This window comes from Clostridium sp. MCC344 (assembly GCF_018785365.1).
Classification (GTDB): domain Bacteria; phylum Bacillota; class Clostridia; order Lachnospirales; family Lachnospiraceae; genus Pilosibacter.
Genome location: NZ_WQPQ01000024.1, coordinates 57,672 through 115,342 on the forward strand (window position 1 = coordinate 57,672; position 57,671 = coordinate 115,342).

Here is a 57,671-nt window from a genome sequence, read left to right on the forward strand (position 1 = left end):
TGCGCTTTATGCGGGAGACCGTGATACGATCATCAATACGAAGATCGGAGAGCACACCTTTGTGTTTGATAAGGTCTGGACTGACGCCGGAACGTCACAGAGACCGGAACAGATCATGGTCAGATTGTGCCGGAAGACGGCAGAAACGTCACAGGAAACGGTTGACGGAGTGGCGCCGGTGATTGTCAAGAACGGTGATCTCTGGACATATACCTACGAGGATCTTCCATCCTATGATGCGGATGGACGGGCATATACCTACTGGGTAACCGAGGATCCGGTAAATGGATATGACACTGTTTACTCTTCCGATGATCGTTCCGAAAACGGCGGCAGGATCACCAATGTGGCCCGCGGCGGTCTTGCCGTGAAAAAAACGGTATCCGGAAACCGCGGAGAGCGGAACAGGAAATTCCTGTTCACGATCACACTGTCAGGTGTATCACAGACGGGAATCGATGCTGCAACATTCACGGATGGGAATTTCGAGAACGGAGTTTCAGAGATTTCCTTAAAGGACGGGGAAGAGTACCGGTTTGAGGAGATCCCGGCAGGATTTTCCTACACAGTGACCGAGGCAGATGACGCTTTGCGGGACGGATATACGGTTACAGCGACCGGAACATCCGGAACGATCCCGGCGGGAGATACGGCGGAAGCTGCGTTTGAGAACCGGAAAAATGAAGATCCGACGGTTCCGACACAGCCGACGACACCGACAGATCCGTCCGGTCCGACAACACCTGTCACTCCGACGAGACCGTGGCATCATGATTCCGATGACCCGGAGGAGACGGATCCGACGAAACGTCCTCCGAAGATGCCGACCGGGCAGTCAACAGAGATTGTGACAGAGACAGATCCGGCAGGTACGACCTCACCGGATGAGACTGCGGAAAGCCGGACGGAAACAACCTCTTCGGAGACCGAAACCAATATCGAAGAAACTACCACGGCGGAAACCGTGACAGAATCCGGCACAGAGCCGGATCATGATGACAGGGATAACCCGAAAACCGGGGATTCCACCCATACCTGGATATGGGCGGTTCTCATGATCCTCTCCGCATTCGGTGCGATCATGCTGCACAGGGTGAAGAAAGATGACGAGAACGAAGAACATATGAAGTAGCAGAAAATGAAAAAGCTCCTTCGGACTGCAGAGAGATTCTGGCGGTCCGGGGGAGCTTTTTTGTAGGAAGTTCCTTTGGAATGTGTCGAGGCATATTCTTTTTATTTGGAATATTTTCGCTCGTATGGTATACTGGACACAGCAGTCTGCACTCTTACTGGGAGTGAGAGAAAGGGATGAATCGACATATGGAATTGACACGGAAACGTACGACGTGATCAAAGGCTGGCGAGCGAATGCGTCCTACTTTTACATCGCGAAAGAGTTTGTGCGTGACAATATCGATGTTGATATTCTGGAAGAACTGTTATCCCTCGGCGGTCTCGGAATCCAGTACTGTATCAAGACAGAGCGGGCATATGCCGGACTGCATGAATTAAAAGATGAGCTGGAAACCGTCGAGTACACAGAATTCAATGACCGATATAACGCAAGAGATATTATGGCACGAAAAAAGATGCGGGATCTGGTAAATTCGGATGCAAATACGGTAACAAACGTATTTAGTACGCTGCTTGAGAGGTGATGGATATGAGGGCATATTCCGATGCATATCTGGAAGATGTAGTGGAAAATCAAGGAAAACTGTTTGATCTTGTTGCACAGTCGTTTCCAGACAAAGATACAGGAGATTTTATTAAGGCGTATATGTCCAGTAAAACACGAAAGAGTATCGACGAGGCGAAGGCATATGTCAATACCATGGATGCCAGAGAACTCTGGGATTATTTTACGGAGACAGAACAGTACCGGATGAAGCCGGGAAAGTCGATCGGTGGATTTATGCCGGACTGGATCGGTGAATTTTATGCGTATTATCAGTGGTATTACAATATTCCGAGTGCGGAGTTAGTGAAGAAGATCCCTCTGGATTTTCTTGAAAAAGCATACTATGGACTGCACGATCTGGAACTGGAGCTTGCAGTCCGGAAAGTGGGGCGGGTCTGATGCGTGTGATAGGCTTTCACAATCCGGATGAGGAGTATGGAGCTTTCAGCAACTGGTATCCATCAAAATTTGTTGTGGACGGAATCTGCTTCACATCGATGGAGCAGTTTATGATGTACCGAAAAGCCGTGTGGTTTCAGGATCATGAGATTGCGGAGAAGATCCTTGCAACGGAGGACGCTGCGAGGATCAAGGAACTCGGGCGGATGGTAGCCGGATATGAGGATTTGATCTGGAGTGGAATCCGGCAGATGGTGGTATATGAAGGATTGATCAAAAAATTTTCACAAAATTCGGAACTTTGTGAACAATTATTGAATACCGGGGATGCGATTCTAGCAGAATGTGCTGTCAAAGACCGGATCTGGGGGATCGGGCTTGCGATGGATGATCCAAAACGGCTCGATCCGGCCCAGTGGCGTGGTCAAAATCTGCTTGGATACGCCTTAATGATGGCGCGGGATCAGATCAGGCATCATTCCGGGCAGTAAAAGACAGGAAAATGGACGAAAAAGACGGATGCTTGGGAACAGCGTAAGTTGGGGGAACTTGGAAGTGTTCAAACCTGTAAACGTATTTTTAAAGAACAAATATCTGAACAAGGAGACATTCCTTTTTATAAAAATGGAACTATTGGATTAGAACCTGACTCGTATATTTCAAGAGAAGTTTACGAAGAATTTCGCAGGTTATATCCTTATCCAGAGGTGGGAGATACTTTAATTTCGGTAGTTGGTAGTATTGGAAGAACAGCAGAATATACAGGAAAAGATGAGTATTTTCAAGATTCAAATGTTGTATGGCTCAAGACAGATGGGAGCATTAACAAAAAGTTTCTTAAGGTATCTTATCAAGTAATAAAGTGGTTGATTGAAGGCTCTACCGTGAAGCATTTATACAATGACAATATATTGAAAAGTGAGATTGTTATGCCGCCTTCTCAACTGGAACAGGAAAAAATTGCAACATATTTGGAGCACCTCGACCACCTTATCACCCTTCATCAGCGTAAGTCCCACTCCCCATCCCCCAAATCCCTGTTTTCCCGACCAAACACACGCAAAAAGGAGGCAAAAAACGATGATGTTTCAACGAGAATCAGATTTTGAGAATGCCCTGATCCAGATTCTGACTACAAAGGGATGGGAGGATCAGATCTTAAAGTATCCGACCGAGGATGATCTGTTAAAAAACTGGGCAAAAATCCTTTTTGACAATAACCGTGGGATTGACCGGCTGGGAGACTGTCCATTGACAGATGGGGAAATGCAGCAGATCATCGAGCAGATCACGGAACTGCGGACACCATTAAAGCTGAACGGATTTATCAACGGGAAAACAGTATCCATAAAACGTGACAATCCGGAGGATAAAGTACATTTTGGTAAAGAGATCAGCCTGAAAATTTATGACCGTCTGGAGATCGCAGCGGGACAGAGCCGGTATCAGATCGTAGAACAGCCGGTATTCCGTGGAAAATCCAGACTGTTGAATGACAGACGGGGAGATCTGCTTCTTCTGATCAACGGGATGCCTGTGATCCATATCGAATTAAAACGCAGCGGTGTTCCGGTGAGCCAGGCATGCAATCAGATTGAAAAATACGCACATGAGGGTGTATTCACGGGATTGTTTTCCCTTGTGCAGGTATTTGTCGCGATGAATCCGGATGAGAGCTTATATTTCGCAAATCCGGGACCGGATGGAAGATTCAATCCGGATTATTATTTTCATTGGGCTGATTTCAACAATGAACCGATCAACGACTGGAAGCTGATCGCATCGTCATTGCTCTCGATCCCGATGGCTCATCAGCTGATTGGTTTTTATACGGTTGCAGATGATGCGGATGGGATTTTGAAGGTCATGCGGAGCTATCAGTACTATGCGGCGAATGCGATTTCCGATGTTGTCTCAAAGACAAAATGGGACAGCGGAAAGCAGCGCGGAGGATATATCTGGCACACCACGGGATCCGGAAAGACGATGACATCCTTTAAGTCTGCACAGCTGATCGCAAATTCGGGTGATGCAGATAAAGTCGTATTTCTGACGGACCGGATCGAACTTGGCACGCAGTCCTTAAAAGAATATCGTGCATTTGCCGATGCGAATGAGTCGGTACAGGCGACGGAGAATACCTATGTGCTGTTATCAAAATTAAAGAGCGACGAGGTAAAAGATACCCTGATCGTCACTTCCATCCAGAAAATGAGCAATATCCGCGATGAAGAAGGCGGACGGAATGCTCACGATATGGAGATCATCGGTCGGAAGCGAATTGTCTTTATCGTCGATGAGGCGCACAGATCCACGTTTGGTGAGATGCTGGCAGTGATCAAGGAGACATTTCCGCGTGCGATTTTCTTTGGTTTTACAGGAACACCTGTCTTTGAGGAAAATGCAAAGAAACGGAATGCACAGACCGATGTCTTTGGAAATGAGCTGCACCGGTACAGCATTGCCGACGGGATCCGGGATAAAAATGTACTGGGGTTTGATCCGTATAAAGTTCTGACATTCCGCGACCGCGATGTCCGCAAAGTGGTTGCCCTGGATCAGGTAAAGGCTGACACAGAGGCAGAGGCTGTTTCGGATCCGGAAAAAGCAAAAATTTTTTATGATTATCTGGATCCCTCAAAAATCCGGATGGCAGGGTATGAAGGAGAAGACGGAAAATGGATCCGCGGGATCGAAGATTACCTTCCAAACAGCCAGTATCGATCAGAGGAACATCAGAACCAGGTAGTAAAGGACATGAAAGAAAACTGGATCACGTTGAGTCATAATGGAAAATTTCATACAATTTTTGCGACGAGCAGCATTCCGGAATCCATCCGGTATTATCGTCTGATCAAAAAGGAGATGCCGGATTTAAAGACTACCTGTCTGTTTGATGCCAGTATTGACAATGATGGGAGCAGTGCACTTGAGAAGGAAGATGGACTGATCGAGATCTTAAAGGATTATAATGCGAGATACGGTCAGGAGTTTGGTATCGCTTCCCACGCGGCCTTTAAAAAAGATCTTTCCTCCCGCCTTGCACATAAGGAACAGTATAAATACATAGAGAAAACGCCGGAAAAACAGTTGGATCTTCTGATCGTTGTCGACCAGATGCTGACGGGATTTGACTCAAAATGGGTGAATACACTTTATCTGGATAAGGTGCTGGAATATGAGAATATTATCCAGGCATTCTCACGCACAAACCGTCTGTTCGGACCGGACAAGCCGTTTGGGATCATCCGCTATTACCGGAAACCACATACGATGGAGCAGAATGTCCTTCGTGCAGTAAAATTGTATTCCGGGGATAAACCGATCGGTTTGTTTGCAGAAAAACTGCCCCATAATCTGAAAAAGCTGAATGACGTGTACGGAGAAATTTCAGAATTATTTACGAATGCGGGAGCTGCGGATTTTGCAAAACTTCCGGATGAGAAACCGGTGAGAGCGAAATTTGCGCTTTTGTTCCGGGATTTTAACAGTTATCTGGAAGCGGCAAAAGTTCAGGGCTTCCAATGGACAAAGAAAGAGTATGAATTTTGTGATGAAGCGGGCAGAAAGACAGGAGATCATGTGATCATGTCATTCGATGAGAACGACTTTCTGACTCTTGCGCAGCGCTATAAAGAGCTGGCCTCTTCTGCATCAGATGAACCGGGCGGTCATGAGGACATGATGTATGATCTGTCCGGATATCTGGTTGAAATTGACACCGGAGTGATCGATGCAGACTATATGAACAGCCGTTTTGTTAAGTATTTAAAGATGATCCGGCAGCAGGGGACACCAGGAGAACTGATCGAGCAGGCAAAGGCGGAGCTGCATAAGACATTTGCGACCCTGACGCAGGAAGAACAAAAGTATGCCAACATTTTTCTGCATGATACTGAACGCGGGGATGTGATCCCGGAACCGGGAAAGACTCTGCGGGATTATATCACGGAATATCAGTATCGCGCAAAGAATGACCAGATTCACCGGTGTGCGGAAATCTTTGGACTGGACGAAGAAAAACTGCGAAATCTGATGAAGCTGGGACTGAATGAAAAAAACATCCGGGAGTTCGGTCGGTTTGATGAGCTGAAAAAGACGGTGGATAAGTCGAAAGCAAAGGCATTTTTTGAGAAAAAAGAAAAATGCAGGCTGATTCCTCCGAAAGTAAATATGAAAACAGATCAGTTTTTACGCTCCTTTATTATCAAAGGCGGCTTCGATCTGGAAAATTTATAGTTGTATCGACGTTCTTTGCCAACGCGCGCCGCTCTGGAAAAAGTGGAGGAACGCGAGCAATGTTAAGTGAAATGAAAGAAGACTTGGCCATTCAAGTATGACAACAACGCAGAAGACATACCTGCATATTATTCAGGAACTGGAAAATAAGGATATTGACCTTGTCATGAGATCTTTGTCCAGTCTGAACTAAAACGAAAAAGAAACAGATCCCGGCTGCGCTGGCAGGGAGCGAACCATTTGCAAACAGTGCGGATCTATAGTAAAATGAAAACAGGCATGAAAACGACCCGGCGCAAGAATCCCGCCGGTTCAGATAGGAGCAGCAGGAAATGGATTTATACAGAATTATCCTTGTGGATGACGAGGAAGAAGTGCGAAAGAGCATTATCCGAAAGATCGACTGGCAGTCGGTAGGCTTTACCGTGGTCGGTGATGCGGAGAACGGGGAGGACGCTTTGGAGAAGATCGAGAATCTGGAGCCGGACGTTGTCCTCACGGATATCCGGATGCCATATATGGATGGTCTTACGCTTGCGGAGAAGATCCGCCAGAAATATCCGTCGATGAAGATTGTGATCTTTTCCGGATATGACGATTTCGAGTACGCGAAGCGGGCGATCAAGTTAAATGTGACGGAATATATCTTAAAGCCGGTGAATGTGGAGGAGCTGACGGCGATCTTAAAGAAGATCCAGGCGAGTCTCGACGAGGAGATTGAGCAGAAGCGGGACGTGAGTCTTCTGCGGGAAAATTACAAGCGCAGTCTGCCGATCCTCAGGGAGCAGTTTTTAAAGGATCTTGTGAGCCGACAGATGGATGAGATGACGGTGGCGGAGCGCCTGGAACAGTATGATATCCCGCTGGCAGGTGCGAAAAAATGGATCTCGATCGCAGTCAAGGCGGAGCTTTCGGCTGTCTCCGGCGAGGTGATCCTGCCGCTTCATGAAGAGCGGGACCTGATCCCGATCTCCGTGATGCAGATCCTGGAGGAAAATCTGAAAAATTACTGCCGCTTTTCCCTGTTTTCATTCTCGGGGGCGGCGGATGCGGAGATCGCAGGGATCGTCGCGGTGGATGAGACAAACTCCCAGACCGGACTGATCGATATCCTGAGCGACATCTGCAAGGAGATCCGGAAGATCTTAATGATTCCGGTCACGATCGGGATCGGTCACAGCCGGACGGAGCTTGGACTGATCTGTGAATCTTTCCAGTCAGCACTCGACGCGCTTGGATATCGCGCGATCGTCGGTGTCGGCAGTACGATCTATATCAACGACGTGGAGCCGATGAACACCGGAAAACTTCAGTTCACTTCGGAAGATGAGTCAGCACTGATCCAGGCAGTCAAATTCGGGCCGGAGGAAAAGATCCGGGAAGTGACCGCGCGGATCATCGGACGGATGTCGGACGCGAAGGTTCACGCGAGACAATACCAGACTTACATCCTGAGCGTCGCAAACTGCCTGGTCCAGCTGATCCAGCAGTATGATCTGGAGATGGACGAGCTTTTTGCTGACTCAAAGGTGGGGGCGGATCCGTTTACGATCATCCACCAGGTCATGAACCGGGAGACGTTCTCAAAATGGCTCCTCGGGGCAGCGTTAAAGATCAACGGCGCGATGAATAAGGAGCGCGACAACACGACGAGACAGAGCATGGAACGCGCCAAGCAGTATATTATGGAAAATTATCAGGATCCGGATCTCTCGGTCGAACAGATCTGCCGGATCCTTCATATGAGCCCGGCGTATTTTTCAACGATGTTCAAGAAGGCAACCGGGCAGACGTACATCGGATATCTGACGGACGTCCGCCTCAATAAGGCGGTGGAGCTTCTGAACATGACGGATGACAAGACATATGTGATCGCCGCGAAGGTCGGATATCAGGAGCAGAATTACTTCAGTTACGTTTTTAAAAAGAAATTCGGCGTCTCACCGACAAAATTCAGGGGAAGCAGACCCGGAAATTAAAGGGCGGTGAATAAAAACAGGGGAGAGCAGTATGAAACCAGAAAACGAGAACGGATTTCTGAAACGGACCAGCATCCGCTATATGATCTTCGTGTACTTTACGGTGACGGCACTTGCGGCCAGCATCTTTATCGGACTGTCATTGTACAGCCGGATGTCAAAACAGATGTCCGACACGATGCAGGAGGAAAATCAGATCCTGATCGACCAGGTGAACCGCTCGGTGGATGTGTGGCTCCGCGGCATCATGAAGCTTTCCGATTCCCTGTATTACGACGTGATCAAAAATGCGGATCTGGAGAACGAGCGCGTCAACCGGGAGATGATGCTGCTCTACGACAATAACCAGGACAATGTGGAGAATATCGCCCTGTTTTCCAGAAGCGGGGAGCTTCTGGAGGCAGTTCCCGCTTCCCGCCTGAAGACCGGTGTGGATCCGACGGAGGAATCGTGGTTCCGGGCGGCACTGAGTAAGACGGAGAACCTTCATTTTTCGGTTCCCCACGTCCAGCGGGTCTTTGATGTGAGCGAAAACCAGTACCGCTGGGTGATCTCGGCGGCCCGCGTGGTCGAGATCACGGAGGGTTCCTCCACGGAACAGGGCGTACTTTTGATCGATATCCGCTATGACAGTCTGGAACAGCTGTTTGATGAGATCACGCTCGGGAACGGCGGCTATGTCTATCTCATGGGAACGGACGGAGAGCTGATCTACCATCCGGAAGCCCAGCTTTTGTATTCCGGGCTGGAAGAGGAAAACTTCAAGGCGGCGGCCGGCTACCGCGACGGGATCCACGAGGAGATGTTCCAGGGGAAAAAGCGGGCGGTGACTGTCAAGACGGTCGGATACACCGGATGGAAGATCATCGGGGCGGCGCCGATGGGCGGAGTCACCCTGAATGCGTTGAAGACGCGTCTTCTGATCACGTTTATCGTGGTATTTGTTGCCTTCCTTCTCGCAGTGATCAACGCCTATATCTCCACGAGAATCACGACCCCAATCGAAGCGCTGGAGAAGTCCGTGAACGAGATCGAGGCGGGAAACCTGAATGCGGATGTCTATGTGGGCGGCTCCTATGAGATCCGCCATCTCGGCACATCCATTCAGAACATGGCGACCCAGATCCGGCGGCTGATGGATGACATCGTCGCGGAGCATGAATCAAAGCGAAAGAATGAGTTCGACGTCCTACAGTCCCAGATCAACCCGCACTTCCTTTACAATACGCTGGACATCATCGTCTGGATGATCGAGAATGAAAAACAGGCGGACGCTGTGAAGGTCGTGACGGCGCTGGCGAGATTCTTCCGGATCAGCCTGAGCCGTGGAAAGAGCATCATCACCGTCCGGGATGAGATCGAACATGTGAGAAATTATCTGACGATCCAGCATATGCGCTTTAAAAATCGCTTTACCTACGGGATCGAGGCGGATGAGTCGGTTATGGAACTTGCGAGTGTAAAGCTGATCCTTCAGCCGCTTGTGGAAAATGCGATCTATCACGGCATGGAGTTCATGGACGGGGATGGGGAGATCCGGATCCATGTATACCGGGATGGCGATGACCTTTATATGAAGGTCTCTGACAACGGACTCGGAATGACGAAGGAGCAGATCGAAAACATGTTCTCCGACAAAAAACATGTGGCCTCAAAGAGCGGCTCCGGGATCGGCGTCCGGAATGTCAATGAAAGGATCCGCCTGTATTTTGGATCGGATTACGGTCTCTCGATCGAGTCGGAGCTTGACGAGGGGACGACCGTGACGATCCACATGAAGGCGATCCCTTACTCGGAGACGGCAGAGGGGGAAAAGATCAATGTCAAATAAAGAAAGGATCGGCTGGTGTGCCGGAGTGATTCTGCTGGTGATCCTGTATCTGCTGTCCTCGACGGATCTGATCATCAAGGAGAAAAAAAAGGAGATCTTCCGGGTGTCTGTGATCGTCGACCAGGTGAACGACAATTATTACGGAAATTTCCGCGAAGGCATGAACATGGCGGAAAAAAAGTATCAGGCGGATGTGAATTTTATCACGCTGTATGCAGAAAATGATGAAAAACAGCAGGATGAACTCATCGTACGTGAAGTGAAGGACGGAACGAACGCGATCATCCTCGCCCCGGTGCGGGAAGATCACGCGGTCATGCAGCTGGATGAAATTTCGCCTGGCTGCCCGGTGATCTTTCTCGGCGCTTCGACGATCAGCAGTTCGGTTGCATGTTCGATCTCGGTGGACCGCTACGAGATGGGGCGGAGCCTCGGCGAGAAGATCGTGGAAAATGAGACACCGGAGATTCCGGTCTGTCTGTTTACGGAAGGACTTTCCTACACGGGAAATACCGATACATATGACGGACTTCGTTCTGTGCTCGACCAGGCCGGCTTTTCAGTCAGTCTGATCGAGAAGAGAAATGAGGACACTTACCGGAAAACGATCGAGGGGACCGTGTACCCGGAAAACGGAAAATTTATGGCAGTCGGCATGGATGTAGGCGCACTGTCGGATCTCGCGGATATTCTGGAGGGAAGCGGCGTGTACCGGGAACATGTAACAGCGCTTTACGGGATCGGAAGTACGACAAAACTGTTAAACCAGATGGACAAGGGGATCGTTACCGGTCTGATGGCGTGGAACCGCTTTGATGAAGGATTCTTAAGCGTGGAAAAAGCCGTACAGGCGGCAGGCGGAGAGTGGAATGAGAAACAGATCACACTGACGCCGGAATATATCGATGATGGGATCTTAAAGAGCGGGACCTATGAGAAACTGCTGTATCCGATGGAATAGGAGGATGCCAGAATGAAAAAGAACAGATTTCCGGTCATGATGATCGCGCTTGCGGCGGCAGCACTGCTTGGGATCACCGTGTGGCGGGCCGCTCTGGAAAACGGTGCGCAGGAAGAAAAAAAGACTTCTCTCCGGATCGGGGTTCTCCTGTACCGCGGGGATGATACGTTTATCGGGACACTCCGGAGTTCCATGGAGCAGGCTGCAAAGGAGTATGAACAGGAGACGGGGATCCGGGTAACCCTGGATGTCCGGGATGCGAAGAGAAACCAGATGACCCAGAACAGCCAGGCGGAGCGGATGATCGGCTTAAACTGTGATGTGCTCTGTGTGAACATGGTTGACCGCTCGGCAGCTTCCGGTGTCATCGACAAAGCGATGGAGGCGGATATCCCGATCGTGTTCTTCAACCGGGAACCTGTGTCGGAGGATATGAAGCGCTGGGAAAAACTCTATTATGTTGGGGCGGATGCGAAAGAGTCGGCGGTCCTTGAGGGGCAGATCCTCGTTGATGCCTACCGGAAGAATCCGGCATCCCTTGACCGGAATGGGGACGGGGTCGTCTCATACGTCCTTCTTGAGGGGGAGACGAACCACCAGGATTCCCTGATCCGGACGGAGTGGTCGGTCCAGACCTTAAAGGACGGCGGTGTCCCGATCCGGAGGATCACGAGCGGGATCGCGAACTGGGAGAGAAACCAGGCGTCTGCACTCATGGAAGAATGGCTTTCCGATTACGGGGATGAGATCGAACTTGTGATCTGCAACAACGATGATATGGCGCTCGGGGCGATCGATGCGATCGAGCGGGAGGGGATCATGGCCGGGACGATCAAACTCGTCGGGATCGACGGGACTCCGGCCGGTCAGGAGGCATTCCGCGAGGGAAAACTTTTCGGAACGGTGGAATCGGACAGGGAGGCTTATGCGAAGCGGATCTTTGACACGGCGGAGGAACTGGCGATGGGAAAAGAGGTCACACAGGAAAAATACTTCTGGTGCCCGCAGCATATGGTCGCAAACTGATCCGGATCCATTTGTAAAAGTTGATGGAAAAGCAGCCCTGGATCCGGGACTGGTAGTGCCAATTAAGCGTTTTTCTGCCGTGGTATGACAAAAAATTGTGGTTTTTTTACATAAATCAAAGAATTTCAATAATTTATCATAAAAAAAAGTATGGAAAAATGCACAAAGACAAGCTATAATTAACTTGTCGTTAAGGGAAAATGCCTAAACGGTCAAAATTATTTTTTGAATGGGAGGATTCAAAAACATGAGAATGACAAAGAAAGTAACAGCAATGGCACTGGCTTCCATGATGGCCCTGTCTTTAGCAGGATGCGGAAGCTCTTCCACAACAGCAACAACAGCAGCAGCTACTGAGGCAGCGACAACCGCAGCTGCAGCAGCATCCGAAGCAGCAACAACAGCAGCAGAGGCAGCAGGAACCACAGATGTAGCAGACAAGAAAGTCGGCATCAGTATCTACAAGTTTGATGATAACTTCATGACTCTTTACAGAACAGAGTTAGTTCGCTACTTAACCGAAGACCTTGGATTCAAGGCTGAGAACGTAGTCGTTCAGGATGGTAAGGGCGATCAGGCAGAGCAGACAAACCAGATCCAGAACTTCATCACTCAGAAATATGATGTTCTGATCTTAAACCTTGTACAGGCTTCTTCCGCACCGGAGATCACAGATATGTGTAAAGAAGCTGGTATCCCGGTTGTTTACATCAACCGTGAGCCGGACGCAACAGAAGAAGAGAGATGGGAATCTGAAGGTCTTAACGCTACATACGTAGGATGTGACGCAAGACAGTCCGGTACATATCAGGGCGAAGAGATCCTTGAGACTGCAAACAAGGGCGATATCAACGGCGACGGCAAAGTTTCCTACATCATGATCCAGGGTGACCCGGAGAACGTAGATGCTCAGTACAGAACAGAGTTCTCTGTTAAGGCTCTTACAGACGCAGGAATGGAAGTTGAGGAGCTCTTAAAACAGCGTGGTGACTGGGATCAGGCTAAGGCTCAGCAGATCGCACAGGACGCTTTAAACCAGTACGGCGACAAGATCGAGGTTATCTTCTGCAACAACGATGCTATGGCACTTGGTGCATTACAGGCAATCGAGGCAGCAGGACGTAAAGTTAACGAGGATATCTACCTTGTAGGCGTTGACGCTCTGACAGAGGCTGTTCAGAACGTAATCGATGGCAAGCAGACAGGTACTGTATTCAACAACCACTTCGCACAGGCTCAGGCTGCAAGCGATATCGCTGTTAAGTTCTTAAACGGCGAGAAGGTTGATGCTGTCAACATGGTCAACTACGAAAAGGTTACTCAGGATAACGCTCAGGAAATCCTTGATATGTTAAAGTAATTGATACTGTAACAAATGAGAACCGGGTGTGTCTGGCACACCCGGTTCTCTGAACTTAAAACTTAAAAAATATGCCACCCGGAGATGCGGGGGAGTGTATCTGAAAGGAGTTTTGGGATGGCAGAACAGTACAGACTCGAAATGAGAGGAGTCAAAAAAACCTTCCCAGGTGTTAAGGCACTTGACGGAGTAAATTTACGGGTTCGCCCCGGAACGGTCCACGCACTGATGGGAGAAAACGGTGCCGGTAAATCGACACTGATGAAATGTCTTTTCGGAATTTACAAAATGGATGAAGGCGAAGTTTATATTGACGGTGTAAAGACCGAAATCGCAAACCCGGACGACGCGCTTCACAAAGGACTTGCCATGGTTCATCAGGAGCTTCAGCCGATTCCTGAGCGCTCCATCGCTGAGAATATGTATCTTGGACGGTATCCGATGAAAAAATACGGACCGGTCAAGGTCGTTGATCATGCGACGATGAACAAAGAAGCTGAGAAATGGCTTCGGGACGTTAAGATGGACTTTAACCCGAAAGCAAAGCTCGGCACATTATCAATCGGACAGATGCAGTCAGTAGAGATCGCAAAAGCGGTCAGCCAGAGCGCAAACCTTGTAATTCTGGATGAGCCGACGTCCTCCCTGACTGATAACGAGGTAGAGGCATTATTCCGGATCATCAGAGATCTGAAATCCAGAGGTGTTTCTATGATATATATCAGCCACAAGATGGCTGAGATCCGCCAGATCTCCGACGATATCACCATCATGCGAGACGGTACATACGTTGGAAGCTGGGCAATTGATGATATCTCCGACGAGGAGATCGTAAAACAGATGGTTGGACGTGAGTTAAATAACGTTTATCCGCCGAAGGGAGATTACCGGACGGATGAGACTGTCCTCAAGGTCAGCCACCTGACAAGTATCTTACCGAACTCCTTTAAAGACTGCTCTTTTGAGTTAAAGAGGGGAGAGATCTTAGGCTTCGGCGGCCTAGTCGGAGCACAGAGAACAGAACTTATGGAAGCAATCTTCGGAATGCGCCACATTGAGAGCGGTACCGTCGAGATCCTTGGAAAAGAGGCACATATTAAACGACCGCAGGATGCGATCAACAGCTCTGTAGGAATGATCACAGAGGATCGTCGCGGAACCGGTATCTTTGGATGCTTGAGCATTGATGATAATACAGCGATCGCTTCCTATAAGCATTATACCCATATGGGTAAGATCAACAAGAAAGAAGTCGATGATGTCGTAAAAGACAGCATCGCGAAATTAAAGATCAAAACACCGAGCGGAAAGACGCTGATCCAGTCTCTCTCCGGTGGTAACCAGCAGAAGGTAATTATCGCAAGATGGCTTGCGAACAATCCTGATATCCTGATCATGGATGAACCGACCAGAGGTATTGACGTCGGTGCCAAATATGAGATCTACCAGATCATGATCGATCTCGTAAAACAGGGCAAATCCATCATTATGATCTCGTCGGAAATGCCGGAGTTGATCGGTATGTCCAACCGAATCATCGTAATGTGCAACGGTCACATCACCGGTGAGGTGGAAGGAGAAGACGCAACTCAGGAGAAGATCATGTCCTTTGCCACAAAATTCACTTTAAGCGGCAAGGAAAACAAGTAGATTACAGGGAGGTTCAGTCATGACAGCGAAAAAAGTAAGTGCAAAAGATTTCCTTATCAATAATGGAATCATCGTCGTTCTTTTATTACTTGCAGTATTTACTGCGATCAAGCAGCCTACATTCTTTTCACGCGGCAACTTAATCAACATCGCATTAAACGTAGCTCCGCGATTCATCATCGCCTGCGGTGTATCCGGATGCTTAATTACAAAAGGTACAGACCTTTCCGCAGGACGTATGGTTGGTCTTTCTGCCTGCTTAGCAGGTACCTTGCTTCAGAAGCCGGATTACAGCGGCAAGTTCTTCCAGAACCTTCCGGATTTCGGAAATGCCTGGGGTTTATGGGTTCTCGCGGTTCTTCTGATCTGTGTGGCAATTTGCTGTATCTTTGGTTTCATCAATGGTATCGTAATTTCTTATTTACAGGTTCCGGCCTTCATCGGAACACTTGGTATGCAGCTGATTGTTTACGGTGTCTGCCTTGTTTACACGAACGCGACTCCGATCGGTGGATATCACAGCGCGTACACAGCAGTAGCAAAAGGAAAACTCTTTGGCGCGATCCCGTGCCTGTTCTTAATCGCCCTTGCGGTTGGTCTTGTTATGTGGTTCATCTATAACATGACTCCTCATGGAAAATATATGTATGCGATCGGCGGCAACGAGCAGTCCGCAGAGGTTTCCGGTGTAAACACAAAGAAGACAAAGATCATCATCTACATGACAGCGGCAGCTCTTTACGCACTGGGCGGCTTCCTTGTAGGAGCAAAATCCGGTGGTTCTTTCGTCAACATGGGCCAGGGCTGGGAGCTTGAGGCTATCGCAGCCTGCACCATCGGTGGTGTATCCGTAAACGGTGGTATCGGACGTATCTCCGGTGTTCTCATCGGTGTTCTTGTATTCGAGATCTTAAAGACCTGCTTACAGTACCTTGGTGTTGATACAAACTATCAGTACATTGCACAGGGTATCGTTATCGTAGTTGCGATCGCACTCGATATCAGAAAGTACATTGCAAAGAAGTAATAAAGAAACTGTTGTCAGGCAGTTTGAGAGAACGGGCGGCGGATGAGTTCCGAAGCCCGTTCTTTGTTTACGCGAACAACGAGCCAAACTCCACGCTTGCGCGGGACCTTGGCGATTGTCGCGATAACAAGGGGAAACTCGCAAAGCGTGTTTTCACTTGTTGCTGTTGTGTGAATCCGGAAAAAGCTGGAGGTGAGAGGATGGAAGAAGAGATGGAGAAGACGGGGGAGGCTGAAACTGTGGCTGAGGCCGCCAAAGAGGCTGTGGAGACCTTGAATGAAAAGAGCCTGGAAGAACTCGCTGAAGAAAATAAACGGCTTCAGGAGGAGAATGAGAGGCTGAAAAACAGATCCATCAAGGAGCGCATGTACGATAAGATCAACGTGTCGGTCCGGACAATCGATATCTTTATCGGGTGCATGTGCGTGTTGTTTGTGGCAGTCGTGGTGATGGGAATGCTGAAATAGAAGAGTGCAGATCCGGGCGAAGAAGCGGGGGCTGCGTGAAAAAAGTCCGGACCGTGAAAGATATATGCCTGAAACCAGACGAAGGTGTGAAAATATGATCGGGCATAAGAAAAAGCTCTGAAGAACAATGTGAAAAGGTTCTTCAGAGCTTTTTAATGATTAGGGGGAAATCCAGATGGAATTTCCTGCTTTATTTTTTGTACAGGATCCGGATGGAATTCAATACGCAGAGGATCGCCACTCCTGTATCGGCGAACACGGCGAGCCACATGGAGGCGATTCCCATGAGTCCCAGTACCATGACGAGTGCCTTTACTGCGAGTGCGAACACAACGTTCTGGTTGGAGATCGCGCCGGTGCTCTTTGCGATCCTGATCGCGGTCGGGATCGCATCCATACTGGAAGTCATAAATACGACATCAGCAGCTTCGATCGCGGCATCCGCACCACTGCCCATCGCAGCTCCGACGTCGGCGCCTGCGAGAACCGGTGCGTCATTGATCCCATCGCCGACGAACATCGCGCTGCCGCTCTCGGCGCGGAGTTTCTGCAGGATTTCCAGTTTGTCGGCAGGGAGAAGCTTTGCATAAACATGGTCGATCCCGACAGCATCCGCAACAGCTTCGGCAGCGGCTTCCCCGTCACCGGTGAGCATTGCGGAGCGGATCCCCATGGATTTTAATGTCCTGATCGCATCCTTTGCCTCCGGCTTGATCGTGTCGGAGATCTGGATCGTTCCGGCGAAAGTACCATTGATCGCTACATAAACGGTGGTGACGGCTCCGTTTTCATCGTAAGTACCGCAGTCCACGTTGAACTCGGTCAGGAGCTTTCTGTTTCCGCAGAGGACATCTCCACAGGAAAGTCTGGCATGAATGCCCTTTCCGGAAATCTCTTCAAGCTGTGCCGGGTTTTCGAGGCTCAGATCCTGCTCTTTTGCTGCGAGAAGGATGCTTGTGCCGATCGGGTGGGTGGAAGCGGTCTCACATGCAGCTGCAGCCTGAAGGACTTCGGCTGCTGTGTAATTTGCGGAAGGAACAATGTCCTGGACAATGAAATTGCCCTTTGTGATGGTTCCTGTCTTATCCATGACGACGGTCTTTACATTTTTCAGTGTTTCCAGGGCGATCCCGCCTTTAAAGAGGATCCCTTTTCTGGATCCGGCGCCGATCCCGGAGAAGAATGCGAGCGGTACGCTTAAAACGAGGGCACATGGACAGCTGATTACCAGGAAGGTAAGCGCTGTGTAGATCCAGTGGGACCAGTTTCCGGTGATCAGGGACGGAATGATCGCGGTCGCTGCTGCGAGAGCAACGACGAACGGGGTGTATACCCGTGCAAATTTTGTGATAAAGCGTTCCGCCTGTGGCTTGCTGGCTGCAGCGTTCTCTACAGAATCCAGGATCCTTGTGACCATGGACTCGGAGAGCTCTTTTTCCACGCGCATCTTTAAGAGACCGGAGGTATTGACGCAGCCGGAGGTCAGGGTGCTTCCGACTGTTACGGATACCGGAACCGGCTCTCCGGTGATCGGGGAGGTATCGATGCGGCTCTCGCCCTCGACAACGACTCCGTCGAGAGGGATGCGGTCGCCGGGGCGGATCTGCACGATATTTCCAACGGCGGCAGAACCGGCCGGGATCTCCCGGACAGTGCCGTTCTCATCCAGAAGAACAGTCTCCGGGCGGAGATCGACGGCTTCCATGATCTGACTGCGGCTCTTCTCGACTGCGCGGTGCTCGAACGCTTCACCGACACGGTAGAAGAGCATAACGCCGACCGCCTCGCCGAATTCACCGATCGCGAACGCACCGATCGTTGCAACGCTCATCAAGAAGTTTTCGTCCATGACATGGCCGGACTTCATGTTCTTGAGTGCGGTGAGGAGGACTTCACGTCCGAGGATCAGATAGGCGATCACAAAACAGCCGATCGATACCGGCGGCATCGAATGGGAGAGAAGCTCACCGATGATAAATAAAGCAGCTCCGGCGAGCAGCTCCGGAATATCGTGGTCGTGTTTGTCGTCGTGGGTGTCGGAGGACGGCTTTCCTTCCTCACGGATCTCGATGACGGTTCCAGGTTCGATCTGATCAGCGATCTCCTGCATCTTCGGGAGAAGCTTTGTCCCCTCGGAAGAGTAGACACGGAGCTGTCTTGTCGCGAACGTCAGGATACAATCGTCGACTTCCGGGAGTTCCTGGATCTTTTTCTCGATCTTTGCGGAACAGTTCGCGCAGTCGATGTTTTTCATCACATAGACTGTGCAGACAGCCTTTGGATTCTTCGGGCGGACCTCGATGATGGTTCCGGGTTCGATCTGATCGGCGATCGCCTGCATTTTCGGGAGAAGTTTGGTGCCCTCGGAAGAGTAGACACGGAGCTGCCTTGTCGCAAACGTCAGGATACAGTCATCGACTTCCGGGAGTTCCTGGATCTTTTTTTCGATCTTTGCGGAACAGTTTGCACAGTCGATGTTTTTCATCACGTAGACGATGCACTCAGATTTCGGAGTGGAAGCGTGGTGGTGTTCCTCGTGACCTTCGTGATGCTCGCCGTGCTCATGTCCACAGCAATCGTCATCATCGTCATCATCGCAGCAGTGGTCCTCGCCATCGTGGTGATGGTGGTGTCCGCAGCCGCAGTGTTTGTGTTCATGGTGCTCGTCGTGATGCGCGTCATGATGCTCGCCGTGTTCGTGTCCACAGCAGTGGTCCTCATCGTGGTGATGATGGTGTCCGCAGCAGCATTCTTCAGCTTCATGCTCATCCGGTTCCTGCTTGGTTCTTTCTAATTCATCCATAGAGTCGGCCTCCTAAGAATTATATTTGCAATCTATTTATACATAAACATATGAACCATCGTTCATATGTTTAATATAATACAGTCCGTCGGGAAATGCAAGGTTGTTTTCAGTATTGCCCAAAGAACTAATAAAATAAGGTTTTGCCGGGAAAACAGGATGAAAAAGAAGCAGAAAAGAGAAAAACAAAAAGAAAGGCTGTCCGCAGAAACAAACAGCGGACAGCTTTAAACATGCAGAAGTATGAGACTTAGATAACTCCGAACATCCGGTCCTCGATCAGATGGATCCCATGAAGGAAACACTCGCAGACCGGAGTCTCAACGCCGAGTTCTTTCCCGAGACGTACAACGGTACCGGCAAACATATCGACTTCCGTATGCTTTCCGGTTTCCAGATCCTGGAGTGTGGACGGCTTATTTTCATATGGAAGACGTCCGATCGTGTGCTCCTGGCGGTCGATCTCGTTCTGACCAATGTCGATTCCAAGTTTATTGGCGACATGGATCACTTCCCACATGGCTTTGTGACGGAAATAATTGGCGTCATCGCTCTTCTGGAAAGCGCCGAATGGAACGCCGAACATCGCACAGGTCATATTTTCGGCGACATTGCACATGAATTTGAACCAGATGCCTTTTAACATGTCTGCATCGACCTTATAGTCGATCCCGCAGAGATCGAACAGATTCTTTACTGCGAGAACATTCTCGGAATAGTGTTCCGGATCATTCTTCAGATCCCCGAAGTGGATCGAACCCTTGTGAGGATCGAACTCTGTCTTTCCGTCCTTCATGACAATGCTGATCCGCATGTAGGAATACAGGACATGTTCTTCTCCATAGACAGCTGCAACCTGCTTTTCACTCTCGACGCCGTTTAATACGGAGAGGATGATTGTGTCCTTTCCGACCTGATTTCTGATATCTTTGATCGCCTGCTCCAGATCATATCCTTTTACCGCGATGATGACGAGATCTGCCGGATCTCCCTCTACATCCGGGGTGATGATCGGAAATCGATAATTGATCGTGTTGACGGTCACACCTTTTCGCTCCAGGCGCTCTTTTCTCGCACCATCCGCGAGGATCCGGAAATCAGCCCCAAGTTTTTCTGAAATACGCGGCGCAAAAAATACCCCCATCGCGCCGAGACCGATCAACGTCACCTTCTTTATGTCCTTCATAATACCTTTTATCCTCCTTATTTTGCCCCCTCTCCGCAGAGACGGGAGAAACTGCCGGAAACTGCCGGAAATGGCAGGCGGCAGACACTGTTTCCTCTTATTGTATAGTAAGTCGGGGAGAGTGTCAACGAATTACGGATTTTCAGACCAGAAAATCCACAGCGAAAAGTATCCTGCGGAATTTTCGGAGTGGAAAATTCTTACAAAATAATAGTATAAAAATTCCACAAGATGGAATATCAGGGGAAATCCTCCTTGTCTTGACGGAAAAAAGGTGATATGATGGAAAAGTATGGAGAAAAATTCAATAAAGCGGAGAGGATCCGGTCACTGCGGCGCCTTTCAGAAGCTTTTTGTGGGAGAACACATATGATGGAAATCACGAGAGAAGACAGGCGGTCGGTGATCGATCACTGTTATCTGGCTTATTTTATCAGCGGAATGGTCATCCTGATCTTCGGAGTCATCCTGCCAAACCTGATCGAAGAGAGAAACCTGAGCTTTACGGCGGCGGGCGGTCTGCTGTCGTTCCTGGCGATCGGAAACTTATGTTCCAGCCTGGTCTACCCGGTATTTTGCGGGATGATGTCCCAGAAGATGGCTGTCGTGGTCCTCGCGATCCCGTATCCGGTCTGCCTGCTTTTATTTACATTCGGACTTCCGGTCCCGGTTCTCTATGTGATGATCTTTCTCATCGGTATTACAAAGGGAATGATCACGATCATCAATAACCACGCGATCCGTCAGGTGACGGGGAGCTCCAACAAATATTTAAACCTGCTCCACATGTGGTATGCGGTGGGCGCGTTCCTGTCCCCGTTTGTCACCATGATCCTTATGGGTGCGGGGATGAACTGGAAGACGATCTTACAGCTTCTTGCAGTCCTCACGGTTCTCATCGTTGTTTCTTATGCGACGATGGATTACCGCAAGATCGAAAAGGAAGAAAAGAAACCGGCAGGAGAGGAGAATGGTCCGGCATCAGGACAGAAGGACAAGCTCTGGTTCTTAAAAAATACAGGATTTCTCCTGGCAGTCGGCGCACTGTTCTTCTATATGGGACTTGAAAACTCCGTAAACGGGTGGTTTGTTACCTATTTAAAGAGCACCGGATTTATGTCCGCAAGTCTCGCGACCGTTATGGTGTCTGTAACCTGGATCATGATCATGATCGGCAGGATCGTGATCGCTTCGATCTCGAAGAATGTGCCGCCGGCAAAGATCCTGGCTGTGATCTCCGTTCTTCAGTTTGCCTCGGTGCTGATCCTTGTATTCGCAGGCAATACGGCGATGGCGGTGGCAGCCCTGGTTCTTCTCGGTCTTGGCATGGCGGGCGCATTCCCGACAACGACGGCCTTTACCGGCGATCTCATGGGAAATTCCCCGCTTGGAATGTCGGTGTTTACGGGGATCGGTTCCCTAGGCGGGATCCTGACCCCGCAGGTGATCGGAGTCCTTGCGGACAGGCTGGGCTTCCAGGCGGCGATCATGTTCCTGGTGCTGGACGCTTTCCTTCTGGCGCTTTTTGGCGTCGGAGCACTCCGGTACGCCGCGAAAAAAGTCAGATAGTCAGATAGGATGACAAAATTTGTCGTTCTGCATAGAATGCTGTCAGGGTCAGGAGTTCCGATGCTTTCTGTAGGTCTGTCTGCGGAGATAGGAGCGGACTTCTGACCACAATATCATATAAAAAGGGGTATAGAACATATGGATATTCGCTATTCCGCAAATCAGAGAGATGTAAAACGCTACACGACAGAAGAACTGAGAAATGAGTTCCTGATCCAGGATCTCTACCGCCCGGACGAGGTGGTATCTGTCTACTCTCATGTAGACCGCATGGTGACACTGGGCTGCATGCCGGTGAAAGAACATGTTTCCATCGAAAAAGGGATCGATTGCTGGAAAAACTTCGGGACTCATTACTTCCTTGAGCGCCGTGAGATCGGGATTTTCAACATCGGCGGTTCCGGATCGATCACAGCCGATGGGGTGGAGTACCATCTTGATTATAAAGACTGCCTTTACATCACAAAAGGTACGAAAGAAGTGATTTTTGCCAGCGACAATGAAAATGCTCCGGCAAAATTCTATATGGTGAGTGCGCCGGCCCACACATCTTACGAGACGAGACTCATCACCTTAAAGGATGCTGCGAAACGTCCGCTCGGTGACTCTAACACGTCCAATAAGAGAGTCATCAACCAGTTTATCCATCCGGACGTTTTAAAAACATGCCAGCTGTCCATGGGAATGACGGCCCTGGAACCGGGCAGTGTCTGGAACAGCATGCCGTGCCACACACATGAGCGCCGCATGGAGATTTATATGTATTTTGAAGTTCCGGAGAACCAGGTGGTCATGCATTTTATGGGTGAGCCGACGGAGACGAGACACATCGTCATGAAGAATGAGGAGGCGGTGATCAGCCCGTCATGGAGCATCCACTGCGGAGCCGGAACCTCCAACTACACCTTCATCTGGGCGATGGGCGGAGAGAACCAGGAGTTTGACGATATGGACACGATCACTCCTACAGATTTAAAATAAGATATCCTGAACGAAAGAACGGATGACGGCAGGATGATCGATACCTTATTATTTATAGAGAGAAAGGAAACAGACAAAATGGATAAGAAAAACATGTTTTCCCTGGAAGGAAAGATCGCTCTGGTAACAGGCGGGGCACACGGGATCGGTTTCGCGATCGCGGAGAGCTATGCGGAAGCGGGAGCGACCGTGGTGTTTAACTGCAGCAATGAGGAGTCCTTAAAGCGCGGACTTGCCGCATACAAAGAAAAAGGTATCGATGCCCACGGATATGTCTGCGACGTCACGGACGAGGAAGCGGTAAAGAAGATGATCGCTGACATCGAGGAGAAGATCGGCACTGTGGACATTCTTGTAAACAATGCGGGAATGATCCGGAGGATCCCGATGCATGAGATGAGTGCGGAAGAGTTCCGCAAGGTCATTGATGTCGACCTGAACGCACCGTTTATCATGGCGAAGGCGGTTCTCCCGTCGATGATGAAAAAGAGATCCGGCAAGATCATCAACATCTGCTCCATGATGTCCGAACTCGGAAGAGAGACTGTATCTGCATATGCGGCTGCAAAGGGCGGATTAAAGATGCTCACAAAGAACATCGCCTCCGAGTACGGAGAATACAACATCCAGTGCAACGGCATCGGACCTGGCTATATCGCGACATCCCAGACGGCGCCGTTAAGAGAGCGCCAGGCGGACGGCTCCCGTCACCCGTTTGACCAGTTCATCATCGCGAAGACACCGGCAGCGAGATGGGGGACTGTCGAGGACTTAAAGGGACCGGCGGTATTCCTCGCATCTGAGGCATCTGATTTCGTGAACGGACATATCCTCTACGTCGACGGCGGAATCCTTGCTTATATTGGAAAACAGCCGTAAATCGGGAACCATATCTGAGACTGTGACCGCCCGTCGATTCATGCATATCATGCAGGAGTTGACGGGCGGTTTTTGCAAACTCGCACGAGGCTGAAGACTGTCGCAAGCGAAGCACTCCGGCGCAGGAATGTGCCGAGACAGCAGTGAAAACGGAACGGTCAGGACTGGAAAACAGTACTAACAGAGTAGGTTTGTCAATATAAGGACATAAGCTGTACTTGTCTTTATATCACGTTGAATTAGTATATTTGATAAATTTTTTTCAATCGGCTTTGTTGACATTTGCGCAGAAAGCTGATATACTCAAATTACGATATTGTGAAAACTGCATAGAAACAATGTGTTTATGGGTGCTGATTTGTCAAGTACCCTTATGCGCTGAGAAAAATGTGGAATGCATTTCATAATACGGAATAACTAACCAACAAAAGTTTCTTAAATGAAACGAAACGAAGGAGGTGCGGTAAGTATATGTGGACAGGCGGTATGACCGTTGCGGATTCGATTGTCATTTCACTCGTTGGATTGTTAGTCGTTTTCTCAGCACTTGCAGTGCTCGCAGTTGCGGTTATTATTATCTCCAAGATCATCGGTGCTTTATTTAAGACCAGTGCGCCAAAGGCAGCTGCGGCAGTTGCAGCACCGGCTCCGGCCATCGATGAAGAATCCTATGCAGTGCTTCTCGCGGCAGTCAGTGAGGAAGCAAGATTGTCCGGGGAAGAGTTCCGTGTAGTAAGTATCAAGGAACTGTAAAAAAACCAAATGTAAAAGCAAAAGCAGCTATGCGAATATGAATCAGCTGCACGCAAAAAAGGAAAGGATGTATTAAAAGAAATGAAATACGTTGCAACATTAAACGGAAAAAAGTATGAAGTTGAGATCGAGAGAGTAGACGAGTACAGACCGCTTGACAGAGGCGCACAGGTAAGCGCACCGGCACCGATCCTCGCAGCAGCACCGGCACCGAAGGCAGCTCCGGCTCCGGCAGCAGCACCGGCACCGAAGGCAGCTCCGGCACCAGCACCGGCTCCGGCACCAGCACCGGCAGCAGCTCCGTCCGCAGGTGGACAGACAGTAGAAGCTCCGATGCCAGGTAAGATCCTTGACATCAAGGTTAAAGTCGGTGACGCAGTAAGCTACGGTCAGTGCGTAATCGTTATGGAAGCTATGAAGATGGAAACAGAGATCGTTGCTCCGGCAGCAGGAACTGTTGCAGCTATCAATGTAAGCACAGGCGATTCCGTTGAGACAGGTGCAGTTCTGGTTACCTTAAACTAAGCGGGAGGTGCCACACGTGAATATACTTTCAGTTTTCTCGGAGCTCCTCGCTCAGTCAGGTTTCGCCGCAATCACCTGGCAGCAGGGCGTTATGCTCCTTGTATCCTTCGTTTTATTATATCTTGCAATCAAGAAGCAGTTCGAGCCGCTCCTTCTGCTCCCGATCGCATTCGGTATGTTCCTTGCGAACCTTCCGCTTGCAGGTCTTATGAATGAGGCAGATCACTGGTATCAGTCCGGTGTGTTAAGAATTATGTACATGGGCGTTAAGTCCAGCTTATTCCCGTGCCTGATCTTCATGGCAGTCGGCGCGATGACAGACTTCGGTCCGTTGATCGCGAATCCGGTCAGCCTGCTTCTTGGTGCAGCCGCTCAGTTCGGTATCTATGTTGCATTTACACTTGCAAATGCAACAGGACTTTTCACACCGGGTGAGTGTGCAGCGATCGGTATCATCGGCGGTGCTGATGGCCCGACCGCGATCTATATCGCAAATAACCTGGCTCCGGATCTTGTAGCTCCGATCGCCGTAGCCGCGTATTCTTACATGGCTCTGATCCCGCTGATCCAGCCGCCGATCATGAAGCTCCTTACAACAAAGAAAGAGCGTCAGATCGTTATGAAGCAGTTAAGAAAAGTCAGCAAAGTCGAGAAAGTCGTATTCCCGGTATTCGTTGTTCTGTTCTGCTCCCTGCTTCTTCCGTCCGTAGCACCGCTTCTTGGTATGCTGATGCTCGGTAACCTGTTCCGTGAGTCCGGCGTTACCGGAAGACTTTCCGATACTGCACAGAACGCACTCTGCAACATGGTTACAATCATGCTCGGTACAACCGTAGGTGCTACAGCAAATGGTGAGATCTTCCTTCGTGTCCAGACACTTGCCATCATCGCTATGGGTCTTCTTGCTTTCGCTTTCGCGACAGTCGGTGGTATCCTGCTTGGTAAAGTTCTCTGCGCGATCACAGGCGGTAAGATCAACCCGTTAATCGGTTCCGCAGGTGTATCTGCAGTTCCGATGGCAGCCCGTGTTTCTCAGACAGTTGGTGCGAAAGAGAACCCGACCAACTTCCTTCTGATGCACGCTATGGGCCCGAACGTAGCTGGCGTTATCGGTTCTGCAGTAGCAGCCGGTTACTTCATGCTGATGTTCAAATCTTGATAAAATCCATTCCAGAAATGGAATCGAAGTTGAAATTCGTTTCATAACATGGTATATTTTTACAGGAACTAAAAAGCAGTACAGGCCTGTCTGAGGAGAACAGGCAGGCCTTTTTACTGCAAATATAAATAAAGGAGGCTTTATTGTGGCTAATAAAGTTATGTCATTACACGATGCCGTAGAAAAGTACGTACAAGATAACGACGTACTCTGCCTCGGCGGATTCACAACAAACCGTAAACCGTATGCTGCTGTTTACGAGATCCTTCGTCAGGGTAAAACTGGTTTTGTAGGCTGGTCCGGACCGGCAGGTGGAGACTGGGATTCATTAATCGGTGAGGGTCGTGTAAGAGCTTACATCAACTGCTACACAGCAAACTCTGGTTATACAAACGTTGCGCGTCGTTTCCGTGCTGCAATCGAGAAAGGTGAGCTTACATACGAGGACTACTCTCAGGACGTTCTTATGTTACAGCTTCACGCAGCTTCTCTTGGTCTTCCGTATCTCCCGGTAAGAATGATGCAGGGTTCCGGCCTTGTTAAATTCTGGGGCATCAGCGAAGAGAAGAGAAAAACAATGGAAGGCGTTGACAACCTCAAATGCGTAGATATCGAGAACCCGTTTGAGCCGGGCGAGAAACTTCTTGCTGTTCCGGTTCCGAAGCTTGACTGCGCGATCATCCATGTACAGCAGGCATCTCCGGATGGAACCTGCATTATCGATGGTGATGAGTTCCACGATGTTGATATCGCTATCGCTGCAAAACGCACGATCGTTACATGCGAGGAGATCGTAAGTGACGAGTACATCCGCCGTGATCCTACAAAGACAAGAATCTTCGGCGAGTGCGTAGACGCTGTTGTTCGTGCTCCGTACGGTGCATGGCCGGCACAGTGCTATGGCTACTATGATGATGATGATAAGGGACTTAAGGAGTACGATAAGGCTTCCAAGTACCTTGATGCTGAGGATGCTAAGGCACAGCTCGCAAAGGCTGCTGCAAAGGCTGAGAAGGCTGCTGCTGCTAAACCGGAAGACGAGAAGCTTGCAAAGGCTGCAGAAGTTGCAAAACAGGCTGCAGAGGATGCTGCTAATGGCACAAAGATTCCGGAGACCTTCAAGGATTACCTCCAGAAATATGTATACGGCTGCAAGGATCAGGATGATCTTCTTAATGTCCTTGGCGGCGCTCGCCTCATGAACCTTAAGAATGAGCCGCATCTTGGCTATTCTACCAGACACTAATTGAGGGAGGGAAATTCAAAAATGGCTGATTATACAAAGTATACAAAGCAGGAAATGCAGGCTTATGCCATCGCAAAAAACATTAAAGAGAACCAGATCGTTATCGTTGGTACCGGTCTTCCGTTAATCGGTGCTTCCCTTGCGAAGCGTGTGGTTTGCCCGAGTTGCCACCCGATCGTAGAGAGCGGACTTATGGACTGCTCACCGGTAGAGGTACCGCGTTCCGTAGGTGATAACCGTTTCATGGCTCACTGTGCAGTACAGTGGCCGAACGTTCGTTTCGTAGGCTTCGAGGCAAATGAGTGGCTTCATGACGCTGACCGTATGATCGCTTTCATCGGCGGCGCTCAGATCGACCCGTACGGTAACGTAAACTCCACATGTATCTTCGGTAAGGGCGACTACGTTCAGCCGACAACCCGTTTCACAGGTTCCGGCGGAGCTAACGGTATCGCTACATTCTGCAACACCATCATCATGATGCAGCACCAGAAGAGAAGATTCATGGAGCATGTTGATTACATCACAAGCTGTGGCTGGATGGACGGCCCTGGCGGACGTGAGAGAGCAGGTCTTCCGGGCAACCGCGGACCGCAGATGGTAGTTACAGATCTTGGTATCATGAAGTTCGACGAAGAGACCAAGAGAATGTACCTTGCTTACTACTATCCATTCTCCTCTCCGGAAATGGTTCAGGAGAACACAGGTTTCGAGATCGATACCACAAGAGCTCAGCTTATGGAAGGTCCGGATCCGGAGATCATCCGCGTAATTCGTGAAGAGATCGACCCAGGTCAGGCATTCATCAAAGTTCCGAAGGAAACAAAGTAATCGAAACGATCATTTAAAATATAATCATGCCGCGGTCAGTGACTGGCAAAAACCGCTGACCGCAGCGATCGCGTATATATAAGGAGGAAGAACATGGGTTACTTTTCCATGCCGAAATATTTCCAGGAAATGCCTACTGTTGGTAAAGAGCTGGTAAATGTAAATGACGAGAACGCAAAAGAGATCAAAGCCGTAGAGGCTGACATCCATGAGTCCATCGAGAAAGCTCTTGCAGCTGGTATCACAACAGAAGAGAAGTTAAACGAGCGCGGACAGCTCTCCGCAATGCAGCGTATCAACGCTCTCATTGATGAGGGAACATGGTGCCCGTTAAACAGCCTTTACAACCCGGAAGGCAACAAGTTCGGTACAACAAACATTCTTAACGGACTTGGCCGTGTAAACGGAAAATGGGTTTACATCATCGCTTCCGATAACAAGAAGATGGCCGGCGCATGGGTACCGGGACAGGCAGACAACCTTCTGCGTGCTTCCGATGCAGCTAAGATGCTCCACCTTCCGCTCGTGTATCTGTTAAACTGCTCCGGCGTTGAGTTCCCGAACCAGGATAAGGTTTACCCGAACAGACGCGGCGGCGGTACACCGTTCTTCCGTAACGCTGAGTTAAACCAGCTTGGTGTTCCGGTTATCGTAGGTATCTACGGAACAAACCCGGCAGGCGGCGGATACCACAGCATTTCCCCGACAATCCTTATCGCACACAGCCAGGCAAACATGGCAGTAGGCGGCGCTGGTATTCTTTCCGGTATGAACCCGAAGGGATATATTGACGAAGAGTCTGCTGAGCAGATCATCGCAGCACAGATCGAAAACGGCAAGAAGCACGTTCCGGCTCCGGGTTCCGTTCCGGTTCACTACGACGAGACTGGTTTCTTCCGTGAAGTATATGAAAACGATTACGGCGTAATCGAGGGCATCAAGAAGTACGTTAGCTACCTTCCGGCATACAACCTCGAGTTCTTCCGTGTTGATGATCCGAAGGCACCGGCTCTTCCGGCAGAGGACCTTTACAGCATCATCCCGATGAACCAGAAACGTCCGTACGATATCTACGATGTAATCGGCCGTCTCTTCGACGGCAGTGAGTTCGCTGAGTACAAGAACGGTTACGGCCCGGAGGTTGTAACAGGTCTTGCTAAAGTAAACGGACTTCTCGTTGGTGTTGTAGCAAACGTTCAGGGTCTCCTTATGAACTATCCGGAGTACAAACAGAACTCTGTTGGTATCGGCGGAAAGTTATATCGTCAGGGCCTGATCAAGATGAACGAGTTCGTAACACTTTGCGCTCGTGACAGAATCCCGCTGATCTGGTTACAGGATACAACTGGTATCGATGTAGGTGATGACGCTGAGAAGGCTGAGCTTCTTGGTCTTGGTCAGTCTCTGATCTACTCCATCCAGAACTCCAAGCTTCCGTCCTTAGAGGTTACACTTCGTAAGGCATCCGCAGCTGCTCACTACGTACTTGGCGGACCGCAGGGCAACGATACAAACGTATTCTCCCTTGCAACAGGCGCTTCTGAGTACTATGTAATGCCGGGTGAGACAGCAGCAAACGCTATGTACTCCAGAAAACTTGTTAAGGCTAAGAAGGCCGGCGAGGATCTCCAGCCGATCATCGACAAGATGAACGACATGATCCAGATGTACCACGACAAGTCCCGTCCGAAATACTGCACAATCAAGGGTATGGCTGACGAGATCGTTGATCTTACAGAGATCCGTCCGTACATCCAGGCATTCACAGAGTCTGCTTACCAGAATCCGGAGTCTATCTGCCCGTTCCATCAGATGGTAACACCGCGTGCGATCCGTGAGTGGAACACATTTAAAAAAGCTTGATTCTGACTGAAGGATAGAGTAAAATGATACGTATCCAGGCCAGGGGAGTACTTTCTCTGGCCTGGATATACTGGTATAACAAAGCCAGTTTCATTTTACATTTTCAGTATACCCGGAGGTTATTATGAGTGCAATTTACACCCTGGGAATCGACGTAGGATCCACGGCATCCAAATGCATCATGCTGAAGGATGGCGAGGAGATCGTAGCGAAATCCCTGATCGATGTAGGTGCAGGTACCAGCGGCCCACAGCGCGCGATCGATGCAGTGCTGGAAAACGCAGGTATGAAAAAAGAGGATGTGGCTTTTACCCTGGCAACAGGATACGGTCGTAACTCTTTAATGAATTTTGCAGACAAACAGATGAGTGAGTTATCCTGCCACGCAAGGGGGGCTTACTTCCTGTTCCCTGACGTTCACACTGTCATTGATATCGGCGGTCAGGACGTTAAGGTTCTTCATATTGACAACGGTGCAATGACCAACTTCCAGATGAACGACAAGTGCGCTGCAGGAACCGGAAGATTCCTCGACGTAATGGCAGGCGTTCTTGAAGTAAAGGTCCAGGATCTTGGTCATCTTGATTCCCTCTCCAAAAAGAGAGTCGAGATCAGCTCCACATGTACCGTATTTGCGGAGAGCGAGGTTATCAGCCAGCTGTCGATGGGAACCGACAAATGTGATATTATCGCAGGTATCCACCGCTCCGTGGCTCACCGTGTCACTGGACTCGCACACCGGATCGGAGTGGTTCCGGCACTCGTCATGACTGGCGGTGTCGCACAGAACGACGGTGTTGTCAAAGCTCTTCAGAATGAGCTTGGATGTGAGATCCACAGATCTCCTCTGACACAGTATAACGGTGCGCTTGGTGCAGCCTTATATGCATATCAGGCAGCAAGCCGCCGCGCATAAGACAGTTTGATGTTTATCGTCCATGCAAATCTGCATGGATCGGTGAAACAGAATTAGGTTATGCAATTTTATGGCTGAAAAACAGCTGCGGGATTGTCCCACAGCCGCGGTCGGTCATGATTGATAAGAAATGGAGGATATTTATTATGGCAAAGCAGGTTAGCCCTGGTGTTCTTGCGCTGCGTAAAGTCGTAGATGACGTTCATAAAGACGCGCGCGAAGCCAAAAAGAGAGGCGAGTTAGTTGGTTGGTCTTCTTCCAAATTCCCGTGCGAGCTCGCAGCAGCATTTGATTTAAACGTTATGTACCCGGAGAACCAGGCAGCTGGTATCGCAGCAAACCGTTACGGTGAGCTTATGTGCCAGGCAGCTGAGGATATGGGTTACGATAACGATATCTGCGGTTATGCACGTATCAGCCTTGCATATGCAGCTGGTGTCCGTGTTGCTCGTAAGTTTGACCCGGAGACAGGTGAATACATCATCGATCCGAGCACAGGTAAGCCGTTAAAGGATGCTGACGGTAACGTAGTGATCGACGAGGCAACTGGCAAGCCGAAGAAAGATCCGAAGACTCAGACTCCGTATCTTGAGGTTGTAAACCTTCTTGAGCTTGAAAAACTTCCGGATGGACCGGATAAAGAGCGCCGCATCGCAGCAATCTCCCCGATCCGTCAGATGCAGATCCCGCAGCCGGATTTTGTTCTCTGCTGCAACAACATCTGTAACTGTATGACAAAGTGGTATGAGAACATCGCTCGTATGTGCAACATTCCGCTTATCATGATCGATATTCCGTACAACAACTCTGTTGATGTTGCTGATCAGAATGTTCGCTATGTTCGTGGACAGTTCGACAAGGCAATCAAGCAGTTAGAGGAGCTTACAGGCAAGAAGTTCGACGAGAAGAAGTTCGAGCATGCATGTGAGAACGCAAACCGTACAGCAAAGGCATGGTTAAAAGTCTGTGATTACTTACAGTACAAACCGGCTCCGTACAGTGGTTTCGACCTGTTCAACCATATGGCTGACGTTGTAACCGCACGTGCAAGAGTTGAGGCTGCTGAGGCATTTGAGCAGTTAGAAAAAGACCTTGACGAGACGATCGCTAAGGGCGAGACAACAACTCCGTTCCCGGAGAAATACCGTGTAATGTTCGAGGGTATTCCGTGCTGGCCGAAGCTTCCGGCACTGTTCAAACCGTTAAAGGCTAACGGCGTCAACGTAACAGCAGTTGTATACGCACCGGCATTCGGTTTCGTATATAATGGTCTGGATGAGATGGCACGTGCTTACTACAAAGCACCGAACTCTGTATGTATCGAGCAGGGTGTTGCATGGCGTGAAGGCATCTGCCGCGACAACAAGGTAGATGGCGTTCTCGTTCACTACAACAGAAGCTGTAAGCCGTGGTCCGGTTACATGGCTGAGATGCAGCGTCGCTTCACTAAGGATCTTGGCATCCCGTGCGCAGGATTCGATGGTGACCAGGCTGACCCGCGTAACTTCAATGCCGCTCAGTACGAGACTAGAGTACAGGGTCTTGTTGAGGCTATGGAAGCAAACATCCAGGCAAAGGAGGCTAAATAGACCATGAGTATCAACGCATTATTTGACGAATTTAAAGTAAAAGCTGCAACTCCGAAACAGCAGCTTGCTGAATATAAAGCACAAGGCAAGAAGGTCATCGGCGTTCTCCCGTACTACGCTCCGGAAGAGCTTGTATATGCTGCAGGCATGGTTCCGATGGGAATCTGGGGCTCCAACAACAAGACAATCAGCCGTGCAAAAGAGTATTGTGCAACCTTCTACTGCACAATCGCTCAGCTCGCACTTGAGATGCTTCTTGACGGAACTATGGATCAGTTAGACGGAATCATCACACCAACAATCTGTGATACATTACGTCCGATGAGCCAGAACTTCCGTGTTGCTATGGGCGACAAGATGAAAGTTATCTTCCTTGCTCATCCGCAGAACCGTTTCGAAGAGTTCGGACTTAAGTTCTGTGAGGAGGAGTACGCAAACGTTAAGGCTGACCTCGAGGAAGTATGTGGCCACGAGATCACCAACGATGCGATCCTTGACGCAATCAAGGTTTACAACAAGAGCCGTGCAGCCCGCCGTGAGTTCGTAAAACTCGCTAACGAGCACTGTGACGTTGTAACTCCTACAAAGCGTTCCGCAGTATTAAAGGCATTCTTCTTCATGGAGAAACCGGAATACACTGCAAAACTCGAAGAGTTAAACAAAGAGCTCGCAGCTCTTCCGGTATGTGACTGGAAGGGAACAAAGGTTGTTACATCTGGTATCATCGTTGACAACCCGAAGCTTCTTGAGATCTTCGAGAACAACAACATCGCGATCGCAGCTGATGATGTTGCTCATGAGAGCCGTTCCTTCCGTACAGACGTTCCGGAGGACGAGCAGGATGCTCTTAGAGCTCTTGCAAAACAGTTTGCAAACATGGACTACGATGTCCTTCTTTACGATCCGCAGTCTTCCAAGAACCGCCGTGGCGAGTTCGTAGCTGACATGGTTAAGAAGAGCGGCGCTCAGGGTCTTGTACTCTTCATGCAGCAGTTCTGCGATCCGGAGGAGATGGAGTATCCGTACCTCAAGAAAGCTCTCGACAACGCAGGTATCCCGCACATCAAGCTTGGTGTTGACCAGCAGATGAGAGACTTCGGACAGGCTGCAACTGCTATCGAGGCATTTGCGGATGTTCTTGAGATGAGAAAGTAAATAATTCATAATAAATAGGGGCAGGCGTTCCTGTTTCTTAGTGTTCACGCGGAGTCAGGCGAAAAACCGCCGTACCGAACATGATTTCCTTTTGGGGAGATCGTGGAGGTGCGGCGGTTTTTTCTGTTTTATGGGATGCTGTGTCATAGTGGCTCCGGGTACGCGCAGGACCGTCTCCTGCCCCGGATGCTGGTGGATTCCAGGGGCGGTTCCTCTAAGCTCCCGAAAGAATGCTAAGGGCGGAGAACAGGGGACACAACTCGCCTGCGGCTCAAACAAGTGTCCCCTGTCCTCCAACGCATTCTCCCGGGTAGCCAAGAGGAAGCCATGCCTCTGGAATCAGGCACCCGCGTCCGGAAATGGTCCTGTGCTGAGGGGCTGAGAGATAGGGAAAAGAGAAAAAGAGGTTCCGTGTTGGGGGATAGAGGAAGGCAAGCCTGCAGATATAAATTTAACAACACTTTGCAAGAATTCTCCCATCCTCTCTAGGTGGTGAGATGAATTGCCTTTTGGGAAAATCATGCAATATCTGGCATCTTAAAACTCAACTTAAATGAAAAACTAAATTCGTCCGCATGCCCTCAAGACATATGGAATTAACTCTTGCATTCTGGAATTTAGTATTGCATTTAACTATCTTAAAACTCACATATCTGTGCACATAAATGAAAACAAACGCAGAAGAACAAATGTTCTGAAACACATAGACAAACAAGTGTTCCTGTGTTATGATATAATCAGTCGAAAGTAAAAGGAAAGGCTGATTTTATGAGAAAATTGGACAGTAATGCGCATTCAGTATTTCTACTCTATTATCATTTGATTCTGGTTATAAAATACCGAAAAAAGATACTGACGGATCCTGTTTCTGATCGGGCCCGGGAGATTTTTGAATATATCGCTCCGAAGTATCATGTTACATTAGAGGAATGGAATCATGATCGGGATCATGTTCATATCATGTTCCGGGCCCATCCGAAATCGGAACTTAGCAAATTTATCAATGCGTATAAAAGTGCAAGCAGCCGATTGATAAAAAAAGAGTATCCGGAGATTCGGCAGAAGCTTTGGAAAGAAATGTTCTGGAGCCAGAGTTTTTGTCTGTTAAGTGCTGGAGGTGCACCCATTGAGGTTATCCGCCAGTACATAGAAACACAGGGAGAAAATAAGAGTGAACATCGTGTACCGTTTTCGGATCTACCCGAATAAATCTCAAAAAGAACTATTTGCAAGGACATTTGGCTGTGTGCGTTTCGTGTATAACCGGATGCTGGCAGAGAAGAAAGAATATTATGAGAAAACCGGAAAAATATTAAAGGTTACGCCTGCAAAATATAAGGCAGAGTTTCCGTGGCTGAAGGAGGTAGACAGCCTGGCCTTGTGTAATGCACAGCTGCATCTGCAGACAGCCTACAGGAACTTCTTTCGAGATTCTTCGGTTGGTTTCCCGAAGTTCAAGTCAAAAAAGAATCCGGTAAGAAGTTATACGACAAACTGCGTAAATGGAAATATTACTTTGCAGAATGCGAAACTGAAACTTCCGAAAGCAGGTTGGATCCGCATAAAACAGCATCGGAGCATCGATGATCGTTACATATTGAAGGGTGCCACCGTCAGCCAGGAAGCAGATGACAAGTATTATGTATCATTACTGTATGCGGCAGAAGAAGCGGAACATGAAATCAGGCCAGTAAAAACCGCAATCGGACTTGATTTTTCCATGAGCGAATTGTATGTAGATTCCCATGGAGCTCATGCAGATTATCCCCACTTTTTCCGAAAATCCCAGGAAAAACTTGCAAGGGAGCAGCGCAGGCTGAGTCATTGCGAAAAGGGGAGCAGCCGTTACATGAAGCAGAAAAAGAAAATAGCCAGACTCCATGCTCATATCGCACGTCAGCGGAAAGATTATCTACACAAGGAATCCAGAAAGATAACCAATTTTTACGATCTTGTGTGCATAGAATCTTTGAACATGAAAGAAATGAGCCAGGATTCAAGGTTCGGAACGAGTGTTCATGATAATGGATGGGGAATGTTTACTGAGTTTCTTTCCTACAAATTAGCACGTGCCGGTAAGAAACTGGTTCGTATTGATAAGTGGTATCCCAGTTCAAAAATCTGTAGCTGTTGCGGAAAACTCAAAAAGGAGTTGAAACTGGAAGACCGTATCTATAGATGCACCTGCGGAAATCAGATGAACCGTGATGAGAATGCAGCTATCAATATTTGCAGGGAAGGATTGAGAATATCGGGAGTTGAACTTGATACAGAAAGAAAAATTTCCTGATTTTCCCAAAAAACGTAGATTTTGTTCGGGACTGCGTAGATACGAAACAGTCCCGCTCATAATAACAGAACCGTGGGACACACGGGGATAGCTCGCCTATGCTTTGCCTAATAGGGCAATCGAACGAGAAGTCCCCACTTCAAGCGTTAGCTAAGTGGAGAGAGTATGTCACGTAAAGAACACTATCGGAAAATACTAAAATGTGGTATATTAGTTTGTAAAGATAATTACCGCGGCATAATATATGATTCTGAGAAAAAGGAACATTAATGCAAAATAAATGGAAAATTCAGAGAAAATAGTGTGTACAACTGTACAGATAAACATAAGTTTTAGCAGGGAGATGGAATCATGGGAAACACAAACTGGAATTACGTTATTGCTGCTGTGGAAGAGATGAATTTTACAAAGGCCGCAAAGCGACTGTATATTTCGCAGCAATCATTGAGTAATTATATTGCAAAATTGGAAAAACAGTTTGGAGTAGAGTTTTTTAACAGAAAGAATACGCTTACCCTGACAGCTGCAGGGGAAAGCCTGTACCGATATGCAAAATTTATCAAGATGGCGGTAGGAGAGTATGCGTCAGCACACAATGAGCATTTTATGGTGGATGAGCATTGGATCCAGTTGATGACAAGAGTGATGTGTATGGCAGCAGTAGCATTCCAGAATGAAAGCAGGGAAATACATGAATAATAAAAAAGAACGTATTGCAGATGTGATCGATCGCAGCAGGGATGAATTGTTTGAATTGTCAAAGAAGATCCATGATCATCCGGAACTTGGTTTTGAAGAGTTTCAGGCGGTGGAGGCAATTTCTTCGGTTCTGGAGCGTCACGGATTTCAGGTGCAAAAGGGGTATGGAGGTCTTCAGACTGCCTTTCGCGCAGATAAAGCGGGAAAAGGGAAGGGACCGAATGTTGCATTTCTGGCGGAATATGACGCACTCAGAGGCATTGGTCATGGCTGTGGTCATAATCTGATTGCCACCTGTTCGACGGGGGCATTTTTAGGACTTGCCTCCATGATGGCGGAATTAAACGGAAATGTTTGCCTGATCGGAACTCCGGCGGAGGAAGGAGGAGCTGGAAAGGTAAAACTTCTCAGAAATGGAGCATTTGACGATGTAGACTTCGCTTTGATGATGCATCCGTCATCCGGAGGAGCGAATCTGGTTGGCAGAGGCGGCAGGGCAGCATGTACGCTGACAATTAGTTTTACGGGAAAAGGAGCGCATTCCTCCGTGCCGAAGAATGGAATCAATGCGTTAAGTGCTGTTCTTCATGTGTTCCAGCAGATTGATCTTCTACGTCCGACATTCGATCCTCAGGACAACATCAATGGAATTATAACAAACGGTGGCAGCGCTGCAAATGTGATTCCTGCGCAGGCAGAATGTGAGTTCTGTGTCCGGGCGGATACGATGAAGAGGACGGAGGAACTGATTGAAATTTTAAAACGCTGTGTAGAAAATGCAGAAAAACTGACAGGAGCAAAGGCTTTGATTAATCTGGGCGATATCTATGCGGAACGATATCCAAATCAGCCGATGTGTCAGGCATTCAAGGATAATATGGAATTGATAGGAATTCACATGGAATGGCCGGATCCGAAAAAGCAATACGGTTCTTCGGACATCGGAAATGTATCAATCAAAATTCCGGCGATTCATGATTATCTGTCCATCACAGATGACAAAACAATTCAGGGTCATACAATAGAGTATGCAAATGCGGCAGGAAGCTTAGAGGCGCAGGAAATCTGCTTAAAAGGCGCAAAAGGACTTGCCATGACTGGATATGATATTTTGGTGGATCCTGATTTTCAGAAAAATATCCGCACATATCACGAAAAACAAATCCCCAATTTTTATAAAGAAAAATAATTTGGAGAATGTATTGGCACTGTTGTTTCTTTTTATGGAGCAACAGTGCTATTTATTGTGGCTTTTGTATAAGAAATATGATAAAATGGAAAAAAAGAGTGAATAGTAGAACTGAATATGAAAGGGATAAACAAAATTTGATCGAAATCAAAAGGGGGATTTCGGGGAGTGAAGGGAAAGAGAAACGTATGGGCGTTGTTCCTTGGAATTGCAGTTGCGGCGATGAGTGCGGCGGGCTGCAGCACAGGGGAGAGCAGCGGCCAGGGACCGGAGAAAGTGAGTGCGGAGAAGAGACTTACGGTGTATACTTCTCACAAGCAGGAGGTCTATGCGCCGATTATAAAGGAGTTTGAGGAGCGGACCGGAATCTGGGTAGAAGTGGTTCCCGGGGGAACGACGGAGCTTCTGGAGCGGATCCGGGAAGAGGGGGAAAAGGGATCCTGTGACGTGATGTTTGGCGGAGGTGTGGAGAGCTATGAGGTCTTTAAGGACTGCTTCGTGTCATACGAGAGTACCCAGAGCGATCATATCGAGAGTATATACCGGACTGAGGATCATGTCTGGACTCCGTTTACGGAGCTTCCCATTGTTCTGATCTACAACAATAAGCTGGTGGACGCGGCTTCCGCCCCGCGGGGATTTGAGGATCTGTTTGACGGGAACTGGGACGGAAAGGTGTCCTTTGCGGATCCGGGAAGATCCGGCAGCAGCTGCACGATGTTGGAAACGATGATTCAGGTCCTGCCGATGCGTGAAAATGAGGTCCTGGAACAGTTTGCCAGAGTGCTCGGCCGCCGGATGGCGGCGGGGTCAGGCGCCGTGCTCGATGAGGTGTCAGAGGGAACATATCTGGTTGGTCTGACTTTGGAGGAAACTGCGAAAAAGTATATCGACCGCGGCGCGGCGATCTCGATCGTCTATCCGCGGGAGGGAACCAGCGCGGTGGCAGACGGATGCGCGGTGATCAGGGGGGCAGAGCATGAAGAAAACGCGAAGCTTTTTGTGGATTTTATCGTGAGTCCTGATGTCCAGAGACTGGCTGTCGAGAAGCTTTACAGACGGACGGTCCGCGATGACATTATCCCGGATCAGAAGGAAGAGGGTTCGATCATGGACTTCGATCTTGGATGGGCAGTAAAAAACCAGAAATCCATTTTGGAAAGATGGGCGGCGCTCATGGCAGGAAACGGAGGTGGATCATGAAGAACTTTATCCAGAGATCTTTCCGGCGTGAGCTTCTTGTGAGTTTTCTCGCTGTGTCTGTTCTTCCACTGATCGTGTGCTGTGTGTTTCTGATCCAGATGTTTAAGGTGAAGGTCGGAAGAGATTTTGAGAAAAAGGATATGGAGCTTGCCGGTGCGGTAGAGCAGCAGCTGATGATGCTGTTTGACGCTTACCATGACGCGGCGGAGGAACTGTGTACGGATCCGCTGGTCGCCGAGGCGCTGAAAAAAGAGAGCTTTGGAAAGAAGAATGAAGTGTACCGAAGTCTGTACGGAGCGACCGCTGCATGCCGTGAGATGGCGGGATTTCATCTCTACAATGCGGACGGCTCCTGCCTATACTCTACGGGAAACCGTACTTACGGACAGACGCTGCCGGTATACTGGGGGATCCTGAGAGAGGCACATGCCCATCCGAATGACCTGATCATCCGGAGTGATCTGGAGATTGGCGGTGATGAGGTCCTGCGGTTTGCCAGAGCGGTGACCGGAAATTCGGAGGAATGTTCCGGATATTTTGTGGCTACAATGACGGCGGAGCATTTCGCGAAGGCGCTCTCCGGCACATACAGCGGCCAGGACGGAATCTGTATTCTCAATGGATTTCTGGAGACTGTGTACAGCGTAGGCACGGCATCGGGGGAGACGGTCGGAGATATTCTGAGAAGCCGTTTTTTACGGGGGGAACCTCTGACGGAGGTTTGGAACAACAATAGTATTTACGTTTCAAAGCTGGGTGACACAGGGCTTTACAGCGTCCTGATCCGTCCCCATGTTTTTACAAGTGAAACTACAAGATCCATGTATACAGTTCTTCTTTTCATGGCCGCGGGGAGTTTTCTTTTAAGCGTTGGTGTCGCGATCGGGATCAGCTCCTTTCTCTCAAAGCCGATCCATGTGCTTCATGATGCCATGGATGAGGTTCAGGAGGGAAATCTGGATACCCATGTGGACATGGAACGTCAGGACGAGTTTGGGGAGCTGGCGGAAAATTTTAATATCATGACAAAGAGGATCTCATCCTACATGGAGGAGCGTGTGCGGCGTGAAAAGGAGCTGAACGAGACCCAGATCGCCATGATGCAGTCCCAGTTAAACCCGCATTTTCTCTACAATACCCTTGATACGATGAAGTGGGTAGCGAAGGCGAACCATATTCCAGAGATCGCGACGCTGGCGGCAAAGCTTGCGAAGATCTTAAGGACCAGCATCTCAAGCGCCCAGTTTATCACGCTGCGGGAAGAGATGACATTGGTGGAAAGCTATGCAAAGATCCAGAAGATCCGGTTTAACGGAAAGTTTGATTTCTGCTATGAGATCGCTCCTGAGACGGAGGAAATCCTGGTTCCAAAGCTCATCGTTCAGCCCATCGTGGAGAATGCGGTGATTCATGGGCTGGCGGATGCGGATGAGGGACATATTTTTGTCAGGGCGTATCTGGAAAGGAAGGAGCTTGTGATCGAGGTTTCAGATGACGGATGCGGGATCAGTGATGAAGTGATCCGACGGCTCGGAAACCGGGACAAGGAACAGAAGAATGGCCACATCGGCTTTTACAATGTGGATACGATCATCCGGCTTCATTATGGAAAAGACTACGGTCTCAGGGCAGAGCGGCTGGCTGCAGGAGGAACAAAGGTAACGATAAGAATACCGGTGAATGGCTATGGACAGCCGGATCCCGGTATGGAAAACAGATCCTGATGACCAATAGGGAAAGGAAATAAGGAAGGGGGGAGCTGTTATGATAAAGGTGATCGTTGTAGATGACGAGCGGTTCGTCCGGATGGGCATTGTCGGTGAGACGGACTGGGCCTCGCTGGGATGCGAGGTCGTCGGTGAGGCGGAAAACGGGTTGGACGCGTTGGAGCTGGTCCATGAAAAGAATCCGGAGCTGATGATCTGTGATATCCGGATGCCTAAGATGAACGGTCTTGAGATGTTAAAGAAGCTTCGGGAAGAGAAAAATCCGGTACAGGTGATCTTTCTGACCGCGTACAGCGAGTTTTCCTACGCCAGAGAGGCGTTGAAGCTTTATGCATTTGATTATCTGCTAAAGCCGTTCGAGGACGGGGAGCTGGAGAGCGCGATCCTCAGGGCAAAAGAGCGGATCGAGACGGATCGGGAGAAGCGAAGAGATACCGGTCTGAGCAGATCTGTCCCGGATAAGGCACCGGAAAGGGAGCAATATCCTGGAGCTTTGGAAAGTGACGGACCGGAGAGCAATGCCACGGTGATCCGGCGCTGTCTGCCATTTGATGAGAATACCGCAGGTCTTACCGGATACGTCCGGGACGCGGTGCTTTATATGGCATCTCATTACGGGGAAAGTACGATCAATGTGGCGAAGATCGCAGGTGCGGTGGGAATCAGCGAAGGCCACCTGAGCCACTGCTTCAAGAAAGAGACGGGATATACGGTGATGGGGTGGCTCACGCGGTACCGGATGAAAAAGGCAGTGGAATTGCTTTCAGACCACCGGAACAAGGTATACGAGGTGGCAGAAAAAGTCGGATATAAAGATATTGCGTATTTTTCTAACACATTTAAAAAAATTGTGGGCGTTGCTCCATCGGAGATACAGGAAAAATAATCGGAATCCTGAAAAAGCAAGCCGGTGGAGTCTGCCAATGGAAAAGGTAAGAATTAAAATAAAAATACAGGAGGAATCAGTATGAATGTAAAAATGTTTGGGGAGATCTGTGATGCGTTTGGACCGAGCGGATTTGAGGAGGATGTAATCCGCACGGTTGCAAAGTACTGTAAAGGACTGGAGCTGGAAAATGACGCGATGAATAACCTTTATGCGCGTATGCCCGGTGAGGATCCGGAGAAACCGGTCGTGATGCTGGATGCCCATACAGATGAGTGTGGATTTATGGTACAGAGCATCAGAGAAAACGGAAGTCTGGAGATCCTCATGCTCGGCGGAGTGATCCTTACAAACCTTCCGGCGCACACAGTGATGATCCGGACTAGAAGCGGGAAACTTGTACGGGGAATTATTTCGTCCAAGCCGATCCATTTTATGAATGAGGCAGAGCGGGCCTCCCAGTCGTTGAGTATTGAGACACTGAGCGTGGATGTCGGCGCGGTGAGTAGGGAAGAAGTAACAGAAGTCTTCGGTATTTCCATTGGAGATCCGGCAGTCCCGGAAGTTTCATTTTCCTATGATGAGGAACGTGACCTCTGCTTTGGAAAAGCGTTTGATAACCGTGCAGGCTGTGCATGCATTATCGACACCATGACCCGTCTGTGTGGGGAGAAGGATCAGCTGGCGGTACGGGTGACCGGAGCGTTTGCGGCTCAGGAGGAGGTTGGAACAAGAGGTGCCACAGTCACATCCCAGATCGTCCGTCCGGATCTGGCGATTGTTTTTGAGGGATCCCCGTCGGATGATTTTTATTTCAGTGCGGCCCAGACCCAGGGGCACATGCGGGGCGGTGTCCAGATCCGCAGGATGGATAAGAGCTATATTTCCAATCCGGTGTTTATCGAGTACGCGGAAGAGCTTGCGAAGAAATTCGGAATCCCATTTCAGGAGACGGTCCGCCGTGGCGGAAGCACGAACGCGGGAAAGATCAGCCTGACAGCAAAGGCAGTTCCGGTTCTGGTTCTCGGCGTCCCGAGCCGGTATGTTCATACTCATTATAATTTCTGCGCGAAGTCTGATCTTGAAGCGGCAGCAGATCTTGCTGTGGAAGTGATCCGGGGACTTGATGCGGAAAAGATTCGGCATATCTGCAGACAGGATATTTTAAAATAAGAAGATCCCAGAGACCTGAAAGCGGCAGTGTCCCTCAGACGGGTGAAGACAGAACAACAGAAAAAAGCGCTCGGATCCATAGGAATGGATTCCGGACGCTTTTTCCGTAAAAATGAGGAACTAAATGGAAAAACTTAGAGAAGGAGGTTTGTGGGGGTTATGCCTCTAATTTTTTCCCGGTGATCATCTCATATGCTTCCAGATATTTCGCGATGGTCTTATCGACGATCTCCTGCGGAAGTGTCCAGTCGTTGCCCGGATGGGAAGTAAGCCAGTCGCGGGCGAACTGTTTGTCGAAGGACGGCTGACCGTGGCCTGGCTCATAGCCTTTTGCCGGCCAGAAACGGGAACTGTCCGGTGTGAGCATCTCGTCACCGATCACGAGGTTGCCCTCCTCGTCAAGACCGAATTCGAATTTTGTATCGGCAATGATGATTGCCTTTGTGAGGGCGTACTCAGCACATTTTTTATATAAAGCGATGGTGTTGTCACGAAGAAGCTCCGCATACTCGCGGCCCTTTCCCGGGAAGTATTTCTCGAGATGGTCGATGCTCTGCTCGAAGGAGATATTCTCGTCATGGTCACCGATCTCAGCCTTTGTGGACGGAGTATAGATCGGCTCCGGGAGCTTATCGGATTCCTTTAAGCCTTCCGGAAGACGGATTCCGCAGACGGTACCGTTTTCCTTGTAGCTTGCCCAGCCGCTTCCTGTGATATAACCGCGGACGATGCATTCGATCGGGAGCATATGTAACTTGCGGCACATCATGGTTTTGCCCTCAAATTTTTTCTGCTGGAAGAACTCCGGCATATCCTTTGTATCGACGGAGATCATGTGGTTCGGGAGAATATCCTTTGTCAGGTCAAACCAGAATTTGGACATCTGGGTCAGAACAGCACCTTTGGAGGTAACCTCATTGTGAAGGATCACGTCAAAACAGCTGATACGGTCGGTGGCAACCATGATCAGGCTGTCGCCATTGTCATAAATTTCGCGTACTTTACCTTCTTTGATCGGTTTTAATTCCTGCATGTCTACACCTCTTCATTATATTTTCTTATACAGCGTTTGTCGTATCATGAAAACGCTGAGCGAACTTACAGTAAAGTTACCATTAAATGGCGGTTTCTGTCAATGTTCAATTTGCACAATATTTACATAAGAAAAAATAAATGTTTTGGAAATTGAAGAATAGTTGCAATTTCAAAAGTTTTTGACTGAATACTTAAAAGATTTGCTAATAATTATAAATAAGGCATGCTAATATAAAACGAGACATTTATAAGAAACGGAAAGCGCAAAGGAATCGGATTTTTCCGATGCTTCGCATTTTGAATCGGCAAAATTCGCGGCCACAACTGTATCATACGGAATTTTCCGTTCAGAAAATTCCTACCCGGGAAAAGTAATGAAAAGTTCCTTGACTTAATATATCGGAGCGGCAGAGAAACACAAGGCGATTCAGGCATTGAGAGATGTACTAATATATAAGAAAACATTTATAAGAATCGACTGCCGTTTTTTGTAAACGGAATTTTCCGGGCTGAAGAACCTGTATCATGCAGTTGTGGATTCTGGTGGTTTATGTAAAAAATTTCAAAAACCCCTTGACCGGTAGTTACAACCGAATCCTATAATCAATGGCAACAACCGATAGAAACAATCGGATCACAGGATCGTAAATCGGGCGTGTTCTGTGCGCCGGGAGATTTGCATCCGGCAGCAGGGACAGGAGCGGAAGATCCATGAGAGTATACGGCTGAAAAAAAGTAATAGGATCAGACAATATGAAGGAGGAAACTATCATGAAGGAGTTTGTTTATTCGTATCCAATGAAGGTATATTTTGGAGAAGGCGTGGCAAGAAAGGCGATCGCGGCAGAACTTGGAAGGTTTGGAAAGACTGTGATGCTTGCATACGGCGGAGGTTCGATCAAAAAATCGGGAGTTTACGACGAAATGAGATCTCTGCTCACGGAAGCAGGGAAGGAGATCGTGGATTTTTCCGGGATCATGCCGAATCCTACATATGCGAAGGTACAGGAAGGTGCAGCTCTTGTCAGGGAAAAGAAAGTAGATTTTATCCTGGCTGTCGGCGGCGGAAGTGTCATTGACTGCTGCAAAGTAATCTCTGCGCAGGCAGTTCTTGATGAGGATATCTGGGACATGGAATATGGTAAGGGAAAATTCCCGACGACCGGGATCACGATGGGAGCTGTTGTCACAGCATCCGGAACAGGTGCGGAGATGAATGCCGGGTCCGTGATCACTTGTGAGGAAAAAATGTGGAAGGGACCGATCTTTGGCACTGCGGCATCATTTGCGGTCCTGGATCCGTCCTACACGATGACGGTACCGAAGATGCAGGTGCTCTCCGGCGCATTTGACACATTGAGCCATGCGATGGAAACATATCTCGGGACTTCCGATCAGGACAATGTTTCCGATGATGTGGCATTAGCAGTCATGAGAAATACGGTTGTCAATATGCGGCGCGTTCTTGTGGATATCAATGATATTCAGGCGAGAGGCAATCTGATGTGGGATTCTGCGATGGCGGAGAATGGAATCCTGAAAGTGGGCCGTGTGACCGATTTCCAGGCTCATCAGATCGAGCATCAGCTTGGAGCTTATACGGACTGCAACCATGGACAGGGTCTTGCGGTGATCCAGCCGGTTTACTATCGTCATATTTTGAAAGACGCAGAAGAAAAATTCACACGTTTTGCGAAAGCAGTGTTTGGCGCTGATACAGCAGAGGGCGGAATAAAAGCATTGGAAGAATTTGTGAAAGAATGCGGTTTTCCGACGAAGATGAGCCAGCTGGGATCAAATGTGGAGATCACACCGGAGGTACTCCGGAAAGTTGCTGATACCTGCAATATCATAAAGACAAATCCGCGTGAACTGGATCGCGAAGAAATCTATCAGATCCTGATGGAGTGCATGTAAATGCCGGAAATGCGTACGGCAACGGCAGCGGATCTTGATGGACAGAAAATTTTCTGAATTGTAAATGCTGAAAGATGCGGCTGAGGACAGATCCTGCGGCTCTATAATAGAAAGAACCGGTAGGATCTGTCTGCAGTGTGCGGGCGGGAAATATCCGTGCATGATGACAACTGCAGGGGACTTTGCAAAGATACACTTGACAATTCGAAGAAATGATGATAGGATTTGGGTTACATAAGGGTGTAGTTTTTGGTCCGGGGTCGCCCAGAAAAAACAATGCCGTGCGACAGAGACTGCAGACAGACTCTGCCTCAGCTTAACTCCGAAGAGAGTGCCAGTAAGGGCTTGTACTGGTTTCGACGGGGACTTTGAAGCTGGTGAAGCTATCCGCATGCAATGCGTTAAATGGCAAACCTAAATATAAACGCTAACGACGAATTAGCATACGCAGCCTAATTTAGGCAGCTGTCGGCCTTAGAAGACCTGCATTTTAAGTCACCGGCATCATTTAAAGCAGGAAACGACACGTGCAAAGCTTTGCGCACGTGGGCGTATCATGAAGCTACCAAACGAGTCAGGATGTCTGCTTTCGGGCGCGGGAGGGAATTTTAAATAACAGACTATGATAGTAGAAGAACAGGGGATTGGTTTTCGGACAGGGGTTCGATTCCCCTCAGGTCCACGACAAAAGCCGCGTATTTACGCGGCTTTTTAGTTTTTGTGTTGCATTTCGTGTTGCATATTTAGCAGAGCTTTGTACCAGCCGTTCGGATCCGCTTCCCGAAGTGCATTTATAATCTCAATGGCTGATTTCTCTTTTTCTGAAGCACTTCCATCCAGAAGCGAGTCAAAATAATTGTCTATGGTCTCATCGACCTTTTCCCGTTCCTCCGAAAATGTATGAGTGTATACGTTTTTCATGACCCGATCAGAAGACCATCCGCCGCGTTCCTGCGCATATTTATCCGGGATCCGGAGCATTGCCATTACAGATGCATTGAGGTGCCGCAGATCGTGGAATGTCATGTGAGGTAGGTCATGCTGCTCTAAAAGAGATACCCAGCGCATGTAAATTGCATGTCCGCTCAGGGTGATCAACGGATCATCTGGTTTCTTCCCGGAGATATTCTTGTCGATCAATGCTTGAATATAATTCGGGATGTGATGCTTACGCAGACGGGCTTCCGCTTTGCCGCTTTCCTTTACCGTTGGAGTCTGTCCGATATCAACGATAACACGGTCCAGGGTAATGTATCCGTTAGAGATATCTCGAGCACGGATTCCACGGATCTCAGACATAGAGTAGCTGAGCCAGCAGGCCAGGAGACACGGCAGCTCGATTTCCGTATCTTTAATGATTTCCAGCACAGTTTTTGCAGGAATAAGGCTTTTAACTTTCTTAGGTATCTTAGGCAGCCTTACATCATAGTTATCGTTCGGATAAAAATAGTTTATAACACTTCGTATGTAGCTGTAAGTGTTTCGAACAGTCTTGGGCGAAATAGGTGTTTTCGTTTTGGTTGAACGTTTTGAGGGGCGCTTCGTATCATCATCAACAGCTTTCTGTAAGTCCTCTGTGGTGATGTCTTTAAGCTTCTTTTCCATCAGGAAAGCATAGGAGTCATATTGTTCTTTTGAATATCCCTGGACGGTGGTACCTGAGAGCGATGGACCGATGGCTTCTACGTACTTCTTCATTGCATCTTTCAGCAAAATGTTTCCGTTTTTTTGACGTTTTCGGCTGACATTGGTGTCACGATCCTGTTGAAATTCGGCGGCCTGACGCTCAGCATCCGCTTTCCCGCGTCTTGATGGGTCATCGCTGGTAAATGATTCATAAATTCGTTTATCCTTCCATGTACCTGATTTCGTGTCAAATATACGCTCGGTGTGACTGTACACCAGACACCTCCAGGAGCCGGAGGGAAGCTTTTTCGCAGTAGCCATTATATCATGCTCCTTCCTGTTGCGACGTCGCAACACCTAAAATAGGTATAAAAAATACGCCCCTTGCCAGGACGCATCGGAGATGATATAATTCAGGTGTCTTAAGTCTGATTTATATCTTTCCGGGCATCCGGCAAGAGAGAATCTATGTAAAGCCGTTCGGTGCGCCAACACCGGGCGGTTTTGCATTTTTATAGAAAATAAACAAAAAAATTGAAAACAGTTCTAATTTTCTTAACTTGACAATAATTTAATATTATGATATCATCATCACGATAAGTCACTTAAGTGACTGGCAATGAAAATTATGACATAATTAATGTCAAAACAATTTATGAGGAAGAAAGCTAGCGATGTTTCTGGTGGATATCAGGAAAGAGTTCGTTAGCTTTTTTCTACATAGTTTTCAATGTAATCTAAGTACATTACACATCTTTTGAAACAAGTCGAGGCGATCTTGGATCCGGACACTTCCTCAAAAAGAAGCTTACATTCTGAACGAATTTCGTCGGGACTAAAAAGGGATATATTTTTTAGCAGAACACCAGCCTTTTTGTCAAAAGTCGTTTGTAAACTCATAACATTATGTAAATCACTTGTAGAGCTGAGCTGTGGAATTGCATTAATAGCCTTTAATTGAGATTTTGAAATAATTTTATCAATGCTTTTGTGCTCCTCAATGTATTTAATTAGCTTATTGTCTTCAGGAATAGGGACGTTGCATCCTTTCACATATTTGAAAACCGGGATCAACAGTGTAGATGAGATCGACTTAAAACGGTCTAAACACATTCGCTCTGGATCCAATTGTTTGTTGTTGTATAGAATATCTTCAATAACAGTCTCAACTTCAATAATTCCATAACCAATTTTATTCAAAATATTATCTCTATAACCAATTGCAATTGCTAAAGGTTTTGAGGAAATATCAATATTATCTAAATCATCAAGTCCAACGATAATAGATTCTGCTTTATCAGAAGCAGCACTTGCGTCAACAATTCGCTTTACAATTTTTTTTGTGGCACGTATTCTTGAAGCAGCAATTCCCGGAACAATTTTATTAAGCTTATCATATACGGCTCCGAAGTTATCAGTTTCTATCTCTGTAATAGGAATTTCTACTTTATTTGCAGTAAATAAAGTGCGTTTCCTCTCAACAAGACGACGCTCACCACGCTTATAACTGATAAATACAAAATGGCTGCTAATGGTTTTTAATTCGCGAGAAGTTAAGCAGCTTAAGAATTCTTCGATAATCCGCTGTATATTTTCGTCAGTAAATGAATATCCCATAAAGATAATGGGGGATTCAGCAAAAAGAGTCAACATTTTAGCAATGATTAGTTTTCTGGAGCTGTTAAAATTTTCATAATCTCTTTCAGTAATTATAATAGATTTTGCATCTAATACACTGCCATGTATCTTGTATATTTCAGCAATGTTATAACTATCAGCAGAAAAAAGTTCATTTTGATGACAGAAGACTTCGTAATCATTTTTGAATACTTCTTGCTCTAAAAAACAATCATAATTTGTTGTTATTACAGCAGAAATTTTATTCTTTAGCATACTAAATTTTTGAATTTCTTCTTGCAATACTGGGTCGCGATTAACATTCAATTTACGAAAAAAATTAACAAGGAACATTTTATAGGGAGAAGTTCCCTGCTCGACCCATTTTGGATTTTTAGGATTGCCAATTTTTATCGTTATTTTACGAGAGTAAAACGCTGCATTAAAATCGTTTTCAATTATGGAGGCCATTCTTATGTTACGTTCAAAATCAGATAAATTTTCACGTTTGAATCGTTCAACATATTGGCCATAGTAGAATGGATCCGGATTGACCTCCCGAAAAGACAATTTTATCAAATTTTCCCAATCAGGGAAATTATATAAATATCTCCTGGAAATGCCGGAACCAACAAAGAGAACAGGCATTTTTTTACTCTCTACGATTTTATCTAAAACAGATTTAGCCATAAATAAAACACGCCTCCTTTTGTGCATTATTAATGTTTCAAGTGTAAAGGCATCTCTCCCATCAAAGGGTTTAGGGCGGGAAAGCTACGGTTCACATTTGACAAATCATTTCCAACCCTGTATAATATACTTAACAAGAGAACCGAAAGCTGGGTGAAGTCCAGCCGCCGGCGAGAGTAATTTGCTAAAAGTAGCGCCTTATCTTACCAGGACAGGGGCGCTACTTTTTGTGTTTGCTGAGAGTAAAAACAAGAGTAACGATTGAACAGATCATGCTCACAAAGGCGAACAAATCGCTGTATGTAACCATGCACACCAGCTCCTTCCTAAAAAGTCCGAAAGCTGGAGTATCGCCCCTTCGGTTCCCCGGGTAAGTATATTATTTTCAAGGTTCGTTCTATATCTTTTCCATCACCGCCAAGTGCGGCTCTATAATTCAAAAGAATCTTTATCAATGCGCCGCGATGCAACTTTGTTCATAGCTGTTTCGAACTGTTCCATACCAAATGTCTTTTTGGTAGGAGAGCCAAGAGCATACGTTAAAAAGGTAAGCTCTCGCTGTTCACCCTCTTTTGATTCATACAGTAAAGTTCCGATCCAATTGACCTTGTTCTTATTCTTTTTGCTCAGAGCACCAATAGTGGCTCCAACGGGACCCAATAATGCGCCACCGATGATTGCACCGCTAAGACTTATTTTACCGGAAGATAAAACGCTTTCTTCGTTGATTGAAAATCCCAGGATTCTATTATAAGGCAAATCCAATTTATCCTTGCTGGCAGAAAGTGTTACTTTTTGTTCCTTAGGATACATTTTAATGGTTACCACAGAGTCCTTGAGGATAGGGCCGATATTAGTAGTGGCATATCCCATATAACTGGCTCCACTTTCTATAATCTCATCTTTTTTCCGCTGCTTAAGTTCTTTTTCCTCTGAAGATTTAAAAAAGAATCCCATGATGGACCTCCTAATAGTTTATTGTGATGTAAAGAACTCTTTGTTCTTTAGAAGTTCTTCGGCATAACCGGTCAAACGGGCCAGCTGGCCGATCGTCAGATCGGGGTGCTCGAAGATCACGGAGTCCGGAACCAGAAGTTCCATCGCGAAGGTGTCGGCTTCCCGTTCATATTTGTCCGTGTTGAATTGTGTCCTGGAATCCATAAAGATCGCATTCGATTTCTTATGAAGGAACAGGTGTCCCAGCTCATGGGCGAGAACAAAGCGCTGCTCCGCCTCTGTGAGCCGTTCATCCAGATAGATGATATGATTCCGCTGGAAGTACTGGTAAAACCCACGGACGCCTTCCAGAGGATAGTGGACCAGGATTACATTCATTCCCTTTATCATTTCAAATGGATCACGCGTCTGGTATTTCCGGACGAGGCGTGATACCAGTTTCTTTATGCGCATGGAAATCAGTCCTTTTTATATTTCTTGGGCGTGTATTTCTCTTTATTCTTTTTCTTAGCCATTTCCATTCCAATCTGCATTGCATCCAGAATTGAATTGATCGCCTCCGGAGATGCCGGATCGCCATCGAACATCAGCCCTTCCTGGGAGAGCAGCTGTTCCTTAGTCTGCTCCAGAATCTTGGCGATGTCTTTTTCATCGCGGGCGGTGAGTTCTGGTTCCTTTTCATTTACGACATTCCCGTCCAGTTGGGTCCATCCCATAAGATAAGCTGGAGTAGTATCGAGAACTTTGGCAAATTCAGTAACTTTACTTTGTACTATATCATTGGTTCCATTCTCGATTTTTGCTATTGTCGTTTTACTTTTATACCCAAGGCGAGACGCAAGCTCTTCTTGGGTCATTCCCAGTTGTTCTCTTCTTGAGCGTATTCTTTTCCCTATTTCCGGCATATGGAAACCTCCTTGATTTATAATAGGAATATATCACGAAAATGATTTAAAATCAATATTTTTTGATAAAAATAAAAAAAGAAGTTGACTTTTAATCTTCATGGTGATACTATAATGGCAGATGATTTAAAATCATCAAGAATAGAAAGGAAGTGATGAACTTGACCGACTCAGATGCTTTAAAATCATTAATCAAGTCGAGAGGGCTGAAGCTCAAATTTGTAGCGGATCATCTGGGGCTTACTAGCTACGGATTTGCCTTGAAACTGAACAATAAGCAGGAATTTAAGACAAGTGAAGTGGCGGCGTTGTGTGAGCTGCTGGAAATTAAGAGTTTAAAAGAAAAAGAGTCTCTTTTTTTTAAAACAAAAGATGATTAAAAATCAACTATAATAAAGACGAGAAAGGGGTGAGAGAGTATGCCGAAATTAAAACCAAATATACAGGAAGAGCGGAACCGGATCGTTCGCGCGTGTATTGCGGGGAATAAGGAGCGGCTGGCAATCGATGATGCCGCTCTGGCTGTTAAGGTCGGGGTAACGAAGAAAACAATTCAGAATAAGTATCACCGGCCGGAGACGTATTCCCTGGATGAGATGCAGAAAATCGCAACTGTATTAAAATTCACCCCGATCCAGGCAGCATCCGTGCTCCTGGGCCGGGAGCTTACATCAAAAGAAATCAAGGAATTTATCCTGCTGTGAGAGGAGGTGAAATAGATGCATGAGAACAATGAGGGGACGGCAGGTGCTCTGCCAGTACTGCGGCCAGGTCTGGAATGTATCCCGGTTTGCAGTGATCCGAGACGAGTATCGGTGTCCGAAATGTACGAGGAAGATTCGGAACTCGAGGAATCCTCCGATCAGGAGAAGCAGCAGCCAACGCTATTTGAAGTAATGGAAAAGATATGTCGCATTGTTGAGTGTGTGACCTGCGGCGGCATGATATACGTTCTGGCCCGCATGGCTGGAATTGCATAAAAAGATCCCCATAGCGGAGCGGCAACTCCGAGGGGATCGCGTAAAAAGTTTACACCTATATTTTAGAGGAGAAAGAGGAGAAAATCAAGATGGTAAAAGTGACAGTTGAGAAAGATGGAGAAAAAAACGTCTTTACAGGCGAATCCGTAATCGGAATGACGATGACCAAAAAGGATCTGGATGACAATAAGGTAGCGTATGCAGGTAATAGATTTGGAATGATCGACATGGATGGGGAATACCTTCCGGAGCTCCTGGCGGAGTTGATCAATAATCTCTTTAAAGAGGTTCATGAAACTCCTGTTGAGTACCTTCATGCTATGGTCCAGACATCGAACTTGCTGAATGAGACCACCATGTCAGCCGTAACAGAAAATGCTGATGCATTAGCGAATACACTCCGGGCAGTATTGAAAGGAGAAGAGGTCTAATGCCTGCCGAGAAGTACATACTCCCCAACCGGGCCGCCTGGCTCGCTGCAAGAAAGAACCACATCGGCGGATCGGATGCCGCGGCGTGTGTGGGGAGAAGCCCGCACAAGGATAACGTGCAGCTCTGGGAAGAGAAGATGGGGCTGGTGATTCCGGCAGATATTTCTGATAAGGAATATGTCCGGTACGGCACTGAGGCGGAGAAGTATCTCCGTGGACTCTTCGCCCTGGACTTCCCGAAATACCAGGTTCTTTATGACGAGAACAACATGTTCCTGAATCCGGACTTCCCGTGGATGCATGCATCTCTTGACGGGGAACTAATGGACAGGCAGGGGCGGCATGGAATCCTGGAGATCAAGACAACGAACATTTTACAAAGCTCCCAGAGGAGAAACTGGGAGGGTAGGATCCCGGACAACTATTACTGCCAGGTGCTTCACTATCTGGCAGTGACGGAATATGATTTCGCAGTTCTGAAAGCACAACTCAAGAGCGAGTGGGGCGGAGAGCTGCATATCGAAGTCCGGCATTATTTTATCGAACGGAAGGAAGTAGAGGCGGATATCCGGGAGTTACTTGATGCAGAGCAGAGGTTCTGGGACTGCGTGGTCACAGGCCGGCGTCCGGATCTGATCCTTCCAGCAATATAAGGAGGATATAGAGTGGAATTAAAGATTTACAACCCGGTGGAAGATGGGTTCATCAAAAAAATTGACTGGAACTATGAGGATCTGAAGGCAGAGATCGAGACCCGGACTGCGGAATATGCGGCATCTGTCTACAATGATGATTCAATCAAGAATGCCAAGGATGACCGGGCAAAGCTTAATAAGCTTAAGGATGCCCTGGAGGGGAAACGGTCATCGGTCCGGAAACAGATGCTGGAACCTTATGAGATATTCAGCTCAGAGATCAAGTCTCTGACGGTTCTGATCGATAAGGCGATCAGCAACATCGATGGTCAGGTAAAAGACTACGAAAGCCGCCAGCGCAAGATGAAGGAAGCGAAGATCCGCGAGTTCTATGATGCGAACATCTTTGACCTGGAGAAGTATCTTCCGTTTGAGCGTGTGATCAAGCCGTCATATCTGAATGTATCGACATCAATGAAGTCGATCAAGGAAGAGATCTCAGCAATGATCCAGAGGGTGTCTGAGGGCATTGCGCTCCTCAACGATACGGACAGCCCATATGTGGTCGACATGAAAGCAGAGTTCTTAAAGACTTATGACATCGGCGCGGCCCTGGCGGTAAAGAACAGGTTGGAGGCGGCAGAACGCAAAAGACAGGAATATGAAGCGGAGCGCGCCAGACAGAAGGCAGAGCGGGAGGCAAAGGAGAAAGCAGAGACAGAGAAGCTGATCCAGGCCGGGAAGAAGGAAGAAATAGCGCCGGAGCAGAAGCCGGCCCCGCAGGAAGCTCCGAAAACAGCGGTGGAACAGAAGACAGTTCCGGAAGAAGAACCGGTATGCGCCCTGGATTTCCGCGTATATGTGACAAAATCTCAGATGGAGAAATTAAAGAAGTTCTTAAATGATTCCGGGATCCGGTTCGAGCCGGTACCGAGACAATAAGGAGGAAATGAACGATGGCAGTAGGAAACAACTTAGCGGCAAAGCCGCAGAGCATGGAGAATAAAGCAGAATTTATGGTCGCGGGGGAAAAGGTCGTTCTGACCCCGCAGACAGTCCGTGATTATCTTGTAAGTGGAGATAAGGAACGCGTGTCCATCCAGGAGATCGTGATGTTTATCAATCTCTGCAAGTACGCCGGACTGAACCCGTGGTTAAAGGAAGCGTACTGTATTAAGTACGGCAATGAACCGGCGACCATGGTAGTCGGCAAGGAAGCGTTCATGAAACGCGCAGAGAAAACTCCTGGTTTTGACGGCTTCGAAGCGGGAGTGATCGTCTTATCCGGTGAGGAGCTGATCTACCGGAAGGGAACCTTAAAACTTCCGGAGGAAACGCTTGTGGGCGGCTATGCGGAAGTATACCGGAAGGACCGTTCCCATTCGTACCGCAGCGAGGTGTCTTTCGAAGAGTACGCAGCCAGAAAGAAGGATGGCACGTTAAACAGCCAGTGGTCCAAGAAGCCGGCAACAATGATTCGGAAGGTTGCACTGGTGCAGGCGCTGCGTGAAGCATTCCCGGAAAACTTCTCCGGACTTTACAGCGAGGAAGAGGCTGGAACGGAAGAGACTGCGTTCCTTACCTCGCCGGACGTATCTGTAGCAGCAGAACCGCAGGCCGCAATCCCGGCCCAGGAACAGCCGGTAACTCCGCCGCCGGTACAGAAACCAGCGCAGCAGGCAGAAAACGCGCAGATGGACATGGCATCGGCGTTCTTTGGGAACTGATAAGTTCAGCCAGAGAGGGGAGGTGAGTACATAAATGGCAAAGATCACATTTGATTCCATCGCCGGAGGTGAGCTGGCGGAACGGTTTAGACATGCGCTGGCCCAGATCGGGCGGAACATCATGGATCCTAACATGGATTCGGAGGCATCCAGGGGAATGACGATCAACCTGAAGTTTAAGCCGAACGATGCAGGCGGCATCAACGTAGAATTTGATATCAAGACAAAGCTTGCGGGATTCCGCAAAGGAAAATCATTGTTCCTTATTGCACAGGATGCCCGGTCCGGCAGGATTGAGATGTCAGAACACAATAACAACCGTTCCCAGGTGGCAGTATATACCGCGGTGGAGCGGAACGCAGAAACGGACAAGCCTTTTGATCCAGAGACCGGTGAAATCCTGGAAGAGGAACGGAAAGGTCCGATCGACTTAAGAGCATGAGAGGAGAAGTGAAATGTTAGAAGGATTAAAAGAAGCGTTACAGTATGTAGTAAATCTCGGAAACGACGCAGAGAAAGTGCAGGTCCTCGAGATCTGCGGTGAGACATATGCGAATAAACGCCTGGAGCGTTACGGAGCGCCGAAGAGAGCCAGTGCAATCGGGGCGGCGTCCCTGTCTGCTATGGTGGATTATATTGCCGCGTGTTCTGAGGAGTTTGACGGCAAGAAGATGGTGATCCAGATCGATGGTCCGAAGACGGTACGCCTGGTATCGTTCCTTGATTCTGAGAGAAAGAGAGAATGCCTGTTCTTATGTGAGGCAGAGACATCTGAGTACCGCTTTGGCGCCTGGTACGACCAGGAAGAGTTTATGATCGCGGTCCAGTCGAACTTTGCGACAACACCGGATCTGGAAGCAATCATGAAGTTTGCAGGCAATGTAGAGCAGAAGAACAACACGACATATTCTGACGATGGCAGAACCCAGGTGGCAACCATGAATGTGGGAGTCGCTTCCAAGGCAGACGTGATCGTCCCGAATCCTGTGGACCTAGTTCCGTTCCGTACCTTCCAGGAAGTGAAGCAGCCGCACAGCCAGTTCGTGTTCCGGCTCAGCGACCAGGGAACACCGGCCTTTAAGATTGTGGAAGCTGAGGGAGGTATCTGGAAGAACGAGGCAGTGGACAGCATCAAAGAGTACTTCAGAGCAGCGCTTGCAGAGATGCCGGAAGAGATTAGAAGCCGGATCGTGATCATCGGATAAAGATTCATAAAGCGGCTATTTCCTCATTCTGAGGCATGTCACAGGGATCCCGGCGTTCTGGCCGTTGACGCCGGGAAAATTATCGAGAACAGGAGGCTGGTCGTGACCAAAAATAGCTTTTTGATGTACACCGACTGGGGTGACATGATCGAAGAGCTGGACGAAGAAAACAGAAGCCAGTTGCTTCTCGCGATCATGCGTTACCAGTCAGATAAGGAACTTCCAGAGATGGACCTTGGAGCGCGGGTTGCCTTTGCTCAGATCCGCACTCAGTTCCGTAAAGATGAAGAAAAATACAGCAAAACGATTGCAAACAGATCTGCTGCCGGAAAGCTTGGAGGGAGACCAAAGAAAGCTTCCAATTCCGAAAAGCAAAAAAAGCAAATGCTTTTTGATGAAAGCAAATCAAAGCAAACGAAAACAAAAAAAGCTGATAATGATAATGTTAATGATAATGATTTAAAAGAAAACACCCTTGCGGGTGTTAAAGAAAAGCGCTTCGCGCCACCCATCCCGGAGAATGTGAATGGATATTGCCGGGAAATGGGATATACGCATGTGGATGCAGAGCGTTTTGTTAATTATTACGCTGCAAAAGGCTGGAAAATCGGCAATGACAAGATTGAGGACTGGAAGGCGTTAGTGCGTAACTGGGAACGTCAGGATAATGACCAGAGGCAGGGAATGGCCGCCAAGGATCCGCA

General features: G+C 48.2%; 52 protein-coding genes, 1 other RNA gene and 2 pseudogenes (2 of these 55 cut by a window edge). 47 read left to right on the forward strand and 8 right to left on the reverse strand.

The annotated features are described in order from the left end of the window. The 15 genes and pseudogenes from GPK90_RS19555 to GPK90_RS08260 form a co-directional block, all read left to right on the forward strand. On the forward strand, positions 1 to 1,132 hold the end of the coding sequence (locus GPK90_RS19555; RefSeq protein WP_215702699.1) for a Cna B-type domain-containing protein. The gene continues 8,261 nt to the left of window position 1, outside the view; only the last 1,132 of its 9,393 coding nucleotides appear in the window; its start codon lies beyond the left edge, outside the window; its stop codon occupies positions 1,130 to 1,132. Between the two features lie 124 nt (positions 1,133 to 1,256). Next, complete coding sequence (locus tag GPK90_RS08200; RefSeq protein ID WP_243022215.1) at positions 1,257 to 1,658, forward strand: DUF3990 domain-containing protein; 402 nt, start codon at positions 1,257 to 1,259, stop codon at positions 1,656 to 1,658. Positions 1,659 to 1,663: 5 nt separating this feature from the next. Further along, positions 1,664 to 2,080, forward strand: coding sequence for a hypothetical protein (locus GPK90_RS08205; protein WP_182426731.1), 417 nt, complete (start codon positions 1,664 to 1,666; stop codon positions 2,078 to 2,080). Next, the gene (ybiA, locus tag GPK90_RS08210; protein ID WP_118529639.1) at positions 2,080 to 2,571 is read left to right on the forward strand and encodes a riboflavin biosynthesis intermediates N-glycosidase; all 492 of its coding nucleotides are present in this window, start codon (positions 2,080 to 2,082) and stop codon (positions 2,569 to 2,571) included. Before GPK90_RS08205 ends, ybiA begins: the two co-directional genes overlap by 1 nt. A gap of 42 nt (positions 2,572 to 2,613) precedes the next feature. After that, a pseudogene (locus tag GPK90_RS08215) lies at positions 2,614 to 3,189 on the forward strand (restriction endonuclease subunit S); the annotation flags it as partial. Continuing rightward, complete coding sequence (locus GPK90_RS08220; protein ID WP_118529641.1) at positions 3,161 to 6,319, forward strand: type I restriction endonuclease subunit R; 3,159 nt, start codon at positions 3,161 to 3,163, stop codon at positions 6,317 to 6,319. The pseudogene GPK90_RS08215 and the gene GPK90_RS08220, both read left to right, overlap by 29 nt. A gap of 76 nt (positions 6,320 to 6,395) precedes the next feature. Next, positions 6,396 to 6,512 (forward strand): annotated as a pseudogene (locus GPK90_RS19025) (site-specific integrase); the annotation flags it as partial. Between the two features lie 139 nt (positions 6,513 to 6,651). Further along, positions 6,652 to 8,298, forward strand: a complete 1,647-nt coding sequence (locus GPK90_RS08225; RefSeq protein ID WP_118529642.1) for a response regulator — start codon at positions 6,652 to 6,654, stop codon at positions 8,296 to 8,298. 31 nt (positions 8,299 to 8,329) lie between these two features. Next, positions 8,330 to 10,129, forward strand: a complete 1,800-nt coding sequence (locus GPK90_RS08230) for a cache domain-containing sensor histidine kinase (protein WP_215702700.1) — start codon at positions 8,330 to 8,332, stop codon at positions 10,127 to 10,129. Then, positions 10,119 to 11,090 carry a substrate-binding domain-containing protein gene (locus tag GPK90_RS08235; protein WP_215702701.1) on the forward strand — a complete coding sequence of 324 codons (972 nt, stop codon included), beginning with the start codon at positions 10,119 to 10,121 and terminating at the stop codon, positions 11,088 to 11,090. Before GPK90_RS08230 ends, GPK90_RS08235 begins: the two co-directional genes overlap by 11 nt. A 12-nt stretch (positions 11,091 to 11,102) precedes the next feature. Continuing rightward, positions 11,103 to 12,116: a galactose ABC transporter substrate-binding protein gene (locus GPK90_RS08240; RefSeq protein ID WP_215702702.1), complete on the forward strand. Its 1,014-nt coding sequence runs from the start codon at positions 11,103 to 11,105 to the stop codon at positions 12,114 to 12,116. 247 nt (positions 12,117 to 12,363) lie between these two features. Beyond that, positions 12,364 to 13,476, forward strand: a complete 1,113-nt coding sequence (locus GPK90_RS08245; RefSeq protein ID WP_215702703.1) for a galactose ABC transporter substrate-binding protein — start codon at positions 12,364 to 12,366, stop codon at positions 13,474 to 13,476. A gap of 117 nt (positions 13,477 to 13,593) precedes the next feature. Continuing rightward, positions 13,594 to 15,126 carry a sugar ABC transporter ATP-binding protein gene (locus tag GPK90_RS08250; protein WP_215702704.1) on the forward strand — a complete coding sequence of 511 codons (1,533 nt, stop codon included), beginning with the start codon at positions 13,594 to 13,596 and terminating at the stop codon, positions 15,124 to 15,126. A gap of 19 nt (positions 15,127 to 15,145) precedes the next feature. After that, positions 15,146 to 16,153: an ABC transporter permease subunit gene (locus tag GPK90_RS08255; protein WP_215702705.1), complete on the forward strand. Its 1,008-nt coding sequence runs from the start codon at positions 15,146 to 15,148 to the stop codon at positions 16,151 to 16,153. A gap of 200 nt (positions 16,154 to 16,353) precedes the next feature. Then, on the forward strand, positions 16,354 to 16,620 hold the full coding sequence (locus GPK90_RS08260; RefSeq protein WP_252197393.1) for a hypothetical protein: 267 nt from the start codon (positions 16,354 to 16,356) through the stop codon (positions 16,618 to 16,620). A 190-nt stretch (positions 16,621 to 16,810) separates the two neighbouring features. Here the strand turns inward: GPK90_RS08260 and GPK90_RS08265 are convergent, their stop codons facing one another. Further along, complete coding sequence (locus tag GPK90_RS08265; protein ID WP_215702706.1) at positions 16,811 to 19,423, reverse strand: heavy metal translocating P-type ATPase; 2,613 nt, start codon at positions 19,421 to 19,423, stop codon at positions 16,811 to 16,813. A 250-nt stretch (positions 19,424 to 19,673) separates the two neighbouring features. Next, positions 19,674 to 20,609, reverse strand: coding sequence for a ketopantoate reductase family protein (locus GPK90_RS08270; protein WP_118529650.1), 936 nt, complete (start codon positions 20,607 to 20,609; stop codon positions 19,674 to 19,676). 369 nt (positions 20,610 to 20,978) lie between these two features. On the opposite strand from GPK90_RS08270, the gene GPK90_RS08275 reads away from it, so the two are divergent. The 20 genes from GPK90_RS08275 (at position 20,979) to GPK90_RS08370 (ending at position 43,242) form a co-directional block, all read left to right on the forward strand. After that, positions 20,979 to 22,178: an MFS transporter gene (locus GPK90_RS08275; protein ID WP_215702707.1), complete on the forward strand. Its 1,200-nt coding sequence runs from the start codon at positions 20,979 to 20,981 to the stop codon at positions 22,176 to 22,178. 138 nt (positions 22,179 to 22,316) lie between these two features. Then, entirely contained in the window at positions 22,317 to 23,159 is an 843-nt protein-coding gene (kduI, locus tag GPK90_RS08280; protein ID WP_118650541.1) for a 5-dehydro-4-deoxy-D-glucuronate isomerase, read from the forward strand. Between the two features lie 78 nt (positions 23,160 to 23,237). Next, entirely contained in the window at positions 23,238 to 24,038 is an 801-nt protein-coding gene (locus tag GPK90_RS08285) for a gluconate 5-dehydrogenase (protein ID WP_215702708.1), read from the forward strand. Positions 24,039 to 24,509: 471 nt separating this feature from the next. Then, positions 24,510 to 24,791, forward strand: coding sequence for an OadG family transporter subunit (locus GPK90_RS08290; RefSeq protein WP_118299239.1), 282 nt, complete (start codon positions 24,510 to 24,512; stop codon positions 24,789 to 24,791). Between the two features lie 81 nt (positions 24,792 to 24,872). After that, positions 24,873 to 25,316 (forward strand): acyl-CoA carboxylase biotin carboxyl carrier protein subunit, encoded by a 444-nt coding sequence (locus GPK90_RS08295; protein ID WP_118603703.1) that lies wholly within the window; start codon positions 24,873 to 24,875, stop codon positions 25,314 to 25,316. Between the two features lie 16 nt (positions 25,317 to 25,332). Then, complete coding sequence (locus tag GPK90_RS08300; RefSeq protein ID WP_182426595.1) at positions 25,333 to 26,475, forward strand: sodium ion-translocating decarboxylase subunit beta; 1,143 nt, start codon at positions 25,333 to 25,335, stop codon at positions 26,473 to 26,475. Between the two features lie 145 nt (positions 26,476 to 26,620). Continuing rightward, positions 26,621 to 27,721: a CoA-transferase gene (locus tag GPK90_RS08305; protein WP_346011226.1), complete on the forward strand. Its 1,101-nt coding sequence runs from the start codon at positions 26,621 to 26,623 to the stop codon at positions 27,719 to 27,721. Between the two features lie 21 nt (positions 27,722 to 27,742). Further along, positions 27,743 to 28,552: a glutaconate CoA-transferase subunit B gene (gctB, locus tag GPK90_RS08310; RefSeq protein ID WP_021904092.1), complete on the forward strand. Its 810-nt coding sequence runs from the start codon at positions 27,743 to 27,745 to the stop codon at positions 28,550 to 28,552. Between the two features lie 93 nt (positions 28,553 to 28,645). Continuing rightward, positions 28,646 to 30,415 (forward strand): acyl-CoA carboxylase subunit beta, encoded by a 1,770-nt coding sequence (locus tag GPK90_RS08315; RefSeq protein ID WP_118529655.1) that lies wholly within the window; start codon positions 28,646 to 28,648, stop codon positions 30,413 to 30,415. Positions 30,416 to 30,539: 124 nt separating this feature from the next. Beyond that, positions 30,540 to 31,331: a (R)-2-hydroxyglutaryl-CoA dehydratase activase HgdC gene (gene hgdC / locus GPK90_RS08320; RefSeq protein ID WP_118529656.1), complete on the forward strand. Its 792-nt coding sequence runs from the start codon at positions 30,540 to 30,542 to the stop codon at positions 31,329 to 31,331. Between the two features lie 146 nt (positions 31,332 to 31,477). After that, positions 31,478 to 32,920: a (R)-2-hydroxyglutaryl-CoA dehydratase subunit alpha gene (hgdA, locus tag GPK90_RS08325; protein WP_118529657.1), complete on the forward strand. Its 1,443-nt coding sequence runs from the start codon at positions 31,478 to 31,480 to the stop codon at positions 32,918 to 32,920. 3 nt (positions 32,921 to 32,923) lie between these two features. Further along, positions 32,924 to 34,075, forward strand: coding sequence for a (R)-2-hydroxyglutaryl-CoA dehydratase subunit beta (hgdB, locus tag GPK90_RS08330; RefSeq protein ID WP_118529658.1), 1,152 nt, complete (start codon positions 32,924 to 32,926; stop codon positions 34,073 to 34,075). Between the two features lie 768 nt (positions 34,076 to 34,843). Next, positions 34,844 to 35,284, forward strand: a complete 441-nt coding sequence (gene tnpA / locus GPK90_RS08335; protein ID WP_118600231.1) for an IS200/IS605 family transposase — start codon at positions 34,844 to 34,846, stop codon at positions 35,282 to 35,284. Then, complete coding sequence (locus GPK90_RS08340; RefSeq protein ID WP_215702709.1) at positions 35,247 to 36,365, forward strand: RNA-guided endonuclease TnpB family protein; 1,119 nt, start codon at positions 35,247 to 35,249, stop codon at positions 36,363 to 36,365. Before tnpA ends, GPK90_RS08340 begins: the two co-directional genes overlap by 38 nt. A 351-nt stretch (positions 36,366 to 36,716) precedes the next feature. Beyond that, the gene (locus tag GPK90_RS19560; RefSeq protein WP_215702710.1) at positions 36,717 to 37,064 is read left to right on the forward strand and encodes a LysR family transcriptional regulator; all 348 of its coding nucleotides are present in this window, start codon (positions 36,717 to 36,719) and stop codon (positions 37,062 to 37,064) included. Continuing rightward, positions 37,057 to 38,253 (forward strand): M20 family metallopeptidase, encoded by a 1,197-nt coding sequence (locus GPK90_RS08350; protein WP_215702711.1) that lies wholly within the window; start codon positions 37,057 to 37,059, stop codon positions 38,251 to 38,253. The genes GPK90_RS19560 and GPK90_RS08350 overlap by 8 nt, the downstream gene beginning before the upstream one ends. A gap of 168 nt (positions 38,254 to 38,421) precedes the next feature. Then, positions 38,422 to 39,456: an ABC transporter substrate-binding protein gene (locus GPK90_RS08355; protein ID WP_215702712.1), complete on the forward strand. Its 1,035-nt coding sequence runs from the start codon at positions 38,422 to 38,424 to the stop codon at positions 39,454 to 39,456. Continuing rightward, positions 39,453 to 41,180: a sensor histidine kinase gene (locus GPK90_RS08360; RefSeq protein ID WP_215702713.1), complete on the forward strand. Its 1,728-nt coding sequence runs from the start codon at positions 39,453 to 39,455 to the stop codon at positions 41,178 to 41,180. Before GPK90_RS08355 ends, GPK90_RS08360 begins: the two co-directional genes overlap by 4 nt. Positions 41,181 to 41,220: 40 nt before the next feature. Further along, positions 41,221 to 42,069 carry a response regulator transcription factor gene (locus tag GPK90_RS08365; RefSeq protein ID WP_215702714.1) on the forward strand — a complete coding sequence of 283 codons (849 nt, stop codon included), beginning with the start codon at positions 41,221 to 41,223 and terminating at the stop codon, positions 42,067 to 42,069. An 81-nt stretch (positions 42,070 to 42,150) separates the two neighbouring features. Continuing rightward, complete coding sequence (locus GPK90_RS08370; RefSeq protein WP_215702715.1) at positions 42,151 to 43,242, forward strand: M42 family metallopeptidase; 1,092 nt, start codon at positions 42,151 to 42,153, stop codon at positions 43,240 to 43,242. A 157-nt stretch (positions 43,243 to 43,399) separates the two neighbouring features. Here GPK90_RS08370 and GPK90_RS08375 read toward each other — a convergent pair whose 3' ends face one another. Next, complete coding sequence (locus GPK90_RS08375) at positions 43,400 to 44,275, reverse strand: phosphoribosylaminoimidazolesuccinocarboxamide synthase (protein ID WP_215702716.1); 876 nt, start codon at positions 44,273 to 44,275, stop codon at positions 43,400 to 43,402. 773 nt (positions 44,276 to 45,048) lie between these two features. On the opposite strand from GPK90_RS08375, the gene GPK90_RS08380 reads away from it, so the two are divergent. Together GPK90_RS08380 and ssrA are read left to right on the forward strand one after the other, a co-directional pair. Beyond that, positions 45,049 to 46,194: an iron-containing alcohol dehydrogenase gene (locus GPK90_RS08380; RefSeq protein WP_215702717.1), complete on the forward strand. Its 1,146-nt coding sequence runs from the start codon at positions 45,049 to 45,051 to the stop codon at positions 46,192 to 46,194. 341 nt (positions 46,195 to 46,535) lie between these two features. Next, positions 46,536 to 46,879, forward strand: a transfer-messenger RNA (tmRNA) gene (gene ssrA / locus GPK90_RS08385). A 26-nt stretch (positions 46,880 to 46,905) separates the two neighbouring features. Here ssrA and GPK90_RS08390 read toward each other — a convergent pair. The 5 genes from GPK90_RS08390 to GPK90_RS08410 form a co-directional block, all read right to left on the reverse strand. Further along, positions 46,906 to 48,141 (reverse strand): tyrosine-type recombinase/integrase, encoded by a 1,236-nt coding sequence (locus GPK90_RS08390; protein WP_215702718.1) that lies wholly within the window; start codon positions 48,139 to 48,141, stop codon positions 46,906 to 46,908. Between the two features lie 384 nt (positions 48,142 to 48,525). Continuing rightward, positions 48,526 to 50,127 (reverse strand): SIR2 family NAD-dependent protein deacylase, encoded by a 1,602-nt coding sequence (locus GPK90_RS08395; protein ID WP_215702719.1) that lies wholly within the window; start codon positions 50,125 to 50,127, stop codon positions 48,526 to 48,528. 429 nt (positions 50,128 to 50,556) lie between these two features. Further along, positions 50,557 to 51,084, reverse strand: a complete 528-nt coding sequence (locus GPK90_RS08400) for a hypothetical protein (protein WP_215702720.1) — start codon at positions 51,082 to 51,084, stop codon at positions 50,557 to 50,559. Positions 51,085 to 51,102: 18 nt separating this feature from the next. Next, the gene (locus GPK90_RS08405; protein WP_215702721.1) at positions 51,103 to 51,537 is read right to left on the reverse strand and encodes an ImmA/IrrE family metallo-endopeptidase; all 435 of its coding nucleotides are present in this window, start codon (positions 51,535 to 51,537) and stop codon (positions 51,103 to 51,105) included. A 5-nt stretch (positions 51,538 to 51,542) separates the two neighbouring features. After that, positions 51,543 to 51,989 (reverse strand): helix-turn-helix domain-containing protein, encoded by a 447-nt coding sequence (locus GPK90_RS08410; RefSeq protein ID WP_118603607.1) that lies wholly within the window; start codon positions 51,987 to 51,989, stop codon positions 51,543 to 51,545. A gap of 161 nt (positions 51,990 to 52,150) precedes the next feature. On the opposite strand from GPK90_RS08410, the gene GPK90_RS08415 reads away from it, so the two are divergent. The 10 genes from GPK90_RS08415 to GPK90_RS08460 all read left to right on the forward strand — a co-directional run. Next, positions 52,151 to 52,369 carry a hypothetical protein gene (locus GPK90_RS08415; protein ID WP_243016296.1) on the forward strand — a complete coding sequence of 73 codons (219 nt, stop codon included), beginning with the start codon at positions 52,151 to 52,153 and terminating at the stop codon, positions 52,367 to 52,369. Between the two features lie 39 nt (positions 52,370 to 52,408). Beyond that, positions 52,409 to 52,693 carry a hypothetical protein gene (locus GPK90_RS08420; protein WP_120040392.1) on the forward strand — a complete coding sequence of 95 codons (285 nt, stop codon included), beginning with the start codon at positions 52,409 to 52,411 and terminating at the stop codon, positions 52,691 to 52,693. Positions 52,694 to 52,708: 15 nt separating this feature from the next. Continuing rightward, a complete protein-coding gene (locus tag GPK90_RS08425) occupies positions 52,709 to 52,969 on the forward strand; it encodes a hypothetical protein (protein ID WP_215702722.1) in 261 nt (86 codons plus the stop codon). An 89-nt stretch (positions 52,970 to 53,058) separates the two neighbouring features. Next, positions 53,059 to 53,400 (forward strand): hypothetical protein, encoded by a 342-nt coding sequence (locus GPK90_RS08430; protein WP_215702723.1) that lies wholly within the window; start codon positions 53,059 to 53,061, stop codon positions 53,398 to 53,400. Continuing rightward, on the forward strand, positions 53,400 to 54,053 hold the full coding sequence (locus GPK90_RS08435) for a YqaJ viral recombinase family protein (RefSeq protein ID WP_215702724.1): 654 nt from the start codon (positions 53,400 to 53,402) through the stop codon (positions 54,051 to 54,053). Before GPK90_RS08430 ends, GPK90_RS08435 begins: the two co-directional genes overlap by 1 nt. 12 nt (positions 54,054 to 54,065) lie before the next feature. Then, on the forward strand, positions 54,066 to 54,977 hold the full coding sequence (locus tag GPK90_RS08440) for a DUF1351 domain-containing protein (protein WP_215702725.1): 912 nt from the start codon (positions 54,066 to 54,068) through the stop codon (positions 54,975 to 54,977). Between the two features lie 14 nt (positions 54,978 to 54,991). Further along, a complete protein-coding gene (gene bet / locus GPK90_RS08445; RefSeq protein ID WP_117484073.1) occupies positions 54,992 to 55,762 on the forward strand; it encodes a phage recombination protein Bet in 771 nt (256 codons plus the stop codon). A 34-nt stretch (positions 55,763 to 55,796) separates the two neighbouring features. Then, on the forward strand, positions 55,797 to 56,204 hold the full coding sequence (locus tag GPK90_RS08450) for a hypothetical protein (RefSeq protein ID WP_215702726.1): 408 nt from the start codon (positions 55,797 to 55,799) through the stop codon (positions 56,202 to 56,204). Between the two features lie 13 nt (positions 56,205 to 56,217). Then, positions 56,218 to 56,967 carry a hypothetical protein gene (locus tag GPK90_RS08455; RefSeq protein ID WP_215702727.1) on the forward strand — a complete coding sequence of 250 codons (750 nt, stop codon included), beginning with the start codon at positions 56,218 to 56,220 and terminating at the stop codon, positions 56,965 to 56,967. 102 nt (positions 56,968 to 57,069) lie between these two features. Beyond that, on the forward strand, positions 57,070 to 57,671 hold the 5' portion of the coding sequence (locus GPK90_RS08460; protein WP_215702728.1) for a DUF6291 domain-containing protein. Its footprint extends 106 nt past the window's final position; 602 of the gene's 708 nt are visible here — the first part of the coding sequence; its start codon is at positions 57,070 to 57,072; the stop codon falls past the right edge of the window.

What these genes read in the sequence shown, in the direction of transcription:
- GPK90_RS08200 (WP_243022215.1), top strand. Translation starts at nt 1,257, where the DNA reads ATGGTATACTGGACACAGCAGTCTGCACTCTTACTGGGAGTGAGAGAA.
- GPK90_RS08205 (WP_182426731.1), top strand. Translation starts at nt 1,664, where the DNA reads ATGAGGGCATATTCCGATGCATATCTGGAAGATGTAGTGGAAAATCAA.
- ybiA (WP_118529639.1), top strand. Translation starts at nt 2,080, where the DNA reads ATGCGTGTGATAGGCTTTCACAATCCGGATGAGGAGTATGGAGCTTTC.
- GPK90_RS08220 (WP_118529641.1), top strand. Translation starts at nt 3,161, where the DNA reads ATGATGTTTCAACGAGAATCAGATTTTGAGAATGCCCTGATCCAGATT.
- GPK90_RS08225 (WP_118529642.1), top strand. Translation starts at nt 6,652, where the DNA reads ATGGATTTATACAGAATTATCCTTGTGGATGACGAGGAAGAAGTGCGA.
- GPK90_RS08230 (WP_215702700.1), top strand. Translation starts at nt 8,330, where the DNA reads ATGAAACCAGAAAACGAGAACGGATTTCTGAAACGGACCAGCATCCGC.
- GPK90_RS08235 (WP_215702701.1), top strand. Translation starts at nt 10,119, where the DNA reads ATGTCAAATAAAGAAAGGATCGGCTGGTGTGCCGGAGTGATTCTGCTG.
- GPK90_RS08240 (WP_215702702.1), top strand. Translation starts at nt 11,103, where the DNA reads ATGAAAAAGAACAGATTTCCGGTCATGATGATCGCGCTTGCGGCGGCA.
- GPK90_RS08245 (WP_215702703.1), top strand. Translation starts at nt 12,364, where the DNA reads ATGAGAATGACAAAGAAAGTAACAGCAATGGCACTGGCTTCCATGATG.
- GPK90_RS08250 (WP_215702704.1), top strand. Translation starts at nt 13,594, where the DNA reads ATGGCAGAACAGTACAGACTCGAAATGAGAGGAGTCAAAAAAACCTTC.
- GPK90_RS08255 (WP_215702705.1), top strand. Translation starts at nt 15,146, where the DNA reads ATGACAGCGAAAAAAGTAAGTGCAAAAGATTTCCTTATCAATAATGGA.
- GPK90_RS08260 (WP_252197393.1), top strand. Translation starts at nt 16,354, where the DNA reads ATGGAAGAAGAGATGGAGAAGACGGGGGAGGCTGAAACTGTGGCTGAG.
- GPK90_RS08265 (WP_215702706.1), bottom strand. Translation starts at nt 19,423, where the DNA reads ATGGATGAATTAGAAAGAACCAAGCAGGAACCGGATGAGCATGAAGCT.
- GPK90_RS08270 (WP_118529650.1), bottom strand. Translation starts at nt 20,609, where the DNA reads ATGAAGGACATAAAGAAGGTGACGTTGATCGGTCTCGGCGCGATGGGG.
- GPK90_RS08275 (WP_215702707.1), top strand. Translation starts at nt 20,979, where the DNA reads ATGATGGAAATCACGAGAGAAGACAGGCGGTCGGTGATCGATCACTGT.
- kduI (WP_118650541.1), top strand. Translation starts at nt 22,317, where the DNA reads ATGGATATTCGCTATTCCGCAAATCAGAGAGATGTAAAACGCTACACG.
- GPK90_RS08285 (WP_215702708.1), top strand. Translation starts at nt 23,238, where the DNA reads ATGGATAAGAAAAACATGTTTTCCCTGGAAGGAAAGATCGCTCTGGTA.
- GPK90_RS08290 (WP_118299239.1), top strand. Translation starts at nt 24,510, where the DNA reads ATGTGGACAGGCGGTATGACCGTTGCGGATTCGATTGTCATTTCACTC.
- GPK90_RS08295 (WP_118603703.1), top strand. Translation starts at nt 24,873, where the DNA reads ATGAAATACGTTGCAACATTAAACGGAAAAAAGTATGAAGTTGAGATC.
- gctB (WP_021904092.1), top strand. Translation starts at nt 27,743, where the DNA reads ATGGCTGATTATACAAAGTATACAAAGCAGGAAATGCAGGCTTATGCC.
- GPK90_RS08315 (WP_118529655.1), top strand. Translation starts at nt 28,646, where the DNA reads ATGGGTTACTTTTCCATGCCGAAATATTTCCAGGAAATGCCTACTGTT.
- hgdC (WP_118529656.1), top strand. Translation starts at nt 30,540, where the DNA reads ATGAGTGCAATTTACACCCTGGGAATCGACGTAGGATCCACGGCATCC.
- hgdA (WP_118529657.1), top strand. Translation starts at nt 31,478, where the DNA reads ATGGCAAAGCAGGTTAGCCCTGGTGTTCTTGCGCTGCGTAAAGTCGTA.
- hgdB (WP_118529658.1), top strand. Translation starts at nt 32,924, where the DNA reads ATGAGTATCAACGCATTATTTGACGAATTTAAAGTAAAAGCTGCAACT.
- tnpA (WP_118600231.1), top strand. Translation starts at nt 34,844, where the DNA reads ATGAGAAAATTGGACAGTAATGCGCATTCAGTATTTCTACTCTATTAT.
- GPK90_RS19560 (WP_215702710.1), top strand. Translation starts at nt 36,717, where the DNA reads ATGGGAAACACAAACTGGAATTACGTTATTGCTGCTGTGGAAGAGATG.
- GPK90_RS08350 (WP_215702711.1), top strand. Translation starts at nt 37,057, where the DNA reads ATGAATAATAAAAAAGAACGTATTGCAGATGTGATCGATCGCAGCAGG.
- GPK90_RS08360 (WP_215702713.1), top strand. Translation starts at nt 39,453, where the DNA reads ATGAAGAACTTTATCCAGAGATCTTTCCGGCGTGAGCTTCTTGTGAGT.
- GPK90_RS08365 (WP_215702714.1), top strand. Translation starts at nt 41,221, where the DNA reads ATGATAAAGGTGATCGTTGTAGATGACGAGCGGTTCGTCCGGATGGGC.
- GPK90_RS08370 (WP_215702715.1), top strand. Translation starts at nt 42,151, where the DNA reads ATGAATGTAAAAATGTTTGGGGAGATCTGTGATGCGTTTGGACCGAGC.
- GPK90_RS08375 (WP_215702716.1), bottom strand. Translation starts at nt 44,275, where the DNA reads ATGCAGGAATTAAAACCGATCAAAGAAGGTAAAGTACGCGAAATTTAT.
- GPK90_RS08380 (WP_215702717.1), top strand. Translation starts at nt 45,049, where the DNA reads ATGAAGGAGTTTGTTTATTCGTATCCAATGAAGGTATATTTTGGAGAA.
- GPK90_RS08390 (WP_215702718.1), bottom strand. Translation starts at nt 48,141, where the DNA reads ATGGCTACTGCGAAAAAGCTTCCCTCCGGCTCCTGGAGGTGTCTGGTG.
- GPK90_RS08395 (WP_215702719.1), bottom strand. Translation starts at nt 50,127, where the DNA reads ATGGCTAAATCTGTTTTAGATAAAATCGTAGAGAGTAAAAAAATGCCT.
- GPK90_RS08400 (WP_215702720.1), bottom strand. Translation starts at nt 51,084, where the DNA reads ATGGGATTCTTTTTTAAATCTTCAGAGGAAAAAGAACTTAAGCAGCGG.
- GPK90_RS08405 (WP_215702721.1), bottom strand. Translation starts at nt 51,537, where the DNA reads ATGCGCATAAAGAAACTGGTATCACGCCTCGTCCGGAAATACCAGACG.
- GPK90_RS08410 (WP_118603607.1), bottom strand. Translation starts at nt 51,989, where the DNA reads ATGCCGGAAATAGGGAAAAGAATACGCTCAAGAAGAGAACAACTGGGA.
- GPK90_RS08420 (WP_120040392.1), top strand. Translation starts at nt 52,409, where the DNA reads ATGCCGAAATTAAAACCAAATATACAGGAAGAGCGGAACCGGATCGTT.
- GPK90_RS08425 (WP_215702722.1), top strand. Translation starts at nt 52,709, where the DNA reads ATGCATGAGAACAATGAGGGGACGGCAGGTGCTCTGCCAGTACTGCGG.
- GPK90_RS08430 (WP_215702723.1), top strand. Translation starts at nt 53,059, where the DNA reads ATGGTAAAAGTGACAGTTGAGAAAGATGGAGAAAAAAACGTCTTTACA.
- GPK90_RS08435 (WP_215702724.1), top strand. Translation starts at nt 53,400, where the DNA reads ATGCCTGCCGAGAAGTACATACTCCCCAACCGGGCCGCCTGGCTCGCT.
- bet (WP_117484073.1), top strand. Translation starts at nt 54,992, where the DNA reads ATGGCAGTAGGAAACAACTTAGCGGCAAAGCCGCAGAGCATGGAGAAT.
- GPK90_RS08450 (WP_215702726.1), top strand. Translation starts at nt 55,797, where the DNA reads ATGGCAAAGATCACATTTGATTCCATCGCCGGAGGTGAGCTGGCGGAA.
- GPK90_RS08455 (WP_215702727.1), top strand. Translation starts at nt 56,218, where the DNA reads ATGTTAGAAGGATTAAAAGAAGCGTTACAGTATGTAGTAAATCTCGGA.